Here is a 54,971-nt window from a genome sequence, read left to right as displayed (position 1 = left end):
GCTCTATGGCCAGCATGGGGATGAACGCCTCTCTTGGCGGGAAGATTTCCGGCACCGCCGTGTGTGAGGCGACCGACGGGGACGGCAACACCCGACTTTCGTACTTCTCGATTGCAGATGGAAAGGTCACCAGGGAGTCTGTTGCGGGAACAGGGAAGTACGACGGTGCGGTCATAAGCGCCACGGTACAACCGCTGGGACCTTTCCCGGTCATCAAGGAGGGAACGTTTCAGGACTGTAATCACCAGACCGGTACCTATAAACTGAAGTGATGCTGCACTTCGTGCGCGAGGGTCGCTTTCCAGCGGCCCTCTTCGTTTGCCAGATGTCGGATTGTGGCCCTCAGCAAACCTCAGGCGCGCCGCGCCGTCGGGCTTCCTGTGCATCGAGCCGTCGCCTTTGCGCGCATCGGCAGCAATCGCTCTGCAACGGCGACAATCACTCTGGCGCAGCGGCAGAGGCGGTTCGCTAGACATCTTTCCATTCTAACGCAGCCACGCCGCAACGCAGCGTGGTCGTCAGCTGGAGACAAACATGAACCTACACAACACCTCACACCTCGGTCGGCCGGGGCCCGAAGAACTGGTTCCGTCGCGCTACGCGCTGCGGATCGGAGAGATTGACGTGCTGGTGGTCAGCGATGGGGTGCTGCCGCTCCCAACCGCGATGTTGGCACACAACGCCGCGCCGGCCGTCCGGGCGGCCTGGCTGAACGACATGTTCCTGCCGGCGGACGCTTTTGATTGGGCGCTGAACGTGGTCGTGGTGCGGAGCGGCGAGCAGACCATCCTCGTCGACGCCGGGCTGGGGCTCGATCCGGAGTTGCACTTGCCGCGGGCCGGGCAGTTGATCAAGCGGCTGGAGGCCGCCGGCATCGACCTTGGGTCTGTGACCGACGTGGTGCTGACCCACATGCACATGGATCACGTGGGCGGGCTGCTCGTCGACGGGGTGAAGGAGCAGCTGCGTCCGGACCTGCGGATCCACGTGGCGGCCGCCGAGGTCAAGTTCTGGGAGGCGCCCGATTTTTCACACGTCTCGATGCCGCCGGGATTCCCGGACGCGCTGCGGGCGACCGCCAAGCGGTTCAGGAAAGAGTACCAGAGCCAGCTCTGCACGTTCGAGGACCAGCATGAGATCGCGCCGGGGGTGGTCGTCCATCGCACCGGCGGCCACACCCCCGGGCACAGCGTGGTTCGCCTCGCCTCCGGCGGCGACAGGCTGACATTCGCAGGTGACGCCGTGTTCGCGGCCGGGTTCGAGCACCCTGACTGGTACAACGGCTTCGAACACGACCCCGAGGAGGCGGCCCGCGTTCGTATCCGTCTCTTGCGGGAGCTGGCCGAGACCGGCGGGCTGCTGGTGGCCACGCACCTGCCGTTCCCGTCGGTCGGCCATGTGGCGGCCGACGGCGACGCCTTCCGCTGGGTGCCGGTGTTCTGGGACTACTGAGCGCTTGTCGGGTTAAGCCGAGCCAGGGCGCGTGTTCATCGCGTTGATGAGTTCACGGCGATAGTGAGCTCACGCCCTGGGCGGCGCTGCGATCAGGCCTTCGAGATGCCGCCGTCGATCACCGGTCCCATCGGCTCGTAGCGTTCGCCGCTGAAGCGCACCAGCTGCAATTGCTCGAGCGGATAATAGTCGGATGGTGAGGTGTTGATCTTGATGCCCGGCAGCAGCATGTCGGATTCGAAATCCTTCAGATTTGCCGCCTGCTTGATGATGCTGTCGGATGAGACGTCGTCGCCGCACTGCTTGAGCACCTGAACCAGGATCTGGCTGGTGAGATAGCCGGTGACGGCGTAGATGTCGTTCTTGGCCGCCGCCGGATCGTATTTGTCGAGAAAGGCCCGCCATTTCTGGATCGCGGGATCGCTGTCCCAGGCGGCGTCGACCGGATCCTTCAAATAGGCGCTGGAGATGATCCCCTTGGACACGTCGTACCCCGCAGCCTTCAGCGTCGAGCCGGCGGACGAGGCGTTGTTGCCGATGTAATGCGCCGGCTGCCAGCCGAGCTCGGCGATCTTCTTGATGCCTTGGGCTGCGAATTTCGGCGTCGTCATGCTCATGAACACGTTAGCGCCGGCGGATTTGCAGCGCACCACCTGGCTGTCGATGGTTGGATCAGCGGTTTCGTAGGACAGCTCCGCCACGATTGCGGATCCCTTGGCGCCGAGTCCGTCCTTGAAGCCTTTCAAGACGTCGCGGCCGAAATCGTCGTTCTGGTAGACGATGCCGATCTTGGCGTCGGCCTGGGTCGACAGCACATGCTGCGCGAAGGCCCGGCCTTCGATCTGGTAGCAGGGCTGGAAGCCCATGGTGTACGGGAAATTCCTGTAGTCGCCGAACTTGGTGGCGCCCGAGGCGATGAAGAGGTGCGGGACCTTCTTCTGGTTCATGTACTTCATGATCGCTGCATTGGTCGGCGCACCGAGCGGGGCAAACAGCACGTCGATCTCGTCGCCTTCGACCAGCTTGCGCGCCTGTTCCACCGTCTTGGCCGGGCTGTAGGCGTCGTCATAGGTGATGTACCGGATCATGCGGCCGTTGATGCCGCCCTGCTCGTTGATCATCTTGAAATAGCCGCCGGGCGTGCGGCCGATCGACGAATAGACCGCAGCCGGTCCCGAATAGGCGTCGATATTGCCGATCACGATCTCGGTCTTGCCTTTGGCGATCGCGGGCTTGCCGAGCAGCAGCGCGGCTGACGTGGCGGCAGCGCCCTTGATGAGATGACGGCGGGTTGGCTGGATCGAACGGGTTGTTGTCATTGTATTCCTCCGCTTCTTGTTGTTGGCCGTTTTGGCATTATTGGCCGTTTGGCAGCCTCTGACGGGCATGTCGGCTTGGAGCATTTCACAACGCTCAAGCCGGATCAAACCAGTCTATGAGCGGGGCGCTCTGGAACTTGTGCGCAGTCGCTACCGTCCGAAATTTTCGTGTGCTGTCAGCCACGAAGCCACGTGATGGAATGTTCCCATCCTCGGTTACCGACACGCCGCCCGGGATTGCTATACTGCGGTGTGTGTCGTGGTGATCCGAGCGAGGTGGGACCGATGGCGAAAGTGTTGGAAGGCAAGGTGGCGGCCGTGACCGGGGCGGCGTCGGGCATTGGGCTGGCGAGCAGCGAGGCGATGCTGGCCGCGGGCGCGCGCGTGGTGATGGTCGACCGCGATGCCGCGGCGCTGCAAGCGCTCGGGCGCAAGCACGGCGATGCCGTGATCCCGCTGGTGATCGACCTGCTCGATCCGAAGGATTGCGCGACGCTGCTGCCGAAGGTGTTGGCGAGGGCCGGCCGGCTCGACATCCTGCACGCCAATGCCGGCAGCTATGTCGGCGGCGACCTCGTCGATGCCGACACATCAGCGATCGACCGGATGCTGAACCTCAACGTCAACGTCGTGATGAAGAATGTGCACGACGTGCTGCCGCACATGATCGCACGCGGCTCTGGCGACATCATCGTCACGAGCTCGCTGGCCGCGCACTTCCCGACGCCGTGGGAGCCGGTCTATGCCTCGTCGAAATGGGCAGTCAACTGCTTCGTGCAGACGGTGCGGCGCCAGGTGTTCAAGCACGGCATCCGGGTCGGCTCGATCTCGCCCGGGCCCGTGATCAGCGCGCTGCTGGCCGACTGGCCGGCGGAGAAGCTGCAGGAGGCCAAGGCGGCGGGCAGCCTGCTGGAGGCGAGCGAGGTGGCCGAAGTCGTGATCTTTATGCTGACCCGGCCGCGCGGCATGACGATTCGCGACGTCGTGATGATGCCGACGAATTTCGATCTGTAGGGTGTTTTCGAACGACGCAGGAATTAGCGACGGTGTTTCGCTCAACGCGATTCGACTGCCTGGTATTGCTTCGACTTAAGGACCTTGATCGAGAAGCTGACAACCTCTTGCCAACGCGGGAGCAAGTCGCGGTCGAAGTTCAAGTCGACCATAAAGCCTGCAAACGGAAAGTTCGTCTTGCATCGCGCCCATGAGCGCGGAAGAGCCTCGTCACATTCGATCTTGATCAATAGTCCGTCTTGCAGCTGTCCGATTTTACCGGATCGTTGTGAGCCCAGCCCGGGACAGTCTGTCTTCCGTTCGTAGACCCACATAGCATTCTCGACAGGCTTGCCTCGACAGCGGGCAAGTACCTCGCTGGACTTCCACATAGGCTCGGAGCGGCAATTGCTATGAATGCTGAGCCGTATGTTGCGGCGACGCAACTCCTCCGGCGGAAGTTTGGGAATGCCGGGAATATCTCTGCCGAATCGAGGCCCGAGGAGCACGGTCTCGAACAATGATATTGGCGATGCCGTCTCCAAGTCGACGCCGATGTTGAGTATCTCAAAGCCGGCCTCGCGTTGTGCCCAAAGATTGACATAAGCGCGCTCCAGCCGAAATCGCACGACGAGCCCGGGAATGAGCTGGTGGAATTGGGGCACCAAGCTCGGCGATCCGGCGACTTCGATATCGACCGGAGTCATGTCGCTCGACACGGTCAACCGTTCCCTGGTCGGCCTGAATTCGTCTGCCCTGCAGGACGTCGCAAATAGCGCGCTGGCCATCGGTAAAGCCATAACAGCGCGCCAGACTCTCTCCAGTCGCCTTCGTGACATTGCGCCATTCCAAGTGGAGACCGAGGTATCGGCACAATTCCGGGTCGCGTCTCAGTTTGAAATTTCAACGCGCTTCGGACGCCAATGAGTCTTGGATGGTCCCAACGGCTGCAACGAACTGTTCAAACTCATTTGGCTCGAAATAGACCCATTGTGTATTTCCAGCGGACGCTTGCTTGAGAGAAACGAAAAGGGCGCCATCCTTTGCCCGTCTCAAAGCGAGAGTGACTTTCGTTTGTCCATTATGGATTGTTACATCGACGTCATTGATGACTTCACCTGTCATCAGCCGCCACATACCCCTGAACAAGCCGACCATTTTCCATCCCTTGCGAAGCTTACCGCTAAGCATTAACCAGTCGCATGGCTGGGCGCAAAGGGAGGATGCGCCGATAAGTAAAAATGACGGCCATTCTATGCAGAATTGGCCCTATGCACGCCCGCCGGCCAAGACCGAACTGGATACTGAGGCATTACCCAATTCCGTCATGGAGTGCAGAACGACGGTTTTCACGGAAGAGTCCTTGCCGGTGTCGCGCTAGACGGCGACCAACTGCTCGGCCGCGCCGCCGGCGCGCTTCGGCTTCTTCACCTTGGCCGGCGCGAACAGATTGCCCGCGGCGAGGCCGGCGGTGTCGGCGACACCGGGATCACACGACACCATCGCGGCGACGATGGCGCCGTCGATCAACAGCGCGAGCTGATGCGCGAGCACGGCCGGCTCGGCCGCGCCCATCTCGGCGGCGAGCTTTTCGATATGCGCCAGCACCACCTTCTTGTGCTTCAGCGCGATGTTGCGGAACTGCTTTGCGTCCTTGTCGTGCTCGGCGACCGCATTGATGAAGGGGCAGCCATAGAACCGCTCCTCGGCGAACCAGACCTTCAGCGCAGGGAAGATCCGCGACAGCTTGGTCTGCGGATCGCCGCCGCCGGCCTCGATCGCGCCGATGAACCATTCGCGCCACTGCTTGCCCTCGCTCTCCAGCACCGCGTGCACGAGGTTGGTCTTCGAGCCGAACAATTTGTAGAGCGTGGTCTTGGCGGTGCCGGCCTCGTCGATGATCGCATCGATGCCGGTGGCGTTGATGCCGTTCTTGCAGAACAGATGCGTCGCCGCGTTGAGCAGGCGCCCGCGCGCGGATTCATCGTCGCCGGCGGCGAACGCGGCGGCAGGTTTTTTCTTCGTGAGCGATTTGGCCATGCGCGGCAGTAAATCGGAGCGCGGCAAAATCATCAAGCCGCATCTTCACGGGGGCGGCATCTGCGCGGTCCTGCGCTGAAAATAATCGCGGCAGCACGGCAGATGCACCGCGTTTGAGCAGCCGCACCCTGATCAATCCGCAGGCAGGCAGAGCTAAGCGTCTGCGCGATTTCAGCTTTTGATTTGGCGGCGGACTGGCACGCTTCGTGCTGAAAACAGACCGTTCGGTATCCTGACTCAATCCATCGCTCCCAGGGAGAAAACTGATGACCGCTGTCGCTCAAAAAACCGCACTGACCGGCTGCCTCGCGCCGATCGACAGAGGCGGGCTCGAGCAGCTGATTGCCAACGGCAAGGCCAACCCGAAGGTGATCAAGACCTTGAAATGCAAGACGGTGGCCGAGGGCAAGTTCCGTCACGCCAACTACATCCGCAACCTCGCGCCCTACATCGTCGACGAGCCGCCGGGGCTGCTCGGTGACGACACCGCGCCGAATCCCTCCGAGGCCTCGCTCGCCGCGCTCGGCTCCTGCCTTGCGGTCGGCCTGCATGCCAACGCCGTGCATCGCGGCTGGACCGTCAACAAGCTCGAGCTCGAGCTCGAGGGCGATCTCAACATCACCGCGGTGTGGGGCACCGGCGACGTCAGCGAGAAGCCGGTCGGCTTCACCGACGTCCGCGTCAAGGTCGACATGGAATGCGAGGGCGTCCCGCAGGCCGAGATCGACGCGCTGGTGACACATGTGAAGAAGTGGTCGCCGGTCGCCAACACCTTCACCCGTCCCGTCAATCTCGAGGTCAGCGCGTAGCGCTCGACCGGCAATTCCAGGTGCGGAGACCATCCATGGGTTCACTGGCTTTATCGCGGGTCGCAGCTCAAGATCCCGCACCGACCATTACGGACGAGGTCGCGCGCCTCGCCCGTCAGGAGCTGGCACCGCTTGCATCGGCGATCGATGCCGGCTCGGTCTATCCCGGCGATTTCCTGCGCCGGCTCGGCAAGGTCGGGGCGTGGAGCAGCCATGTGCCGCAGGAAGGCCCCGCCGATTTGCGCTGGGCGATCCAGTCGATGGCCGCGCTCGGCGAGGTCTGCGGCGCCACCGCCTTCATGGCCTGGTGCCAGAACACGCTGGTCTGGTACGTCGCCAATTCCACCAACATGAAGCTCGCTGCGCGCTTCGGCAACTGCTTCTCCAGCGGGCGCGCGCTCGGCGGCACCGGCCTCTCCAACCCGATGAAGAGCTTCTTCGGCATCGAGCGGCTGAAGCTCAGGGGTCGCAAGGTCGATGGCGGCTACATCGTGCGCGGCGCGCTGCCCTGGGTGTCGAATCTCGGCCCCGACCATTACTTCGGCACGATCTTCGAGCGCGAGGACGAGGAGGGCACCACCGTCATGTTCCTCGCCGACTGCTCGGACCCCGCGATCACGCTGACGCCGTGCAAGCCGTTCCTGGCGATGGACGGCACCGGCACCTATGGCGTCCAGTTCCGCGATGTGTTCGTGCCTGATGATCTGATCCTGGCCGAGCCGGCCGCGCCGTTCGTGAAGAAGATCCGCGCCGGATTCATCCTGCTGCAGGCCGGCATGGGCCTCGGCCTGATGAAGGACTGCATCAACATCATGGACGAGGTCCACGCGCCGCTCGGTCACGTCAACCGCTATCTGCCGCAGCAGCCGGTGCAATTCCGCGAGCTCTATGCCGAGTTCGAGAAGGAGGCGATGACGCTGGCGCACGATCCCTACAATGCCGACGACAGCTACTGGCGCCGTGTCGTTGCGCTGCGCTTGCGGATCGGCGACGCCAGCGTCGCGGTCGCGCATGCCGCGATGCTTCATTGCGGCGCGCGCGGCTATCTGATGAGCCACCGCGCCCAGCGCAGGCTGCGCGAAGCCTATTTCGTCGCCATCGTCACGCCCGCCACCAAGCAGCTGCGCAAGATGCTGGCGGACGGGTGAGAGAGAGTTCGGGACCACCACAACTGCAACCACGCAACAGGAGAGGCTGCCATGACGGACGTTCTGATCACCGCCGGCGAACTTGCCGGGCTCATCACCAAAGAGCCGTGTGTCATCATCGACACGCGGAATCCGGATGCCTTTGCGGCGGGGCATCTGCCCGGCGCCGTCAATGTGCATGACATCTTCACGTTCCTTGCGACCTCGACGCCGGAAGGCATCCACGAGCTGAAGACCAAATTCGCCGATGCGTTCGGCGCAGCCGGTCTCTCCGGCAAGGAAACCGCCGTGATCTACGAGCAGTCGATGAACTCCGGCTTCGGCCAGTCCTGCCGCGGCTATTATCTGCTGACGATGCTCGGCTATCCCAGGATCAAGGTGCTGCATGGCGGCTTCGATGCCTGGAAGGCGGCCGACCTGCCGGTCACGACCGACGTGACGGTGCCGGTGAAGACTTCCTTCGCGATCGTGCCGGAGGCCGGCGACATCATGATCGATGCCAAGGCGATGCTGGCGGCGCTCGACAAGCCCGGGATCGCGATCCTCGACGTGCGCGATGTCGACGAGTGGATCGGCGACAGCTCCTCGCCCTACGGCAAGGATTTTTGCCCGCGCAAGGGCCGCATCCCCGGCGCCGTCTGGCTGGAATGGTACCGCATGATGAAGCCGACCGGCGAGGGGCCGCGCTTCAAGTCGAAGGACGAGATTCTCGCGGAGTGCGCCACCGTCGGCATCTCGCAGACCACGCCGGTGTATCTCTACTGCTTCAAGGGCGCGCGCGCCTCGAACACCTTCCTGGCGCTGAAGAACGCCGGCGTGAAGGACGTGCGGATGTACTTCGGCTCCTGGAACGAGTGGTCGCGCGACCCGTCGCTGCCGATCGATGAAGGCTTGCCGACCGCTGCCGTCGTAACAGGCAAGGCGGCATAGAACCTGCATGTTTGTTGGCGTCCGGCGGCGCAAAACGCGGCCGGACGCCGAACAATGAACCGGATCGCGGCGGTCTCCGTGGTTCGGTGCGACAATGGGGCGCAGCATGTCCACGTCAGATGATCCCTTCGATGCCGACCGCGCGCTGGTGCGATCTGGCTGCGCCTGCGGGCTGCATCGCACCGCGGCCGAGCACGCCGCGCGTACGCTGCGCTGCGAGCCGGTGGCGGACGTCAGCGAAGAGAAGCGTTACGAAAGCATCGTCGCGTCGGCTGTGATGCGGGCGGTGTTTCCGCAGGATATCGCGCGCCGCGCCTTCCTGAAGTCGGTTGGCGCTGCGACCGCGCTTGCCGCGCTGTCGCAATTCTTCCCGCTGAAGACGGCGACGGAAGCGTTCGCCGATGCCGGTCCGCCGGAGAAGAAGGACCTCAAGGTCGGCTTCATCCCGATCACCTGCGCGACCCCGATCATCATGGCGGCGCCGCTCGGCTTCTATGCCAAGCAGGGCCTCAACGTCGAGGTGGTGAAGACCGCCGGCTGGGCCGTGATCCGCGACAAGACCATCAACAAGGAATACGACGCCGCCCACATGCTGGCGCCGATGCCGATCGCGATCTCGCTGGGCCTGGGCGCCAACGCTATACCCTTCACCGTGCCCGCGATCGAGAACATCAACGGGCAGGGCATCACGCTTGCCATCAAGCACAAGGACAAGCGCGATCCGAAGGACTGGAAGGGCATGAAGTTCGCCATCCCGTTCGACTACTCCATGCACAATTATCTGCTGCGCTATTATCTCGCCGAGCACGGGCTCGATCCGGATACCGACGTGCAGCTCCGCTCGGTGCCGCCGCCGGAGATGGTCGCCAATCTGCGCGCCGACAACATCGACGGCTTCCTTGCGCCCGACAATATCTGCCAGCGCGCGATCTATGACGGCGTCGGATTCCTGCACATTCTCTCCAAGGAGATCTGGGACGGCCATCCCTGCTGCAGCTTTGCCGCCAGTCGCGAATTCATCACGACGGCGCCGAATTCCTTCACGGCGCTGACCCGCGCGATCATCGATGCCACCGGTTTTGCGGCGAAGGCGGAGAACCGCAAGCAGATCGCGGAGGCGATCGCGCCGGCCAATTACATCAATGCGCCGGTGACGGTACTGGAGCAGGTGCTGACCGGCACCTACGCCGACGGCCTCGGCGGCGTGAAGACCGATCCGAAGCGCGTCGATTTCGATCCGTTCCCCTGGCAGTCCTTTGCGGTGTGGATGCTGACGCAGATGAAGCGCTGGGGCCAGATCAAGGGCGACGTCGACTACAAGGCGGTTGCCGAGCAGGTCTATCTCGCGACCGACACCAAAAAGGTGATGGCCGAGATGGGGCTCGCGCCACCCGCCACCTCGTACAAGTCGTTCTCGGTGATGGGCAAGAGCTTCGATCCGGCCAAGCCAGACGATTATCTGGCGAGCTTCAAGATCAGGAAGTCGTCGTGAGAGGAGAAGCTCTCTCCACGTCGTCCCGGCCTAGTGCGCGGTTGCGCACGGGGCCGGGACCCATAACCACGACCGTGGGTTGTTGCGCAAGACGTCTCCCCGCGTGCCTCATCGCGAGAGCGCGGCGTATGGGTCCCGGCCTTCGCCGGGACGACGGGTTGAGGGAGCTCGCCAAATGACGTTGTCGCTCCGCCTTCGCGCCGCGATCGTCTCCATCGCATTGCTCGCTGCCTTTCTCGGCGCCTGGCATCTCGCGACCCGCAGCACGGGGGCGACGGCCAATATGAGCCCCGAGTATGCAAAACTGATGGGGCTGACCGCAACCCAGGGCAAGTCGGCGATGCCAGGGCCGCTCGATGTCGGCGCAAAGCTGTGGGAGCACCTGAAGCGGCCGTTCTACGACAACGGGCCGAACGACAAGGGGCTCGGCATCCAGCTCGCCTATTCGATCGGGCGCGTCGGGCTCGGCTATCTCATCGCGGTCATCGTCGCGATCCCGCTCGGCTTCATGATCGGCATGTCGCCCTTGATCAGCAAGGCACTCGATCCGTTCATCCAGGTGCTGAAGCCGATCTCGCCGCTGGCCTGGATGCCGCTCGCGCTCTACACCATCAAGGATTCGTCGATCTCGGCGATCTTCGTCATTTTCATCTGCTCGGTGTGGCCGATGCTGTTGAACACCGCGTTCGGCGTTGCCAGCGTGCGCAAGGAGTGGATCAACGTGGCGCGGACGCTGGAGGTCGGCACCGTCAGGCGCGCCTTCACGGTGATCCTGCCGGCGGCGGCGCCGACGATCCTGACCGGCATGCGGATTTCGATCGGCATCGCCTGGCTCGTGATCGTCGCCGCCGAGATGCTGGTCGGCGGCACCGGCATCGGCTATTTCGTCTGGAACGAGTGGAATAATCTGTCGATCACCAACGTGATCATCGCGATCCTCCTGATCGGCCTCGTCGGCATGCTGCTCGACCAGGTGCTGGCGCGCTTCACGCGCATGGTGACGTTTCCGGAGTAGGTGATGATGATATTCACGAACGGTGCCACATGCGTACCTCGCCCCGCGTGCGGGGAGAGGTCGGATCGCATCGTTAGATGCGATCCGGGTGAGGGGGACTCTCCGCGAGTCCAACTGTCACCGTCCTCGCCGAGGGAGCCCCTCACCCCGACCCTCTCCCCGCGAAGAGCGGGGCGAGGGAGCGCAGCCCGTTCGCGGAGCCAGTGCGGATGACCGACAAGTTCATCTCCATCGAAGGCATCGCGCGGCGCTATCCCGGCGCGGGCGGCGGCACCACCACGGTGTTCGAGAATTTCTGGCTGTCGATGGCACGCGGCGAGTTCGGCTGCGTGATCGGCCATTCCGGCTGCGGCAAGACCACGGTGCTGAACATCCTCGCCGGCCTCGACGAGCCGAGCGAGGGGACGGTCATCGTCGACGGGCAGGGCATCGAAGGCACCAGCCTCGACCGCGCAGTGATCTTCCAGAGCCATGCGCTGCTGCCGTGGCGCACCGTATCAGGCAATGTCGCCTATGCCGTCAGCTCGAAATGGCGCAAATGGGACCGTGCCCAGGTGAAGGCCCACGCGCAGAAATTCATCGATCTGGTCGGGCTGACCGGCTCTGAACACAAGCATCCCTCCGAGCTGTCCGGCGGCATGAAGCAGCGCGTCGGCATCGCACGGGCGCTGTCGATCACGCCGAAGATCATGCTGATGGACGAGCCGTTCTCGGCGCTGGATGCGCTGACCCGCGGCACGCTGCAGGACGAGGTGCGGCGCATCTGCCTGGAGACCGGGCAGACCACCTTCATGATCACCCATGACGTGGACGAGGCGATCTTCCTCGCCGACAAGATCTTTCTGATGACCAATGGTCCCGGCGCGGTGCTGGCCGAGATCGTCGAGAACCCGCTGCCGAAGGAACGCGGCCGCATCGATTTGCACCGCCACCCCTATTATTATGCGCTGCGCAACCATATCGTCGATTTCCTGGTCAGCCGCAGCAAGAGCTTTGCGGCTGAGGTGACCGGTCACGATCCGCGCCACGTGCCGACGGTGCGGCCGGGCTTGCCGGAATTGGCGCTTGCGGCCGGAGCCGAACCAAATCCACAGGCGTCATGGCCGGGCTTGTCCCGGCCATCCACGTCTGCCTGAGCCAACCAAAGACGTGGATGCCCTGGACACGTTCGATGAAGACGCGCTCCGCGCTTATGCCCGGGCATAATGATTTGAACAGAGGGAGACCAAGAGATGAAACGCGAAGACCTCACCGAGAAGCTGCTCGACATCAAGCGCGAGAAGGGCTGGAGCTGGAAGCACATCTGCGAGAAGATCGGCGGCTATTCCGAGGTCCTGATCGTCGGCGCGATCCTCGGCCAGATGAAATTGACGAAGCCACAGGCCGCCAATGCCGCCGAGTTGTTCGGCCTGTCGAAGGCCGAGACCGCGATGCTCAACGAGGTGCCGATGCGCGGCACCGGCACGCCGATGCCGCCGACCGATCCGCTGATCTACCGCTTCTACGAGATGGTGATGGTCAACGGCCCGGCGTGGAAGGCGCTGATCGAGGAGGAGTTCGGCGACGGCATCATGTCGGCGATCGACTTCGACATGGCGATGGAGCGCGTCGCCAATCCGAAGGGCGACCGGGTCAAGATCACGATGTCAGGCAAGTTCCTGCCGTACAAATATTACGGCGCCAGCGGCAACGTGCCGGAATACGGCTTCAAGGAGGAGTGAGAGAGCGAATGGCGAATAGTGAGTAGCGAATGGAACTCACTATTCGCCACTCGCCACTCGCATCAGAGCGAAAACGTCACGGCGGCCGGCCCGCAGCTCATGCCCGCGCTATTCGGCACGGCCGCATCGCTCGTCCAGTTGTCCTCGCCGTCGGTGGTCTTGTACAAATACTGGCCGTTGGGTCCCTGGTGCAGGATGTACAATGTCTGATTGAACACGACCGGCGCGGCATTGCCGAAATTGCCCGGCGTGTCGGGGACCTGGAGGTCTGCTCCCCAGGACGAGCCGTCGAACTTCTTGAAAAAGAACAGGCCGGTGGGGTCGTTGAAGAACAGATAGATGAGGTTCTTGCACAAGGCGGCACCCGGCCCGTTGCTGAGGCCTTCCGTACCGGCAACCGGATTGCTTCGCCAGGTGCTGCGGTCGAAGGTCGCATACCAGAAGCGGTTCATGTTGCCGGGTTCGTCGGCGCCGGGACCGCGGCCGAACACGTAGAGCGTGTCGCCGAGCACGAGCGCCGCAGGCGTATCCACGTTCTGGTAGGCGACGGAGATGAGGTGGTTGGTTCCGGAGGCGTTGATCTCCGGCCCGAAGGTGGTGCCGTCGTACGTCTTGTACATCAGGTTGGTGCTGCCGGGATTCGAGTAGATCAGATAGATCAGGCCGTCATACACGGCGGCGGCGAGTCCAGCGCCCACGCCGGCCATGTTCGGCACCAGGGCCTCGGCCGTCCACACCTCGCCGTCATAGACCTTGTAGTAGAGGGCCTGGAAGCGCGGATAGAACAAATACAAATTGGAGTTGAAGACGACCGCCGCCGGCGTGTTGCTGATCCCCTCGTTGCCCGGCACCAGGACGTCGCCGCTCCAGGCCTGACCGTTGAAGACATTTGAATAGAACTGCGGATGGTTTCCGACGGTCTTGTGGAAGGAAAACAGCCAGGTCTTCATTACGGGAATCCTCCATGGCGACGAGGCGCCGCTTCTCATCATCGGTGCAATTGGTCGACGGGCGCGGGGATGGATGCGAATGGATTGATCGGTGGCGTGCGAGCGTAGCCTTGTACGCCCGATTCACCAAGGTTGCGTGAAGTTGTTCACGCACCCGTCGGGGAAGATTCAAATTTCGCTGCGCGGATTGAGAAATGCATCTCCTCTGGTCATGGCCGGGCTCCCGGCCATCCACGTCTTTCTTGCGTGGTTGGAGCAAAGACGTGGATGCCCGGCACAAGGCCGGGCATGACGGAGCTAAACGAAAGAGCCTGATTTCATTGATCGCTTTTTGAGTCAGACTCTAGGAGCGTCCCTGACCAGCCGTGAACATGTCGCGCACCTCCTTCACTGGCGCCATGTCGCGCACGAAGGTGAAGGAGCCCTGATCCTTCATCTCGCGGGCACAGCGCAGGAACGCGGCCAGCGCGTGGCGCTGCATGGCGCCGCCGACGCTGATGCGCTTGACGCCGGCTGCGGAGAGCTGCGCGACCGTCAGGGTCGGGTCGGCAAAGCCCATCACCAGGTTGAACGGCTTGTTCACCGATGACACCACGGTCTTGATGGTGTCGATGTCGTAGAGGCCGGGTGAATACAGCACGTCCGCACCCGCAGCCTCGAAGGCCTGCAGCCGCTTGATCGTGTCGTCGAGGTCCTTGCGTCCCCAGAGGAAGTTCTCCGCCCGCGCCGTCAGCGTGAACGGGAAGGGCAGGGCGCGCGCGGCCTCGACCGCGGCCTGCACCCGCTCGACCGCGAGCGAGAAATCGTAGATCGGATGCTCGGGATTGCCGGTCGAGTCCTCGATCGAGCCGCCGACTGCGCCGGCTTCCGCGGCGAACCGGATTGCCTCGGCCGCGAGCTTCGGCATGTCAGCGCCGCAATTCTCGAGGTCGGCGTTGACCGGCAGGTCGGTGGCCTCGGCGATCACGCGGCAATTCTCGATGATGGCGTCGAGGCCGACGGTCGATTGTCCCAGCGTGTTGGCAAGGCCGAGGCTCGTGGTCGCGAGCGCCTCGAAACCCATCGCCGCGAGCAGCTTCGCCGATCCGGCGTCCCATGGATTGGGAATGATGAAGGCGCCGGGCCCCTGATGCGGTTTCGCACATCAGACAAATTTGTTATTTCTCTCGATATCATCAGCTTTTTGCATGAGGTCGACGATGGACAGCGACGCGCTTAACACGTTCCTGGTGGTGCATCGGCGCGGCGGGATCTCCAATGCCGCGAAGGCGCTGCATCGCTCGCAGCCGGCGATCTCAAGGCGCATCGCGCTGCTCGAGCAGGAGCTCGGCGTGCCGCTGTTCGAGCGGATCGCCGGCAAGACCCGGCTCAGCGATGCCGGGCGGGTGATGGTGCCCTATGCCGAGCGCGCGGTGGCCGCGGCGCAGGATGCCGAGAACGCGGTGCGGGCGTTGCTGCGCGACAATTCCGGACCGGTCGCGCTGGCGGTGACGGGCACGCTGGCCGGCGAGCGGCTGTCGAAAGTGCTGAAGCGCTTTGCCCGCCGGCATCCGGATGTCGCGCTGACGCTGCGCACGGCGACCAGCGCCGAGGTCAGCGATCTGATCCGGCGCGGCGAGGCGACGATCGGGCTGCGCTACGACCGCGACCGTTCACGCGATCTCGATTGCGAGGTGCTGTTCGCCGAGCCGCTCCAGGTGGTCTGCGCGCCGGACCATCCGCTGGCCGGACGCAGGATCGGCAAGCTCGCGGACCTCAGGGATGAGCGCTGGATCGCGTTTCCCGAGGTGCCGGGACGCCGCGAGATCACCGCCTCGCACGTGTTCGCCCTGTTCCTGACCAGCGGGCTCGGCGAGGTCGACTGGACGCCGGTCGACAGCCTCACGGCCCAGAAGCGGCTGGTCGAGGCCGGGCTCGGGATCGCGCTGCTGTCGCAAAGCAATGCGGCGGAGGAATTGCGCGCCTCGACGATCGCGACGATCCGCGTCGGCAATCTCACCGCCAGTCATGAGGTCGTCGCAGTGACGCGGCATGGCGGCTTTCTCAGCGCCGCGTCACAATTGTTGCTGAAAATTATCCGTGCCGAGTATCGCGGTCCGAAACCATCGGCGCGTTGACGGACGAACAGCCGACGCCGGCGGTGCTAGTGGGTCACGAGTTGCACCACGTAGGTGTAAGGTCCGTTCGGACTGCGCTGCGCATTCCACGCGCAATACCAGCCGCTTCCCCAGGGCAGACCGGTATCCCATCCGTTCGAGCTGATGTTATCCCACTGCCATGTCTTGACGTTATCCTGGGGATTGGACGGGAAAAACTGGCTCGAATAGACCATGATTTGTCCCTGCTGGGCGCGGAACGGCGCGGTGGTCTGCCACGACAGCCAGAGATTGCCGTGCAGCTGATATGCATTGAGATACCAGGTGTAGGTCGCTGACTGGGTTTGGACCGCCTGGGCCTGGTCCGTGATATTTCGTGTCGAAACCATCTCGTTCATTTTGTGATCTCCCTTAGGTTGTATCGTTAGAGAGATGTAGCTTTAGATTTACAAAGATGGTTGTGCAATCGAAAGTTGCTCACAAAGTGGTGTTGTGAAAGTACGGCGCGGCTTGTCAGGCTGGCGAAAAATGTTCGATGGCAGCGCTCGCGGCGTCCCTGGCGCTGGACGCGGCGGCACCGGCGCCCAGCGCGCCCTGGACAGCGAACCTCTCGCGTTGGCCTGTTCCCATTTGTGTCACCGTTAACATCAGATGAAACGGCAGAGCGGTTTTCCGCGATCGCGATTTGGTATGTTGCAACTGAAGGTGGTTATGAACCGGGCCACATTCGCGGTCAGTGCAAGGAATTCGTCATGACGTCGCCTGCGCGCCTTCTCCCCGTCACCGTCGGCCTGCTGCTGCTGACGGCTCCTGCCTTCGCTCAGGCTCCGGGGCAATTGAGATTTGTCGAGCAGCCGACTGGTCTCGCCGGTCAGGCCGGATCGGTGCGGGTTCAGAGCTCGGTCAATCTGTTCATGCCGGGGCCGAGCGGTGACGGCGAGGAGGCGCAAAAGCTGCGCGACCGTGCGCGCCGCGTCGTCTACGAAATGGCGGCGCGCGAATGTGACCTGCTGCGCGATGCGATCGCCAGGGACTGCCGGCTTGAATCGATCAACGTCAATCTCGGCCGGCAGTACGGTGGTCAGCAGCAGGAAGGCTTCAACGTCAACGGGTCGATGAGCCTTCAGATCACGCTGAAATAGAAGTTGCGGGAGCCCAATTCAGGTTCCCGCCTTTACCTGGGCCGCTGCCACGGCCAATAGCTCGTCCATCTTGGTGCGGACGTCGCGCTCGGTGACGGCCTGGCCCTTGGCGGTGAGGTCCTTTAGAACCTTGTGCAGCACGTCATTGTCGCCGGCTTCCTCGAAATCGGCGGCCACCACTTCCTTGGCGTAGGCACTGGCGGCGTCGCCGGAGATGCCGAGCTTCTCGGCGGCCCACAGGCCCAGCAGCTTGTTCCGGCGCGCCTCAGCCTTGAACTTCTGCTCCTCGTCGAGGGCGAACTTCTTCTCGAAACCTTCCTCGCGCTTGTTGAATTCGTTCATGGCTGAAGTTCCAGTTCCCTTGCTGAATGAAGGGCCGCCGCGCGTTGCGGCAGCCCTGGTCCCTGCCTAGATAGGGGGGAGGAATCGGCAAGACAACGAGCCGTTAAGCCGCAGGCAAAACAGGCGGAATCGGCCCTTTATGATAGCGCGGTATAAGTGCCCCCAACGGGGCGGTATCGATTGTGCTGGATGGCCCAATCAGATAGGTTGCGAACAGGCATGGTTCTTGTTCTGTTTCCAGTTGGATTGCCCAGGTTCCAGGCCTCCGCGGCAGCTCCGTCGTGGGTCGTAACCCCAAGTTATCCGGAGCACCCAAATCCATGGATTTCAACAAAACACGGTACATCCCAATGAGCCGTCGACGCCGCATTTATGAAGGCAAGGCCAAGGTCCTGTATGAAGGCCCGGAGCCGGGAACCCTGATCCAGCACTTCAAGGATGACGCGACCGCGTTCAATGCCAAGAAACACCAGGTGATCGAGGGCAAGGGCGTCCTCAACAACCGGATTTCGGAGTACCTGTTTCAGCACCTCAACGACATCGGGGTGCCGACCCACTTCATCCGCCGTCTCAACATGCGCGAGCAGCTGATTCGCGAGGTCGAGATCGTGCCGCTCGAGGTGGTGGTGCGCAACGTCGCCGCCGGCTCGCTGTCGCAGCGGCTCGGGATCGAGGAGGGCACCCAGCTGCCGCGCTCGATCATCGAGTTTTATTACAAGAACGACCAGCTCAACGACCCCATGGTGTCGGAAGAGCACATCACTGCCTTCGGCTGGGCCACGCCGCAGGAGATCGACGACATCATGGCGCTTGCCATCCGCGTCAACGACTTCCTGACCGGCCTCTTCCTTGGCATCGGCATCCGCCTCGTCGACTTCAAGATGGAGTGCGGGCGGCTGTTCGAGAACGAGATGATGCGGATCATCGTCGCCGACGAGATCTCGCCGGACTCTTGCCGGCTGTGGGACATCAAGTCGAACGAGAAGCTCGACAAGGATCGCTTCCGCCGGGACCTGGGTGGCTTGCTCGAAGCCTATACCGAAGTGGCAAAACGCCTCGGCATCCTGATCGAGAACGAGCGGCCGGCCGGCAGCGGCCCGGTGCTGGTGAAGAGCTAGAGCATGATCCCGAAAAGTGGGAACCGGTTTTCGGAACAAGATCATGCTCAAGCTTTAGGAGGGCGACCGTGAAGGCACGTGTGACTGTGACATTGAAGTCGGGCATCCTCGATCCGCAGGGCAAGGCGATCGAGGGCGCGCTGAAATCGCTCGGCGTCGACGGCGTCGCCAGCGTCCGCCAGGGCAAGGTGTTCGACATCGAGCTCGCCGCGACCGACAAGGCCAAGGCGGAGGCGGCGCTGAAGGCCGCCGCCGACAAGCTCCTGGCGAATACCGTGATCGAGAACTACCGGGTCGAGGTTCTCAGCTAACCGAGCGAGCCAAATGATAACAGCCGCTCCCGCCTTTTCCGGCAGCAATCGCGCGTTGGTCCGATCGTTCCTGCTTGCTGTGCTGACGGCTGCCGGCATCGGCGCTGCGTCGGCTCAACCGAAGCCGGCGCCTGCCGCCACCGCGACACAACCGCCGCCGGTTGCGGTGAGCGGCTGGCGCTACGAGCGCAGCGGTCCTGACAGGCACATCTTCCACTGTGAGCAAGCGAGCTGCGGTGCGGGGTCCAAGGTCAGCTATCGGCTCTATGCTGCCGACAATCCGATGACCCTGGAGCAGTTCCGTGACAGCCAGGACCAGATCATCAAGGCGCTGCAGCAACGAACGCCGGGACAGCGCATCACGATTATCGGTGTCGATGGCGACAAGGGCACTGCGGTGCCGCGAATGTTTCGGGCACGGCGCCTGACGGTGACGCCCAACGGTGCCAGCGAGTATCAAGTCAATGGCTTGCTGTTCGGTGCGCGAGCCTCTGCCAGCCTGATCAGTTCGGCGCGCGACGAGAAGGCCAGCAATGACAACTACGCAAAATTCATGGTTGCACTAGCGTCGAAAATCCGGTGATCCGATGAAATCAGCCGTCCTCGTCTTCCCTGGCATCAACCGCGAGCGCGACATGGCGCGCGCGCTGAAGCTCGCCTCCGGCAATGAGACCGCGATGGTCTGGCATGCCGAGACCGCGCTGCCCAAAGGCACCGACCTCGTGGTGGTGCCCGGCGGCTTCTCCTATGGCGACTATCTGCGCTGCGGCGCGATCGCGGCGCGCGCGCCCGTGATGGACGCGGTGCGCGACTTCGCTGCCAAGGGCGGGCTCGTGCTCGGCGTCTGCAACGGCTTTCAGATCCTCTGCGAGTCCGGGCTGCTGCCGGGCGTGCTGATGCGCAATGCCGGGCTGAAATTCGTCTGCCGCGACGTACACATGAAGGTCGAACGCTCCGACACGCCGTTCACCCGCGGCTACAATGCCGGCCAGGTGATCCGAGTGCCGGTGGCGCATGGCGAGGGCAATTACGAGGCCGACGAGGAGACGTTGAAGCGGCTCGAAGGCGACGGGCGGGTGCTCTACCGCTACTGCTCTGCCGATGGCGTGGTCGACGAGGCCTCGAACTTCAACGGCGCCGCGCATTCGATCGCGGGCATCGTCAACGAGCGCGGCAACGTGCTCGGCATGATGCCGCATCCGGAGAACCACGTCGAAGAGATCATGGGCTGCACCGACGGCCGCGGCCTGTTCGCGGGCCTGGTCCAGCAGTTCGAAAAGGCGGCGTGATAGTCATAGCGTTTTCGAGCGAAGTGGGGGCCGGTTCGCGTGAAGAAAACGCGTCAAAATAATATGCTCGGACGGTGGTTCGCGGCGGCCGCCGCGCTGTTGCTTGCGACGGCGGCACACGCCCAGGACTTCCCAAAACGCCCGATCACGATGATCGTGCCGTTCGCGGCAGGCGGCACCTCAGATGTGATCGCCCGCGCGGTGGCCGACCAGATGGGCGCAGCGCTCGGCCAGACCATCATCATCGAGAATGTCGGCGGCGCCGGCGGTTCGACCGCGCTGACCCGCGCGGCGCGCGCCGAGCCGGACGGCTACACCATCGCGATCGGCAATGCCGGCACCAACGCTGCGACCTACACGATCTATCCAAAGCTGCCGTTCACGCCCGACTCCTTCGCGCCGATCGCGGTGGTCGCCAAGACTTTCGGCATCGTCGCGCTGCGCAAGGATTTTCCGGCCAAGGACCTCAAGGAATTCATCGACTACGCCAGGAAGAATCCGGGCAAGATCAATCTCGGCCATGCCGGCGTCGGCTCCTCGAATTATCTGATCTGCAAGAGCTTCGTGCATGCCGCCGGCGTCGACGTGCAGCTGGTCGGCTATCGCGGCGCGGCGCCGGCGCTGACGGATGCGATCGGCGGCCAGATCGACGGCGTCTGCGATGCCGCGGCCTCGGTGTCGCAGGCGATCGACGACAAGCTCGTGAAAGCGGTCGTGGTCGGCTCGACGATGCGGCTCACCTCGCTGCCGGAGCTGCCGACCTCGACCGAGGCCGGTCTGCCCGAGTTCGAGGCGCAGGGCTGGAACGGCCTGTTCGCACCGAAGGGGACCCCGCCAGAGATCATCGCCAAATTGAACGCCGCCGCGCGCACCGCGGTCGCGAGCGAGGCGGTGAAGAAGCGGTTCGTCGATTTGTCGACGGTTGCGCCCGACGCCAACGAGCTCGCGCCCGAGGTGCTGCAGCAACTCGTGACCCGCGACGTCGCGAAATACCGCACGCTGCTGGCGGACGACAAGAAATAGCGGCTTCGCGCCGCTGTGCCATGAACCTGCCCGGTTCCGTCAAGGGCTTCCGCTTCACGATCTCTTCACGCTAAGGCGGCCGGCGCAACAACCGAGGATTGTCGCAGCGTGAAGGGCACGTTAGGACGGAGGCGTTTTGGATGAACTGTCCGGTTCGCGGGGATCCGCAATGCCTGTTGCATTGGTCATATTGCTGCTCGACATCTCGCTGATCTATCACGCCGCGCGCACCGGGCGCCTGCAGCCCTGGGCCTTCATCATCCTGATGGTGCCGCTGATCGGCGCGCTCGCCTATATCGTCGTCGAGTTGATCCCGGAATGGTGGGGCGGACCGGGCGCCGCGCAGGCGCGCAAGCGTGTCGCCAACCGGCTCGATCCGGAGAAGCGCTATCGCGAACTGTCGGACCGGCTCGCGACATCCGATACCATCGCCAACCGCGAGGCGCTTGCCGCCGAGTGTCAGAATGTCGGGCGCTTCGAGGAGGCCGAGAGCCACTACGACCATGTCTTGGGCTTGCCACAGGGCGACGATCCCGCCTACGCGCTGGCCAAGGCGCAGGCGCAGTTCGCCCGCAAGCAGCCGGCCGAAGCACTGGCCACGCTCGACGCCCTGCGCGAGCGCTGGCCGGATTTCGAGTCCGCCGAGGGCCATCTGCTCTATGCCCGTTCGCTCGCCGAAATCGGCCGGCTCGACGAGGCGCTGGAGGAATATCAGGCGGTCACGCAGTATTTTCCTGGTGCGGAGGCGCGGGTCCGCTACGGGCCTGCTGCTGCAGCTGGTCGGCCGCACCGGCGAGGCGCGCATGGTGTTCAACGAGCTCCTGATCCAGATGCGGCGCGCGCCGAAATATCTGCGCGACGCGCAGGCCGAGTGGCTCTCGATCGCCGAGAAGCAGCTGTCTGCATGAGCGGCCCCAGACCCTTCGTCTCGATCGCAGGCCCTGATAAGATCATCGCCGCCGTAAGGCGAGGGCACCAAGCCTTGGCGGGCGTAACGTAATGGCGGCCCCTTGAGCGAAGATTCGGAATTCATTGCGCTAACGACACTGTTGAACCGAATTCCGGCCATCAAGGGGCGGATCGGGACAGGACGCGACGACGCGGCTTGGTGGGTTAAATTCGTTATCGATATCTCCGATCCGCTTGCTTGGCGCGTGGTCCAGGAACTTGGGCATGTTCTCAATTACCTGTCGCTGACAGAGCGCCTTCCGACTGTCTTCATGCCGGTGTCGCCACCGCCGTATCTCAATGGCGGACCTGCCGACTTTCTTTCGTGGGTAATCGAGTGTCGAGATCGCCGGTTCTCCCCGCAATCACTCGCAGATTGCCTTGCCGGTAGATTGCCAAATCCGATCGATGATCGGAGCACCTGGAGTATCGACGCATAGGTCCGCCAAGGCAGAGTTCTGGATGGGCCATTGCCGGGACACATCCGTTAGATTCGATCCACTAGAACTTTCGCAACCACCGCTTGATGACCTGAGCCGGCACCGTCATCGCGGCGACGCCGGCCATGACCAGCACGAGGCCGAGCACGAGGTTCGACGTACGCATCCGGCGGGCGCCGTCTTGTCTGACACGCTGTAATTCGCCAAGCGTGTGACCTTAAGTCTAGCTTTAAGGTCATCGGGCGATGCGGGTCGAGGTTTTGGGCGGGCTGGAGCGTCGGCGGCGTTGGTCGCAGGATGACAAGGCACGGATTGTCGAGGAGACGTTGGCGCCGGGCGCAAAGGTGACAGCGGTTGCACGTCGCAACGGAGTAGCGGCCAGCCTGGTGTTCACCTGGCGTCGTCAAGCGCGGACATCCGAGCAGGTCGCACCGTCTTTTGCGCCGGTGCAGATCGCCGCCACGGAGGCGGAGGAAACTCCGAAGCTCTTACCTGCGGGTGATAGCCGAGGGCGGTCTGTAGTGGCCGCGCGTACTGGATTGATCGAGATCGACCTCGGTAACCGGCGACGGATCCGAGTGGATTCGCACGTCGATCCAGAAGCGCTGGCGCGGGTCCTCGAGGTACTTGAGCGCCGATGATTGCGATACCGGGTAATGTGCGGGTGTGGCTTGCGACCGGCCACACCGATATGCGCCGCGGCTTCCCGAGCCTCGCGCGTCTGGTCCAGGAGAGTTTGAAGCGTGATCCGCATGCCGGTGATCTCTATGTTTTTAGAGGCCGCCGCGGCGACCTGATCAAGATCATCTGGCATGATGGCCAAGGCGCGTGTCTGTTCACGAAGCGGCTGGAGCGAGGCCGCTTTTTGTGGCCATCAATGGCGGATGGCGTTGTGACGATCAGCGTTGCGCAGCTATCCTATCTCCTCTCCGGAATTGATTGGCGGATGCCGCAGGCAACCTGGCGTCCACGGGCTTCCGGTTAAATCGAGCGGGATTTTTTGCGACGAATATGGTTGATTCGTCCTCGTGACGACGCCCGCCGATCCGCTTCCCACCGACCTTGCCGCAGCACACGCGATGATCATTGCGCAGCGCGAGCAGCTGACGCTGGCGAAGAGCGAGGTGACCGTCGGCCGGCTGGAGATCGAGCGGCTGAAGCTGATGCTGGCCAAGGCACGGCGAGAACAGTTCGGGCAATCTTCTGAGCGCGGCAAGCTGCTGGTCGAGCAGCTCGAACTCGCCATCGAGGATCTTGAAGAGACCCAGGCTGAGCAGGAAACCAAGGCCGAGCTCGCAGCGCCGGAAGCCGCCAAACAGCAGCGCGTGCAAAATCCACGGCCGCCGCGACGTCCGTTGCCGGACAATCTACCGATCGAACGCATCGTCGAACCCGCTCCTTGCGTATGTGGCAAGTGCGGCAGCGAGCGACTGCACAAGCTCGGCGAGGTGGTATCGAAGACCCTGGAATGTGAGCCACGGCGCTGGAAGATTATCGAGCATGTCCGCGAAAAGTTCTCCTGCCGGGATTGTGAGGCAATCACCGAGGCGCCGGCGCCCTCCCATCCGATCCCGCGAGGCTTTGCCGGGCCGAGCCTGCTGGCGATGGTGCTGGTCAACAAGTTCCTGCTGCACCAGCCGTTGAACCGACAGAGCAAGACCTATGCCCGCGAAGGGATCGAGATCGACGTCTCGACCCTGGCGGATCGGATCGGCGCCTGCGTGGTGGCACTCGATCCCATCATTGAGGCGATCCGGATCCACGTCATGAGCGCGGAACGCATCCACGGCGACGATACGACGGTGCCGGTGCTGGCCAAGCTCAAGACGGTTACCGGCCGGATCTGGACCTATGTTCGCGATGACCGGCCGTTTGGCGGCACGGATCCGCCGGCGGCCCTGTTCTACTACTCACGCAACCGGGCTGGAGAACACCCGCAAAGCCATCTTGCCGGCTATGTCGGCCTCATGCAGGCCGATGCCTTCGATGGGTATAACCAGCTCTACAAGGCCCAAAGGAAGCCAGCTCCGATCCTTGAAGCGGCCTGTTGGAGCCACGGCCGCAGAAAGTTCTTCGACTTGGCGAAATCTGGAGAGGCGCCGATTGCCAGCGAGGCCGTGCGACGCATCGATATCCTTTTCGAGATCGAGCGCACCATCAACGGCAAAACGCCGGAACAGCGGCTTGCGGTACGTCGTGATAAGTCGAGGCCGATCGTCGCCGATCTCGAAATCTGGATGCGTCAGCAGCGAACCTTGCTCTCATCAGGCAACGATACTGCAAAGGCGATCAACTACCTGCTCAACCGTTGGGCGGCGTTCACCCGCTTCCTGGACGATGGTCGCGTCTGCCTCTCGAACAACGCTGCCGAACGAGCGTTACGCGGTGTGGCTGTCGGAAGACGAAATTGGACCTTCGCCGGTTCAGATGCCGGCGGCCATCGCGCCGCCGCCGTCTATACCCTGATCGAAACCTGCAAGATGAACGACGTTGATCCGCAAGCCTGGCTCGCGGATGTGTTGGCCAGGCTTCCAGATCACCCCGTCAACAAAGTCGCCGACCTGCTCCCGTGGAATTGGAAGGCGACCCAACAGTCCACAGCGGCTGCCGCCTGAGCGCCACGGCTGACCGGCGCGCCTGCCCGGGGTGCTGACCGGATGCGTACGGTTCGACGGCACGGATTCGCCGAGCAGCAGCACCGACAGCGCGACGCCGATCGGAATCCGCAGATACCCCTGCGCATTGGTGGTGAGCGTGCCGAGCCGGGTGAGGCACATGTAGAACAGCATCAACCCGAACGCGCTGGAGAAGATGCCCATGACGATGGTTGCGACCAGCGCCTGCGGCGTCGGGTGCAGCGTCCAGGGATGGTCGATGATCAGGGCGACCGGCAGCAGCACGGTGCCGCCGAACAACAGCGAGCCGGCCGCGACCACCATCGGATCGTAGTCCGACAGCCGCAGTCCGAAGATCGTGGCGCAGGCGAACGACACGGTCGCAAGCAGGATCGCGATCTCGGCAAAGATCTCCTTGCCGAAGCCTGAGAGCGCGTCGAGGCCGATGATCGCAACCGTCCCGGCGAGGCCGAGGATCGCGCCGACCAGCTTGAGCAACGAGGCCGGCTCGTGCCGCGTGATCGCCCAGGTGATCAGGAAGGCGAAGATCGGCGTCGTCGAGGCCAGCACCACGGTGTTGGAGGCCGGCACATAGAGCTGCGCCCAGGTGATCACCAGGAACGGGATCGTCGAGTTGATGGTCTGCTGGAAGGCGAACAGCTTCCACGCCTTGAGGTCGGTCGGGATGCGGATGCCGCGGATCCGCAGCACCACGAGCAGGAAGGCTGCGGCGACCAGCGAGCGGGCCGAGATGAAGGTGACCGGCGGGATCGAGCCGAGCCCGATCTTGGTCAGCGGATAGGTCGAGCTCCAGCAGCAGGCCAGCGCCACGAGCAGCGCATAGTCGCGCCAGCCGCGTGCACCCGGCGCAGAGGTCGACGGAGTAGGTGTGATCGCGGAAGCCGTCACGCCGCCCGTGTTCGCTGTGCTCTTCGGCACCTTGATTGGCTCCCTTCGCGCATTGGCGCGCGACGGAGCGAATGTAGCTCGGCGGTGGGGCGAAAGGCTAGGGCATTGAATTTGCGCCGATATTCCGCTTCGCGGTGTTTGCGGGCCGGGCGTAGGCGCGGGCAGGCCGGCGTCGCTCCGACAGCGGTCCGACGCTCCCGGCTTATGTTACCGTTTTGTGACCTGGCCCACACGGGCCTGTCGCTCGTCCTGCTACGCTCGAGCGCATGACGAAGCATTTCAGATTACCAATCATTTTCACTGCTCTGGTCGTCGCAACGCAATGCCTGGCCGCGGAGACGAAGGGCGCGGGCTCAACCTTCGTGTCGCCCGTGATGGCGAAATGGATCGCCGGCTACAAGGCAAAGACCGGCAACGACGTCAGCTATCAGTCGGTGGGGTCGAGCATCGGCGTCGGCCTGATCAAGAAGGCGGCCGTCGATTTCGGGACAAGCGATATGCCGCTTGATCCGAAGGAGCTTGAAAAGCTCGGCATGGTGCAATTCCCGATCGTGATCGGAGGCGTCGTGCCTGTGGTCAACATCGAGGGCGTCAAGCCCGGCCAGATGCAATTCACCGGACAGCTGCTTGCCGACATCTATCTCGGCAAGGTCAGATACTGGAACGACCCGGCCATTCAAGCCGTCAATCCCGATCTGAAGCTGCCGCACACGGCGATCACCGTCGTGCATCGGATCGACGGCTCGGGGACGACGTTCAATTGGTCGAACTACCTCTCGAAGATCAGCGCGCAGTGGAAGGCCAGCGTCGGAGAGGGCACGTCGGTCGAATGGCCCGTCGGGCTCGGCGGCAAAGGCAATGACGGCGTCGCCTCGCTTGTCGGCCTGATTCCCGGTTCGATCGGCTATCTCGAATACTCCTATGCGTTGCAACGGCTCGACCGGATTTCCTTTGGCCTGGTGCAGAACAGCGCCGGCAATTTCGTCACCCCTGACGCCGCATCCTTCCAGGCCGCGGCGGCCAGCGCGGACTGGACAACGACGCAGGATTTCTACCTGGTCCTGACCAACGCCCCGGGGGAGGACGCGTATCCGATCACGGCCACGACCTTCGTGCTGATGCACAAGCAGCCGAAATCGCCCGACAGGTCGGCGACCGCGATCGACTTCCTGCGCTGGTCCCTGGAAAGCGGCAAGCCGCAGGCCCAACTGCTCAACTACGTTCCCTTGCCGGCCACGCTGGTCGAGCAAATCGAGGTCTATTGGCAGCACAATTTCGAGGCGCTGACGGCGTCGGCATCGGTGCCCGGAAAGCGCTGATGCGATATCTGTTCATTGCTGAACGCCCCGTCACGCGATGGACGCCGGCCTGGCGTCTATCGCGTGACATCTTCCTGAAATCCTAGCGCAGGACCTCGCGCAGCACCTCACCATCGACCTGATGCGGCGTCGTGCCCAGGATCTGCATGATGGTCGGCGCCACGTCGATATTGCGCATGTGCCGCACCACACTGTCGTGGCGGATCTGCGGCCCCGCGGCGATGAAAGTTGCGCTCATCACCGGAAGCTCGGGGTCGTGACCGTGGGCGCCGTAGAAGTTCGGCATCGACAGCGCGGTAGTTGCCGCGCTGAACGGCGCGTCGCCCTGGCGCGCGACGCCGGGATTTTGGATGCCGTCGAAATTGTAGCCGGGCGCCATCAGCGCGAACACGTCGCCGTAATCCTGGCCGACGGTCTTGCTGAGGCACTGTCCGGTTCCGGCGTCGCATTGCAGCGGCCGGGTCTCGACGACGGTAAAGATACGCTGGTCCTTGAGCGAGTAGTTGAAGCGCGCATTGGGGTCGACCGCGTTCTTCACCGCATCCGTGATCTGCGCCACCAGGGTCCGATAGGTCGCCAGATCGACGGTACCGCCGAGCTCGCGATTCTGCAGATTGACGTAGATGTCGGCGGCCGGACCGGAGGTGCGGATCCCGACCTTGCTGGGGTCGATCCCGGCGTTGCGCAGGATGTTGGTGAGATTGACCGAGGTGTGGAACGGCGCGAAGCCGTGATCCGACACCACGATCACGTTGCTGTCGCGGCCCGCCGCATCGGCAATCTGCTTCACCGCTCTGTCGGCCGCCTGGTAGGCGAAGCGGACGTAGGACGCGTATCGCTTGACCTTGGCGGGGTCCTGGTTGGCGCCGATCGAATTCGGGTCGGTCGGATTGGTGCCCTGGCGCGGATCGGTGAGCAGGAACTGGTGCTCGGAGCCGTCGGGCTCCTCGATATAGACCATCACCAGGTCGGCATCCGGATGCGTCTTGATCGCGCGCTCGCCGATATTCGCCTGGTACTGCACGAAGGTCTTCACCATGTCTTCGTACATCGTCTCGATCTCGACGTCGGGGAAATTGGTGAAGCCGGGGCTCAGCCGCTCCGGAATGCGGAAGTCGGCCTGCGGACGCCAGAATCCGATGTTGTTGTTGATGTCGTCGACATCGGCGAGCACCGGCGTGTTGCGCGGGATGAAGTTGGCGCCGTAGCGCGCGAAGCGCACCACCGAGAGGTCGGGAGACAGCGCCGAGACGAAGTACGCAGCACCAACCTTCGCCCCGCTGCCTTCGAAGAAGAACGGTGCGTTCTCGCCCCCGAACTTGACGTAAGCCGGCCCGGTCGACGGCGCGTGGAACGGTCCTGCGGTGATGCCGCGGTTGGCGTCAAAGAACACCAGCGTGTCGTAGTTCACCTTGCGATCGTTGATGGTGTCGATGGCGGCGACGCGGATCGAATATTTGACGTCGAGTGTCGACGCGCCGGTGCAGGTCGCACTCGCTGCCGAAGAGCACGAGAACGTCTCGATCGGGGCCGAGGTCACCAGCACCGGGCTGAACGAGAAATGGCCCGCGGCCTGCAGCGCCGCCACGATGGAGGGATCGGCCGTGAAGTCGCTGCGCGACAGTGAGAAGCCCTGGGCGCCGATGCCGCCGAACGCGCCGAACGGGACCGTGAAGTCGGTGATGCGGGTGGGCTGCGCCGGCTGCACCACGGTGTTGTTGATGGAAATGTCGGCGCCGTCGCCGCCGGGCCAGGTCGCCGTGATGACCTTCTTGCCCTGCTGGCGCAGCTGCACCCACAGGGGTTGCGCCGTCGGGTGCGGCGACGGCCCGAGCGGGCTCTCGCTGTAGCCGCCGATCGGCGCCGCAAAGCCGCTGATGCTGCCGGTGATCGGGCCGACGATCGGCTCGAACGTGTTCGAGGGAATGTCGTTATGGACCGCCGTCGAGCCGGTCGCGATCGCAATATGCGACACGGCGGTGAGTGACGGCGACGCCGTCACGTTCTGCAGCGCGACCGCGCCGCGCCGTGAGAGCCGGGCGAGGCCGCCGTCGCGCGGCAGCACGCCTTCCTCGATGAATTTCTGGATGAAATCGGGCTTGGCGCCGTCGAGCGAGATCATCACCACGCGCGGCTTGCGGCCATGATGGTCGCCGTCATGGTCCTGATCATGATCGCGAGAATCGCCGACACCGCGATCGCCATTGTCGCCGTCCTGACCGGCGCGCGCCGGAGTTGCAACGCACGCCAGCGATGCGACAAGCGACATCGCCGATGTGACGGAAACAAACGTCTTCAATTTCATGAGAATGCCCCATACTCGCTGCGCGAATGCACATACGGAAACCGTTCAGCAATCTTCAGGGCCTTGGCTGACGCGCATGTGACGCGCGCGCGACGACGCAACGACAGTGCGTCGTCGTGTCACAACGGGAGTTTGACTGCTTCACGCAAAGAACGCGCGTGAACTCAACGAAGTAGAGCTCAGCTTCGATTCAATCCGTGCCGATGTAACGGCCGGATGACGGCGGGCGTCCACAGACCGAAAGCGTTTTCGAGCGAAGTGGGTACCGGTTCGCGTGAAGAAAACGCGTCAAAATAAAAATATTGAGCCCCGTTCCGATTCAATCGGAACGGAAATGGCTCTGGCGAGCCTCACGCGGGTGTCTGTGCCGGCGCCTTGCGCTTCACCCGCTTGATGGTGCCGGAGAAGGTGAACAGCGGCCGCTCGGCCGATGTCAGCATGCCGCGAACGAAGATCAGCGACATGCCGGCGCGGGTGACCTCGCCGGTGCATTCGATCAGGTCGCCCTCGCGGGCCGCGTCGAGGAATTCGGAGGCGAACGACACCGTGACGCCCGGGCCCTGGAGCACCGAGCCGGCCAGCGCGAACAGGCAGTAATCCGCAAACGTCATGAAGCAGCCGCCATGGACATTGCCGGAGCCGTTGAGGTGCTTTTTACCTACCCGGAACGCGCAGCTGATGCGGCCGTTTTCGTCCATGCGGTGGTAAAAGGGGCCGGTATGGGTCTCGAAATTGTCCCGGGTCCAGGTCCGCCAGCCGGCGAATTCGCCCTCGGTTTCGACGTGCAGGTCAGGGCGGCGGTTGAATGCGGTTTTGGCGAGTTCGTTCACGAAATATAGCCTTCAATTATCGGGTTCGCGTCCTTAAATCCGATCCATCCCCATTGTGCAAATCCCGCACCCCGCGGTCGTCAGCCGCAAAGCTCTGGACAGGCCGAAAATGCCTCGTAAAAGGCCTTTTCGCCCCCGTTCGATCTACCTATTAAGGGACCCATGAACGCCCCCAAGAACGAGCCCCAGATCACCCCCGAACTCGTCGCCGCCCACGGGCTGAAGCCGGACGAGTACGAGCGCATCCTCAAGCTGATCGGGCGGGTTCCGACCTTCACCGAGCTCGGCATCTTCTCGGCCATGTGGAACGAGCATTGCTCGTACAAGTCGTCCCGGATCCATCTGCGCGGGCTGCCCACCAAGGCCCCCTGGGTGATCCAGGGCCCCGGCGAGAATGCCGGCGTGATCGATATCGGCGGCGGCCAGGCGGTGGTCTTCAAGATGGAGAGCCACAACCACCCGAGCTACATCGAGCCCTATCAGGGCGCGACCACCGGCGTCGGCGGCATCCTGCGCGACGTCTTCACCATGGGCGCGCGCCCGATCGCCTGCCTGAACGCGCTGAGCTTTGGCGCGCCCGATCATCCCAAGACCCGGCATCTGGTGTCTGGTGTGGTGGCGGGCGTCGGCGGCTACGGCAATTCGTTCGGCGTGCCGACGGTCGGCGGCCAGGTCCGCTTCCACACTCGCTATGACGGCAACATCCTGGTCAACGCGATGGCGGTGGGCCTCGCCGATGCCGACAAGATCTTCTATGCGGCAGCCTCCGGCGTGAACATGCCGATCGTCTATCTTGGCTCCAAGACCGGCCGCGACGGCATTCACGGCGCCTCGATGGCCTCGGCCGAGTTCGACGACGCCTCCGAGGAGAAGCGCCCGACCGTGCAGGTCGGCGATCCCTTCGCCGAAAAGCTGCTGCTCGAAGCCTGCCTCGAGATCATGGAAAAGGGTTGCGTGATCGCGATCCAGGACATGGGCGCGGCGGGCCTGACCTGCTCGGCGGTCGAGATGGGCGCCAAGGGCGATCTCGGCGTCGACCTCGACCTCGACGCGGTGCCGACCCGCGAGACCGGCATGAGCGCCTACGAGATGATGCTCTCGGAGAGCCAGGAGCGCATGCTCATGGTGCTCAAGCCCGAGAAGGAGCAAGAGGCCGAGGCGATCTTCCGCAAATGGGGGCTCGATTTCGCCATCGTCGGCTACACCACGCCGAGCAAGCGCTTCGTCGTCAAGCATGGCGGCGACGTGATGGCCGATCTGCCGATCAAGGAGCTCGGCGACGAGGCGCCGGTCTATGACCGTCCGCACGTCGCTTCAACTGCGCTGCCGGTGATCCGCGGCCAGGACGTCAAGCCGCCGCTCGGCATCGCCGAGGCGCTGGAAAAGCTGATCGGCACGCCCGAACTGTGCTCGAAGCGCTGGGTGTGGGAGCAGTACGACCACGTCATCCTCGGAAATACCATGCAGCGTCCCGGCGGCGATGCCGCCGTGGTCCGTGTCGAGGACGGACCCAAGGGCCTCGCGCTCACCGTCGACGTCACGCCGCGCTATTGCGAGGCCGATCCGTTCGAGGGCGGCAAGCAGGCGGTCGCCGAAGCCTGGCGCAACATCACCGCGGTCGGCGGCCGGCCGCTTGCCATCACCGACAATCTCAATTTCGGCAATCCTGAACGCCCCGAGATCATGGGCCAGTTCGTCGGCTGCCTGAAGGGCATTGCGGAAGCCTGCCGCGCGCTGGATTTCCCGGTCGTCTCCGGCAACGTCTCGCTCTACAACGAGACCAACGGCCGCGGCATCCTGCCGACGCCCTCGATCGGCGGCGTCGGTCTGCTCGACGACTTCACCAAGTCGGCGACCCTGGCGTTCAAGGCAGCGGGCGAGGCGATCCTCCTGGTCGGCGATACCCAAGGCTGGCTCGGCCAGTCGGTCTATCTGCGCGACGTCTGCGGTCGCGAGGAGGGCGCTCCGCCGCCGGTCGATCTCGCCACCGAGAAGCGCAACGGCGATGTGGTGCGCGGCATGATCCGCGCCGGCACTGCGACCGCGGTGCACGACGTCTCCGACGGCGGGCTCCTGATCGCGCTCGCCGAGATGGCGATCGCAAGCGGCATCGGCGCGCAGCTCCTCGCGGCGCCGTCATCGATTGTCCCGCATGCCTACTGGTTCGGCGAGGATCAGGCCCGCTACATCGTCACGGTGCCTGCGGCAGACGCAGGCCTCGTGCTGGCGAAGATGAAGGGGGCCGGCGTGCCCTGCGCGCGCATCGGCACCACAGGCGGCGATGCGATCGCGGTCACCGGCGAGCCGCAGGTCTCGGTCGAGAACCTGTCTCGCGCGTTCGAGCACTGGCTGCCGAACTACATGCACAGCACGGCTGCCTGATCGGGGCGGACCAGGCGCTGCAACGTCAAGCGAACAAGACCCCAATAGCGCGATGAAGCCATCATCGCGCTATTTCTCGTTCAAGCACGATCGCTTCGGATCATGCTCTAGCGCGCTCTTTAAGCATGATCTTTCCGGAAAACCGCTTCGCACTTTTCCGGATCATGCTTTAGGTCGCACCGCGGATCGCGCGCCAGGCAAAGATGATCACGCAGGCGCCGATGAAGCCGGCGATGAGATAGCTGAGCCATCCTCCGCCGAGCGACACGCCGAGCAGACCCAACAGCCAGTTCGCCAGCGCGGCGCCGACGATGCCGAGGATGATATTCATGAAAATACCGGTTCCGGTCTTCATGAACATCTCGGCGAGCCAGCCGGCCAATCCGCCGACGATGATGGCGGCGATCCATCCAACTTGAGGGTCGTTCATCCCTGGGACTCCCTGAGGTCAATCAGTCCGGCGAGCATAAACGAGAATCGCCCGGCGGCATGTGACCAAAGGCAGGTTGCGCGCAAATTCCGGTTCACAACCGGCCTGCTGCAACGCACTGGGTCCGCGGCTGATGCGCGCCGGCCGCGCACCAACGAGAGAGGCCATGATGCGATCACGCATCATGGCCGAAGCTACAGCACGTAATTGGCGCCCGGCAGCTTGCGCAGCACGGCGGTGGCGGCCCAGCTCAGCGCCACGGTGGCGAAGAACGCGATCGCGGCCTTGGCGATCGCCGGCAGATCCATATCGAACAGCCAGTATTGCAGCCACAGCACGATCGGATAGTGCACCAGGAACATGCCGTAGGCATCCCCCTGCATGCGGTCGAGCAGCGTCGGCCCGCCGTCTTTCGATTGCAGGAAGTAGGCCAGGATCGCGAACAGGATCGAGGCTGAGAACAGCACGAAGAAGCTGCCGTAGATCGCGAGATACCAGCCCGGCAGCGGATCGGGGTTACCGATGATCCCGCGCTTGATGTAGATCATGACCCACATCATGCAGTAGGGAATCACCGTGATGCCCGTCCAGAACCAGCGCCGCTCGGTCAGCCGTCCGTGCGCGCCGAGCACGCCGTTCTCGAAGTTGGCCGCCCCGATCCCCGCTCCAATGAAGAAATAGGACGCATACAGCAGCACGCGGCTCGCCTGCACCGAAAACGGTCCGAGTTCGAACCAGTAGTTCTGGCCGTAATGGACCAGCATGGGCAGGTAGGCGGCGGCACTGACGACGACGAGGAACAGCCAGAACTTCGACGGACGTTCGAATCCCATGATCGAGAGACGGTTGATGGGATCGAGCAGATGCGGCGACACCCGGTACAGCAGGCTCGCGGTCAGGTCGAAGGTCATCAGGACATAGACGAACCAGATCGGGCCGCTCGGCCACGGCCCGAACGTCATGGTCTTCCGCCAGAATTCGGAGAAGGTCTCCTCCGGATTCGCGCGCAGCGCGATCGCGTAATAGGCGATTGGAATTACGGTGACCGCGCAGATCACGAACGGCAGGCCGAGCCGCAGCAGCCGGTCGCGCAGAAAGATCAGCCACGGCTTGCGGCCGAGCCCCGGCCAGACGAACAGCCCCGACAGGAAGAAGAACATCGCCATGAAGAAGCTGTCGGTGGCGAGCACCACGCAGTCGAAGCCGATCCAGGATGTCGGGTCGGTGTGCCCGAAATGGGTGTAGGGGATCACCGCGTGATGCAGCAGCACGACCAGCGTCAGGAAGGTGCGCGCACGGTCCAACGCGACGTTACGCTTGTGGAGCTTCGGTGCTGCCTGGACGTCGACGGCCGGAGCCGCGTGAGCAATCGATTTCATGGTGCCCTCAGCCGGGTCTGCCGCCGGATGTTGCAATCGGGAACTCGATTCAGCAAGGCCCAATTGTCTTGCTTCCCTGGTGTCGAGGTCGGTCATTTCAGCTGTTTCGTTCTTGGAACTGTGGTCGGTAGCGGGCGTTACCGGGACGACTGGCAGCCGTGCGGACGCGCGGTAATGAGGAATAAGCAATGACACTTCTGAAATGGGCGCTGATCTTCCTTGTCGTATCGATCATCGCGGGCTTGCTGGGCTTCACCGGCATTTCCGCCGCGTCCGCCGATATCGCCCGCTTCCTGTTCTATGTGTTCGTCGTGATCTTCCTGGTGCTCCTGATCCTCGGGCTCACGATCTTCAGAGCGTAGCGGGGATCCGGCCGAACACTCCCGTCGTCATGCCCGGGCCTGGCCCGGGCATTTACGTTTTCAGGCTGGGTGGCGCGAGGCGCTTGCGGCAGCCGAGACGGCCTTAAGCGACTTCCTCGATCTTCACCTTGTCCGGATAGAACGCCAGGCGGCCGGCAATCTCGGTCATGGCCGGAAACGGCTCCTCATAGGTCCAGATCGCGTTGTCCAGCGTTTTGCCATTGGCCTTGATGCTGAAATAGCTTGCGTCGCCCTTATAGGGGCAATGCGTGGTCCGCTCGGTGCGGGTCAACAGCTCCATGTTGGCGTCCTGCCGGGGGACATACTGCACGGCAGGATAGCTCGCTTCCTTCAGGGTCAGCGCATGGGTGGTCTCGGCGATCACGACGCCGTCGGCAGTGACGCGGACGCGCTTGGCATTGGGCGTGATCGTGATCGGATGGTCGGGGCCGGGGAGCTTCATGATTCTGCGCCTCTTCTGGTCATTTCGGCGTGATGGCTTGTGACCGATTGATGCAGGTTTAAATCGCTGGGAATGGGAATATAGTGTGCCCGGGATGACCTAGAAGACCCCAAGCGCTAGGTTTTATCTTAGGTTTATCCTGGGTTTTATCCTGGCCGAGCCGGCCTGATTCGAACGACCTGACGGAGGTGGACTGGGATGCCGATGGACGCCCGAGATATCGAATCGATGATCAAGGCAGCGATCCCCGATGCCGAGGTGACGATCCGCGATCTGGCCGGCGACGGCGACCACTATGCGGCCACTGTCATATCCGAGTCATTCCGCGGCAAGTCCCGTGTCCAGCAGCACCAGATCGTCTACCAGTCGCTGAAGGGCCAGATGGGCGGCGTGCTGCACGCGCTGGCCCTGCAAACCGGCGTGCCGGAAGGCTAGTCCCCGGCAACCGGGCGGGGCCCCAGGCGATGGCAGATAATCCGCGCGGCGCGATGTTTCGCGTCATCGTGCCGAACCAGCCCAGCCGCGTCACCAATGCCGAGCTGTTCTTCGACCTCGTCTTCGTCTTCGCCGTCACGCAGCTGTCGCATACGCTGCTGCACCACTTCACCCCGCTGGGGGCGGTGCAGGTCACGCTGCTGTTCCTCGCGGTGTGGTGGGTGTGGGTCTACACCACCTGGGTCACCAACTGGCTCAATCCCGACCTGACGCCGGTCCGCCTGCTGCTGTTCGTGCTGATGCTCGGCGGGCTGTTGCTGTCGACCTCGATACCGACCGCCTTCGAGGGGCGCGGGCTGTGGTTTGCCGGCACCTATGCGGCGATGCAGGTTGGCCGCACCGCGTTCTGGCTGCTGGTGACGCCGCGGCAGCGGACGGCGGTGCGCCACAACGCGATCCGCATCCTGACCTGGCTGTCCGGTTCGGCCGTGTTGTGGGTTCTCGGCGGCTTCGCCGAGCACGAGACGCGGATGTGGCTGTGGATCGCGGCGCTGACAATCGAATATGTCGCGCCGGCCGCCCGCTTCTGGACCCCTGGGCTCGGCTTCTCGTCGATGGAGGCCTGGTCGGTCGAGGGCGGCCACATGGCCGAGCGCTGCGCCGGCTTCATCATCATCGCGCTTGGCGAGGCCATCGTGGTCGATGGCGCGACCTTCGCCGAATTGACCTGGACGCCGGAGAACGTCGCCGCGTTCGTCTCGGCGCTGGTCGGCAGCATCGCGATGTGGTGGATCTATTTCCACAAGGGCGCCGAGGCCGGCTCGGAGATGATCTCGAAATCCGAGCAATCCGGCCGCGTGGCGCGGATCGCCTACACCTATCTGCACATGCCGATCGTCGGCGGCATCATCCTCACCGCGGTCGCCGACGAACTGGTGCTGAAGCACCCTGGCGGCCATTCCGATCTGAACACCATCGTGAGCTCGGTCGGCGGCCCCGCGCTGTTCCTGGTCGGGACCATCCTGTTCAAATTCGTGATCCGCAACTTCCTGCAGCTCTCGCACGGCGTCGGCATCGTCGCGCTGGCGATCACGGCCTATTTTGCTCACGACATGTCGCCGCTGCTGCTCTCGCTCGTCACCACCGCGATCATGATCGTGGTCGCGGCCTGGGAATCGATCTCGCTGCGGTCGACGGAAGGTGAGGAGTAGGGGCGCGGTCTGCGCTACCTGCGGGCGGCTGTTGCTATCAGATGCTGCCAATAGACGAACAGCGGCGCGCCGATCAATTCGAGCGCGGTGAAGCCGATGAACGGGATCGGCGGGGCGCCGACCATCACGATCGACAGCAGTCGGCCGACGCCGCCGAGGAAGATGCCGCCCCAGACCACGCGGAACAGCACGCTCTCGCTCTCGATGCGTGGCACCAGCCAGATCAGCGCGAGGCCGAGACCAAGCCAGACCCCGCCGAAGAAGCGCAGATTGCTGTCCAGCACCGGCAGCGCCGGAACGCCCGACGAGGCGTAGAGCGGATCGCTGACGCCGAGCATCGTGATGATGCCGGTCAGGATCGGGACGAGGGCGAGCAAGCCCGTTGCGATCTGCAGCGCACGCCTGCCCATGGTCGTTGCCCCATCCCCTGCGTTCATAGCGTTTTCGAGCGAAGTGGATGCCGGTTCGCGTGAAGAAAACGCGTCAAAATTAACATGGCTAATCCGCGACCAGTGCGTGCACCGAGAACATCGTGTTGGCGTCGGTCCAGCTGTTGCGCACCGTCCAGCCGGCGCTGCGGGCCAGCGCGGTGAAACGCTCGAGCGAGTATTTATAGCTGTTCTCGGTATGAATGCTCTCGCCGGGGCGGAATGCGAAGGTGTTGCCGAGGATGCGCACGGTCTGCGCCTTGCGGCTGATCAGGTGCATCTCGATGCGATGGCGGTCGCGGTTGTAGATCGAGCGGTGGGTGAAGCCCGACAGGTCGAAATTGCCGCCGAGCTCGCGGTTGATCCGCACCAGCACATTGAGGTTGAAGCGCGCGGTGACGCCGGCCGCGTCGTTGTAGGCGTTGTAAAGCACGCGTTCGTCCTTCTCGAGGTCGACGCCGATGATCATCTGCGCGCCGTGGCCGAGGATCTTTCGTGCGCTGCGCAGGAAGGCCAACGCCTCGCTCGGCTCGAAATTGCCGAGCGTCGAGCCGGGGAAGAAGCCGACCTTCGGCATGCCGGCGACGGCCTCGGGCAGCGCGAACGGCGTGGTGAAATCGGCCGCGACCGGGTAGATGCCGAGACCGGGGAAATCCTTGCGCAGGCCATCGGCCTGGGCCTTGAGGAAATCGCCGGAGATATCGACTGGCACGTAAGCGCCGAATTCGCAGTGCTCGAGCAGCAGGCGCACCTTGGTGGTCGCGCCGGCGCCGAACTCGACCAGCGCAGCACCTTCCGGAATGATCGCGGCGATCTCGTCGCCGCGGTCGCGCAGGATGCCGAGCTCGGTGCGCGTCGGATAATATTCCGGCAGCACCGTGATCTGCTCGAACAGCTCCGAGCCGGTGGCGTCGTAGAAATATTTCGGCGACAGCCGCTTCGGGTGACGAGCGAGATCGCCGATGACATCGCCGGCAAACGCCGAGGTCGCTTCGTCGAACGGATACGCTTTGGCCAAAGCGGCGGCATGCACATTCATGATACTCTCCCGAACGCGCTTACCGGCGCGGTATTGATGTCGACAGGACTCAATCAGGCATAGTCGGCGAGGCGTAACCCCGTGAATTGCCAGCGATGGTGCGGATAGAAGAAGTTGCGGTAGGTGACACGGCTATGACCTGATGGCGTCGCCAGCGACGAGCCGCGCAGCACCAGCTGGTTGACCATGAACTTGCCGTTGTATTCGCCGAGCGCGCCCTCGATCGCGCGATAGCCCGGGTACGGCGAATACGAGCTGCGGGTCCACTGCCAGACGATGCCGTAGGCATCGTTGAGCAGGCCGGCGCGGGCGGCGACCTCCCATTCCATCTCGGTCGGCAGATGCTTGCCGGCCCAGCGGGCGAAGGCGTCAGCCTCGTAATAGCTGACATGGCAAACCGGCGCTGCCGGATCGATCGGCTGCAGGCCGCCCAGCGTCATGATCTTCCATTCGCCGTCGATCTCGCGCCAGTGGCCGGGCGCCTGCCAGCCCTCGTTGCTCACGGCGCCGAAGCCGTCCATCAGCCAAAGCGTGGCGGTGGAATAGCCGCCGTCCTTCATGAAGGCGAGCCAGTCGGCATTGGTGACGAGATTTCTGGCGAGCTTGACTGGGCCGACCAGAGCGCGATGCGCGGGCTTCTCATTGTCGAAATGGAAGCTGTCGTCGGGGTGGCCCACGGTGTGGATGCCTTCGTTCAGCGTCACCCATTCCTCTGTGCCGCGCTGCGACGCCGGGAAGCGCCAGGCCGGATCGTAGGCCGGCGGGATCGGGTTCTGGGCGAAAGCATGCAGGATGTCCGTGTACATCAGCTCCTGATGCTGCTGCTCGTGATTGAGGCCGACCTCGACCAGCGGCACCAGCGCCTCGAGCTTATCCGCTGCGGCGGTCTGGAAGAATTTCACCACTTCGGTGTCGACATGGCGGCGGTAGGCGGTGACTTCGTCTGATGTCGGGCGGGTCAGATGGCCGCGCTGATGGCGTGCGTGCCGGGGGCCGGCGCTGACGTAATAGGAATTGAACAGATAGGCGTAGTCCGGGTGGAAGGGCGTGTAGCCCTTGACGTGCTCGCCGAGCAGAAACTGCTCGAAGAACCAGGTCGTATGGGCGCGGTGCCACTTGGCGGGGCTCGCATCGGGCATCGACTGGATCAGCTGGTCTTCCGCGGACAGCGGCGCGGCCCGGCGCTCGGTCTCGTCACGGACCGCGCGATAGGCATCCACCAGGCGCTGGGCTGACGACCCGGATTCGGAGGACAATGACGGGGAGGCGCCGGGAATGGCGGCCGCGGCAGAGGCTGGTTTCGTCAACGATGGTCTCCGATTCAAGGGGAGAACGTTGCTTCGGCAAACTGGTTCCAGACGGACAGTTCGTCCTAGATAGGGGTTCGGTTACAGGAAAAAAGCCTCCCCCCCATGATGATATTGGGGTCGTCAGGTAATCCCGGCCCTTTTTGGGGCGCCGCCCGGCTCCCGCCGCATGCCAGATTTCCGCCATTTTGCTTTGGATGCACAATGGTTTGAGCTACATATATAGCCAGTCACGGGTTAGAAGGGCGGGCCGGCCCGTCAGGGCTTGAGAGCGCCGCCGCCGAAGGAAGCGAAAATGAGCATCGAGCAATTCATCGACAACGAAGTGAAGTCCAACGACGTCGTGCTGTTCATGAAGGGCACGCCGCAATTCCCGCAGTGCGGGTTTTCCGGTCAGGTCGTGCAGATCCTCGACCACATCGGTGTCGGCTATAAGGGCCTCAACGTTCTCGAGTCGGCCGAACTGCGCGACGGCATCAAGGTCTATTCGAACTGGCCGACGATTCCGCAGCTCTATGTGAAGGGCGAGTTCGTCGGCGGTTGCGACATCATCCGCGAGATGTTCCAGGCCGGTGAATTGCAGCAGCTGTTTGCCGACAAGGGCATCCCGGTCGACGTGGCTGCCTGACCTTGACCGCGCGCCAGATCGGCAAGGCGCGGCTCGACGTCATCGTTACCGACATAACGACCCTGCGCGTTGACGCCATCGTCAACGCGGCCAATTCGTCGCTGCTCGGTGGTGGCGGCGTCGACGGCGCGATCCATCGCGCCGCGGGCCCGGAGCTCCTCGCCGAATGCCGCACGCTCCATGGCTGCAAGACCGGTGATGCCAAGATCACCAAAGGGTATCGGCTGCTGCCTGCCAAGCACGTCATCCATGCGGTCGGCCCGGTGTGGAATGGCGGCACCCAAAACGAGGACACGCTGCTCGCATCCTGCTATCGCCGCGGCATCGAGCTTTGCCACGCCAACCGTCTCGGCTCGGTCGCATTTCCTGCCATCTCGACCGGCGTCTACCACTTCCCGCCGGACCGCGCCGCCGGTATCGCGGTCAAGGCCGTCGTCGACGCCCTGGCGGCGGCACCCGACCTCACGCAGGTGACCTTCTGCTGCTTCTCGGCCCCGAGCGGCGAGCTTCATCAGAAGGTTCTAGACACCTTTGGCAGCCCTTGTGCCTGATGGCACGGCCGCTACACTTCCACGTGATTTCCGGGGAGGGATAAACCGAATGAGTTTATTTGGATTTTGGCGGGTGGCCGCGGCCGCCGCGGTGGTGCTTGCGGCGCCGCTGGCCCGCGCCGAGGGCACCTATGAGATTCCGGCGGGTGCGCATTTCAATCCCGACAAGCTCGCCAAGATCGGCGAGTTTTTCAAGAACGAGGTCGCGACCGGAAAGATTCCCGGCGCCATCGTCCTGATCCAGCAGCACGGCAAGCCCGTCTATCACGAGTCCTTCGGCGTGCAGGACGTGGTCAGCAAGGCACCGATCACGGACAAGACCATCTTCCGTTTGGCTTCGATGACCAAGGCGATCACCGCTGTGGTGTCGATGCAACTCCTGGAAGAGGGCAAGTACAAGCTCGACGATCCCGTCTCGAAATATATCCCGTCCTTTGCCAATGTGAAGGTCGGCGTCGAGAAGAAGGCCGAGGACGGCACCAAGACGCTCGAGCTGGTTCCGCTGGAGCGGCCGATCACGATCCTCGACCTGATGCGGCACACCTCCGGCATCACTTACGGCTTCTATGGCGATAGCCTGGTCCGCAAGGCCTATAAGGAAGCCAACATCTATGGCGGCGACTTCGACCTCGCCGAATTCGCCGAGCGGATTGCCAAGCTGCCGCTGCACAACCAGCCCGGCGCGCTCTGGCAATACGGCCATTCCACCGACATTCTGGCCCGCGTGATGGAAGTGGTCACCGGCAAGCCGCTGCTGACGATCGAGCGCGAGAAGCTGCTCGATCCGCTCGGCATGAACGACACCCGCTTCTTCGTCACCGATCCCGAGAAGCAGAAGCTGATGGCCGAGCCGCTGCCGAACGACAGCGATTTCCGGGTCGGCCGGGTCAACGATCCGACCAAGGTCAAGAAATGGGAGTCTGCCAGCGGCGGCATGGTCTCGACCATGGCGGACTATTCGCGCTTCGCGCAGATGCTGCTCAACGGCGGCGCCTTCGACGGCAAGACCATCTTGAAGCCCGAGACGTTCAAGCAACTGACGACCGACCAGGTCGGCCCGGGCTCCGGCGTCGGACGCGACGTTTTCTACTTCCCCGGCGACGGGTTCGGTTTCGGGCTCGGGATCGGGGTGCGCACCGATCCCGGCAACGCCAAGCCGCCGCCGCCCGGCGATCTCGGCGAACTGAAATGGGATGGCGCCAGCGGCTGCTATTTCGTCATCGACCGCAAGCAGGACTTCTTCTTCATCCTCCTGGAGCAGACGCCGACCGAGCGCCAGCGCGTCCAGCGGACGCTGAAGCTGCTCGTCTATGAAGCCATGGAAAACTAGAGCGTTTTCGAGCGAAATGGATACCGGTTCGCGTGAAGAAAACGCGTCAAAACAAAGGAACAAGAGCATGATCCGATTCAATCGGTCATGCTCTTACATGCGTGGGTGCCGCGCGGTCGTCGCGGCACTCGCGGTCGTGTTGGTCGCAACGGGTGCGAAGGCCGGCTCCGCGGGGCCGGCCGCGCACAGCTTCTCGCCGGAAGGCCTCGCCAAGGTCTCCGACTATGTCAGGAACGAGATCGTAACCGGCAAGATTCCCGGCGCGATCCTGCTGCTGCAGCAGCACGGCAAGCCGGTGTATTACGAGAAGTTCGGGGTTCGCGACGTCGCCACCGAGCTCTCGATGAGCGCGGATACCATCTTCCGCCTCTATTCAATGTCGAAGCCGATCACCACCGTCATCGCGATGATGCTGGTCGAGGAAGGCAAGCTCGCGCTCAGCGATCCCGTGTCGAAATACATCCCGGCCTTTGCCGGCATGAAGGTCGGCGTGGAACAGCGCGGCGATGAGGGCAAGGCGACGATGACGCTGGCGCCGCTCAAGCGTCCCGTCACCATCGAGGACCTGATGCGCCACACCGCCGGCCTGCCTTACGGCTATTACGGTGGCGGTGTGGTGAACACGACCTACGCCGATGCCGGCCTGTTCAACAACGATCCCGACAATGCCGAGTTCGTGGCGCGGCTCGCGGCGCTGCCGCTTGCCGAACAGCCCGGCACGCAATGGGACTATGGCCATTCCACCGACGTGCTCGGCCGCATCATCGAGGTGATCACAGGAAAATCCCTGCTTCAGGTCGAGAAGGAGCGGCTGCTCGGCCCGCTCGGGATGAACGAGACCGCATTCTATGTCGCCGATCGGGCGAAATGGCCGCTGATCGCCGAGCCGATGCCGAAGGATCGCACCATCAGCCCGGTGGCCGAGGTTCGCGACCCGCGCAAGCCGCTGCGCTGGGAATCCGGCGGCGGTGGCATGGTCGGCACCATCGGCGACTATGCGCGCTTCTCGCAGATGCTCTTGAACGGCGGCAGCTATGACGGCCGGCGCTATCTGAAGCCGGAGACCATCGCGCTGATGGCGTCGGACCATATCGGTCCGGAGACCGGGGTCGTGCGCGACAAGAACTATTATCCGGGTCCGAACTCCGGCTTCGGCCTCGGCTTCGCGGTCCGTACCTCGGTGCCGCCGAACACGTCATGGCCGCTGGGCGAGTATCGCTGGGACGGCGTCGGCGGCACGTTCTTCTTCATCGATCCCGCAGACGATCTGTTCGGAATCTTCATGGTGCAGACGCCATCACAGCGCGGCCGGATCCAGCAGGAGCTCAAGCTGCTGATCTACCAGGCGATGGGGCGCTAGAGGGTGGCAGGCGGAGGTGGTGATGCAGGCAATGACATTCACCTTCCGCAAGCCGATCCTGGTGGCCGTCACGCTTGCTGCCGTGATCGCGTGCCGGCCCGTTCTGGCCGAACAACCTCTCCGCCGGGGTGATGCCGACGTCATGCAGCGGATCGATCACGTCGTAAACGGCCTGAGGACCGCGATCGTCGTCGACGGCGATGCGTCGATGACGCTGTCCGATCGCATGAACGAACTGCACGTTTCCGGTGTCAGCATCGCGGTGATTCATGGCGGCGCCATCGAATGGGCGCGCGGTTTTGGCTCTGTCGCCATCGGAGGTCCGCCCGTGGTGCCGGAAACGCTGTTCCAGGCCGCCTCGATCAGCAAGCCGGTGACCGCCATTGCCGCGCTCGCGCTCGTTCAGGCCGGCAAGCTCGATCTCGATGCCGACGTCAATGTCGCGCTCAAGGGCTGGAAGATCCCGGACTATCCGTATTCCCCATCCCGGGTGACGGTTCGGCGGTTGCTGAGCCATACGGCCGGGACGAACGTGTCCTTCTACCCGGGCTATCAGGTCGGCCAGCCGGTCCCCTCGCTTGTCGAGATCCTCGACGGCACGCCGCCTGCGAACACTGCGCCCGTTCGCGTCGAGCACGAACCCGGCAAGCAGACCGAATATTCCGGCGGCGGTTACACCATCGTTCAGCAATTGCTCATCGACGTGACGGGGCGGCCGTTTCCTGCGCTGCTCGATGACATTGTCTTCAAGCCGCTCGCCATGACGCATTCCAGCTTCGCGCAGCCATTGCCTGCGGACCGTTTGTCGATGGCCGCCACTCCGTACCGGCCGGACGGCGCGCCGGTGCCCGGCGGGGCGCATGTCTATCCCGAACTGGCCGCGGCGGGATTATGGACGACGCCGAGCGATCTCGCCCGTCTCTTGCTCGCCATGCTGGATTCGCTGGCCGGTCGGAGCAATCCCGTTCTGTCGCAATCGATGACGGCCGAGATGCTCTCGCCGGTTCTGGGCAGTGCCGACGGGCTACCGCCGGGGACAGGACGGCGTGGGATGGGCTGGCTGGTTCGCGGCTCGGCGCCCAACCGGCAATTCTGGCACAACGGGGTGAACGAGGGCTTCATCGACACCATGGTCATTTTCGAGAATGGCGATGGCGCTGTTGTCATGACCAATGGCTGGGGCGGTCGGATCCTGGTCGACGAAATCCTGCGCAGCATCGCGGCCGAGTACCGCTGGTCGGATCGCCAGGCCAAGGTCGGGAAGTTCATCGCGGTGAGCCCGCAGGCCCTGGATCGTCTGGTCGGGACCTATCGCTTCACGCCCGAATTTTCGATCCAGGTTACAAGGGAGGGCGATCGCCTGTTCAGCGAGGCGACAGGGCAAGAGCGGCGCGAAATCTTCGCCACCAGCGATCGCGAGTTCTTCTTCAAGGTCGTCGATGCCGTGCTGTCATTCGACACCGATGGCCAGAACGCCGCAATGCAAGTGACCTTTCACCAGGAAGGAACTGATTACGTCGGAAAACGGCTGCCGTAGTTTGGCAGCCCGGATTTTGTGGAGCTCGATCCGGGCTACGGGGGCTACGCTGCGCGCACGATATCCCTGACGTGGCCGATCATCTCCTCGATCATCGAGGCTGACACATCGAGATGCGTGCAGGCCCTGATCCGGCCGTCCATCATCGCCAGCGTCACGCCGCGCTTGCGCAGCTCGGCGACCATCTTCTCGCCGGATACGCCGGCGCCATCGGGCTTGAAGAAGACGAGGTTGGTCTCCGGCGCCTGCACGGCGATGCCGTTGATCTGCGACAGCCCGCGCGCCAGCGCCCGTGCATTTGCATGGTCGTCGGCGAGGCGGTCGACGTGGTGATCGAGCGCATGGATGCAGGCGGCGGCGCAGACGCCGGACTGCCGCATCGAGCCGCCGAGCCGCTGCTTCCAGCGCCAGACGTCGTCGATGAAGGCGCGGGTGCCGGCGATCACGCCGCCGATCGGCGCGCCCAGGCCCTTGGAGAAATCGATCCAGGCGGAATCCCAGCCCGCGGTCATGTCGCGCGGCGAGATGCCCGAGGCGACGGTGGCGTTCAGCAGCCGCGCGCCGTCCATATGGGTGACGAGCCCATGGGCCTTGGCGATGCGCACGACCTCGTCCAGCGCGGCCTTCTTCCAGATCGTGCCGCCGCCGATATTGGCGGTCTGCTCGACGCTGACGAGCACTTGCGGCGGCTGGTAGCGGGTGCGTGGATGCAGCGCGGCGCGGAAGGTGTCCGGCGTGAACTGGCCGTCGTCGCCTGGGAGCTGCGTGATCTGGAAGCCGCCGAGCGCCGCATGCGCGCCGCCCTCGCGTGCGATGATATGTGCGGTGGCATGCGCCAGGATCTCGTCACCGGGGCGGCAATAGGCCAGCGTCGCCGCGATGTTGCACATCGTGCCTGACGGCATGAACACGGCGGCCTCCTTGCCGAGCAGATCGGCGACGCGGGCGCAGAGCTCATTGGTGGTCGGATCGTCGCCGACCTGCTCGTCGCCGACCACAGCCTTCGCCATCGCCTCGCGCATCGCCGGCGTCGGCCTGGTCTGGGTGTCCGACAGCAGGTTGATGCGGACGGGCGGCGCCTTCGGATCGGGCGGGGCAGGGGTGTAGTGCATGATGGTTCTCTCGGTCGATGTGCACTGACTTTAGCCAAACAAAAAGGCCCCGGCAAAACCGGGGCCTTTCGGATCTCGCATGCGTGCTGTGATCAGCGCGAATAGAATTCGACGATCAGATGCGGCTCCATCTGCACCGGGAACGGCACGTCGCCGAGCGCCGGGATGCGGGCGAACTTCGCGGTCATCTTGCCGTGATCGACCTCGAGGAAGTCGGGCACGTCGCGCTCGGGCAGCTGGGCGGCTTCCAGCACCGGGGTGAGCTGCTTGGACGCTTCCTTGACCTCGATGCTGTCGCCGACCTTCAGCTTGTAGCTGCCGATGTTGACCTTGCGGCCGTTCACCTTGACGTGGCCGTGGTTGATGAACTGGCGCGCGGCGAACATCGTGGCGACGAACTTGGCGCGGTAGACCACGGTGTCGAGACGGCGCTCCAGCAGGCCGATCAGGTTCTCGCCGGTGTCGCCCTTGAGGCGGCTGGCTTCGACATAGATGCCGTGGAACTGGCGCTCGGAAATGTTGGCGTAGTAGCCCTTGAGCTTCTGCTTGGCGCGGAGCTGCACGCCGAAGTCGGAGAGCTTGCCCTTGCGGCGCTGGCCGTGCTGGCCGGGGCCGTATTCGCGGCGGTTCACGGGGCTCTTCGGGCGGCCCCAGATATTCTGGCCCATGCGGCGATCGATCTTGTACTTCGCCTCACTGCGCTTTGTCATCGCGTCCTCTTTGTATAGCCGTCGCACCCTGGCGCCCGGCGTTTTGTCAGTTTCAGGTTTGAGGAGACGCGCCCTCCTGTGTACCGGCCAAAAGGCCTGTACCGACAGGTCCGCCTCGAAAGCTCGGGGAGAACCACGGGTCGCGAAACGCATCGCGGGCCGAAACCGGCCCGCGAGCAAGGGTGGTCTTAAGGAGAAAGTCCGGGTCTGTCAAACAAAACGCGGGGCGATTTGGGCCGAATCGACGCCAAAATCGGCTGTTTTCGCCCCTCGAAGCCTGGTTGCCGCCGCGCGGACCGGCCGGGCGCGGCTTTCCGGCCGGATCGCGCCCAATTCGGGGGCAATCACGCCGCTCAATACCTGCTCGAGCCGGGCCAAGGTCCGGGCGATCAGGGCCGCGTCGCAGACCAGATGGTCCCAGCGCGCGTCGACATCGGTCAGCGCCATCTCGTCGGCGGCGCAGACGCGCTCGAACAGCACGCAGTCCTCACCCTTCTCAACGCGCGCAATCGCCACCATGCCGACGCTGCGCGGCAGCTCGTAGAGGCACGGCCAGGGCCATTTGATGTGCAGCGTGCGCAGGGTCGGCTCGGTCTTGGCGACCAGCGCGAATGCCTTGACGAAGATGGCCGTCCAGCCGGGCGCCTGCGCCGTGCCAGCGCGGGCCTCGACCACGGCGCGGACGTTCAGGGAGCGTGTCAGGGAAACAAACGGCATGCCGGCCGACGCGTACATCAGATCGGCGACGAGGCGGCGCGGCAATGAAATTCGACGAAATCGACCGCGCATCCGTTCAGTTCAAGTCCCTGCAAACCGGCAAAATATCAATCTCCAGCGAGCGCAAATTGTCGCTCGCGCCGTACCTGAAGCTCAGATGAACCAACTGGCGGAAAGCCAATTGGTTCTGCTCATGGCGCCGGTTTTGCCAGGGGCTCGCCGGCCTTGACCACGTAGACTCCGAGCACCTTGAGCGGCTTGTCGCCGGAGGCCTTGGCGTCGTGCACCGCACCTTCCGGGATCTGGTAGGAATCGCCCGCCTTCACTTTCAACGGCGGCTGGCCATCGATCACAAGTTCGAGCTCGCCTTCGAGCACATAGCCGGTTTCAGCACCGGGATGGCTGTGACGCCCCGACGCACCCCCGGCCGGAACCTCGGCGATCGCGGTCACCGTGTTGTAGCCCGCCGGGAAATCGACCTTTTGCAGCGGCGTGCGCTTGATGCCGCTCTGCTGCGCAACAGCAGCGCCGGCACCGGCAAAGGCAATCACGGTGAGACCAATCAGCAATTTCCTGAACATGCATTTCCTCCCAAGGCGCCTAAGCCTAGCAGCGCGGACTCGCCGCGGAAAGCCTGCGAAGTGTGATGTGCGCTTGCGACGTTCGGATAAGTCCGTTCATCTCGCGGCGCCAAGCACCCGAGTTTCTGCATCATTTGTCCGCCCTCGATTATCAGAGGGCGCAGGGAAAGCCGGGTGCCGATCGCACCCATGGGTCCCGTGCAACAAAAAGCACGGGAGATAGGACCACAGGTGTAACCGGGACATTCCGGCTTTCCCTGCGCGATGGCTTTACGGCTTATACGTGCTCTCCCCGGCGAGACTGGGCTTGCTTGTCACCGCCCTCGCAAAACGCTTTCGCATATTGCGACGAGACACCTGCCGCTAGGGCGTCAGGACCACACGATTTCGCCGTCCGCATCGATCACGTTTCGTCGGTCGTGACCTCAGCGTCCACCGCATCTCACCGCAACACCCGTGACGATGCGCAAGCGCCCCTCGATCGGGTGAGACGGGCAAATCTATACACTGAGTTGGGTGTGCCGATAAACAGAAATATTTTTGCGGTGAAGGCTTGACGCGTTTTGCTGAGTTGCCCGTCGGGCTACCGTCGGCGTGCAGCGACGCTGACGGGATCGCTCTCCGTCACGCCTGGCTGCGGTGTGCCGAAAGGCTTCACACAGTCCGTCGCGCGGGTGACGGCTTTGAACCAAAAGCGCCACGCATCGGCATTTCGCTGGACAGTCCTGCGCTCATCCAGTTACATCGCCTCTGCCCCACGGCCCGCCGTAAGCGGATCGTGAAGCACACCGCCACGACGGATGACGGGCACCGTTCAGGTACCGGCGCGCGCAGCGCCTTAACCGTCGTGGCTGCCATGATCCGACTTGCCGACATCGCCAGCGTTTTTATCCGCTACGCCAACTTCACGCTTGGCGGCGGGAGCGCCACCACGGCCGTCATCCATGGTGAAATCGTTGCCAAGCGCCGCTGGGTGACTGAGGAGCAGTTTGCGTTATCGTTCGCTCTTGGCCGATTGACGCCGGGCACCAACGTTCTTGCCTTCTGCGTTGGCATTGGCTGGATGTTGCGCCGGTGGCCAGGTGCTGTCGTCGTGCTCCTCGCGGCCTCAATACCCTGCACACTTATCGTCATCGTCATAACGGTGCTGTTCTCCAAGTGGCAGGAAAATCCCTACGCGCAGGCAGCCATCAAGGGCGCTATCGCCGCTGCCGTCGCCATTACCGTCAAAACGGTGTGGACAATCGCGCACCCGTACTTCACGGCGGGCAACCGTCTTCGCGTCGCGCTGGTCGGCGCAGCGGCCTTCATCCTGAATGTCCTGATCGGCCTGTCGCCAATTGAGGTGCTGTTGCTCGCGGCCATCGTTGGCATCTTCCTGCCGGAGGCGAGGTCATGAACATCGTGCTGCTCTATCTCCTGCTGTTGAAGGGCACCGCCACCGCATTCGCCGGGTTGGCCTCGCTGCCGGTCATTCAGGAGAGCTTGGTCAATCAGTACCACGTGCTGACCAACGAGCAGCTGAACGAGGCGGTCGTGATCACGCGAAGCTCCCCGGGGCCGGTCGGGCTTTGGGTTGTCAGTGCTGGCTATTTCGCCGCCGGTTTGCCGGGTGCCATCGCGGGTTGGCTTGCCATGATCACGCCGGCGCTCTTGATCATTCCGCTTGTGCACTTCGTCGGCCGCAAGATGGGACATCCTCGCGTCAAGTCGATCCTGCAGACCATCGTCATCGCCAGCGCAGGCCTGTTGCTTGCCGCCGCCATTCCGCTCGGTCACGACGGCTTGACGGGTCCAGTCACGTGGGCAATCGCCATTGTGTGCTTCATACTGTTGTTCACGACGAAGCTCGACACGCTATGGATGATCCTCGGCGCTGCGCTGGTGTCGTTGACCGCCTCGTCGGTTGGCTTGGTGGCGCTTTTGTAGAAATTCACTGCCAGTCCTTCGGCAGCCGCTGGAGCCTGCCACGTCGGACAACTCAGTGATCGCGATTTCGGGCTACGCCGGCTCGTACTGCGCTGCCCGCGGGTATTATATTTCGGTGGGTAGCAACTGGCACAAACTGCACTGGAACTGCCGAGTTTTCCCGGCGTAGATTTCTCGTCTACGTGGGGTTGTGTCATGTTGGATGACATATTCTTTCGATTCTGCGCTGTGATCCTGGGCTTAAGCCCAGTTGTCATCGTCGCGTTTGCCATGTTCGCACAGTGACGACATCGGCGGAGCCGCTGAGCGCGCGCGAAAAAAAGCCCCTCAGGCCCATGGCTTGGGGCGACGCGACGACGGGATTGCTCAGCAGATCGGGGGCACTGAAGCGCAGATGCCGACCCAGCGACTTCGCTTGCTTGCGAAGCGCCACATTGTTCCAGCTCCGAGATCGCCGAAGCGGCGGGAGACTGGCTCGTTGGCCGTCATCGCTGCGACGTTAGTTGGCGTCTGCGACGAATCCGCGTGATTGCGGCCAGTGCAACACCGGCCCTGCGACATCGTGCCTCGGTCGGTCGAATACGCATGGCGAGACCGTAGGGCAGCTCTCGCAAACGTGCAGTTTTCGCCTGTTTTTCGAGAAAGTTTTCCTGGCGGCGGCATCGGATTGATGGAATTGGGACATCGTTCGTTAAGGCTGCACGCCTTGGGGTTGAGATTGGCACAAAGTGCACATGCCACGCATAACGCGTTGCGCTATCGTTTGATCTCAAAGCGAAACAGCTCGTGACGACGTCCGGCGGGACGGATCACGCGCCGCGAGAGCGGTTGCGCACGCGAGCGTTCGCGTAGATGGCGACGAGGAGAGAAAGGGAAGAAGGCCTGACGCAATCAACGCTGCCGAAAAAGTGCAGCATCAAAAAATGGAAGGGCGCGACAATGCAATCGAGCACGACGTTCGATCACCGAGAAGCCAATCCTGCGATCTTCAAGCCTGCGATCTTCAGCAAGATCTTCCGCGTAGCACTCAACGAAATCACCGACCCGTCGAGAACACAGGGTTTTTGGGACTGTTGCCCGCGGTAATGCGCGAACAGGTGTATCGCCATGTCCCGGGCCGAGATCGCTTCCGCTGAAGCAGAGCCGGACGACCGCATGCAGACCGACGACATGGTCTGGATTCCCGGCGGCACGTTCCGCATGGGATCGGACCAGCATTATCCCGAGGAAGCGCCGTCGCATCGGGCGTCGGTCGATGGCTTCTGGATCGACCGCACGCCGGTGACCAACGCCCAATTCCGCGACTTCGTGCGGGAGACCGGCCACATCACGTTCGCCGAGCGGCCGCCCGATCCCGCGCAATATCCCGGCGCGCTGCCGCACATGCTGTACGCCGGCTCGCTGGTGTTTTCTCCGCCGCGCCGCGTCCACACCCTGCGCGACTGGAGCCAATGGTGGACCTTCCTGCGGGGCGCAAACTGGCGCCGCCCCTATGGCCCGCGCAGCAACATCAATGTGCTCGGCAGCCATCCGGTCGTCCACGTCGCCTATGCCGATGCGCTCGCCTACGCCAAATGGGCCGGCAAGGAGCTTGCGACCGAAGCGGAGTGGGAGTTCGCGGCGCGCGGCGGGCTCGAGGATGAGGAATATGCCTGGGGCAATGCCCTGACGCCCGGCGGCAAGCACATGGCCAACACCTGGCAGGGCAATTTCCCGCTGCAGAATCTCTGCGAGGACGGTTTTGACCGAACCTCGCCCGTCACCGCGTTCCCGCCGAACGGCTACGGCGTCCACGACATGATCGGCAATGTCTGGGAGTGGACCGCCGACTGGTGGTCGGCCCGCCATGAGGCCGGCGCCGCAAAACCCTGCTGCATCCCGCAGAATCCGCGCGGCGGCCGCGAGGAGGCGAGCTACGACACCTGTCAGCCGGCGATCAGGATTCCGCGCAAGGTGCTGAAAGGCGGCTCGCATCTCTGTGCGCCGAATTATTGCCGCCGCTATCGCCCGGCCGCGCGCCATGCCGAGCCGGTCGATACGTCGACCAGCCATGTCGGATTCCGCTGCGTGGTGCGGTCGTCGCCAGCCGTTTCTCACCCGACGAAGTGAAGGCCTTTGCAATGTAAGGAGTTTCTTATGAGTAACGACGCCGAGAACAAGAAACAGGCCGACAAGGCTATCGACCGTCGCAATCTCTTGCTGGGCACATCCACCCTGGTGGCCGCGGCGACATTGACGTCCGATGCGTTCGCGCAGGCGCAGAAGGCAGCGCCTGCGTCGGCTGCAAGTCCGTCGCCTGCGGCGACCTCGGGCCGCAAGCCGAATATCCTGGTGATCTGGGGTGACGACATCGGCATCGCGAACATCAGCGCCTATTCGAATGGCTTGATGGGATACGAGACGCCAAGCATCGACCGCATTGCGCGCGAAGGCCTCAAGATGCAGCATTATTACGGCGAGCAGTCTTGCACGGCCGGCCGCGCAGCGTTTCTCACCGGCCAGCATGGTATTCGTTCCGGCCTGACCAAGGTCGGCTTTCCCGGTGCGCCAATGGGGATGAGCCAGCTCGATCCGTCGGTCGGCGGTCTGCTCAAGAATCTCGGCTATACCACCGGTCAGTTCGGCAAGAATCACGTCGGCGACCGCAACGAATCGCTGCCGACCGTGAACGGCTTCGACGAGTTCTTCGGCAACCTCTACCATCTCAATGCCGAGGAAGAGCCGGAGCTGCCCGACTATCCCAAGGATCCGGCCTACCGCGCCAAGTTCGGCCCGCGCGGCGTGCTGCGCTGCAAGGCGACGGATCGTGACGATCCCACGGTCGATCCGCGGTTCGGCAAGATCGGAAAGCAGACCATCGAGGATACCGGCGCCCTGACCAAGAAGCGCATGGAGACGGTCGATGACGAAACGTCCGCGGCGGCGATCGATTTCATCAAGCGGCAGCAGGCGGCCGGCAAGCCGTTCTTCTGCTGGTTCAATGCGACGCGCATGCATCTGCGCACGCACGTGCGCGCCGACCATCGGGGCCGCTACACCCACGGCGACAGCGAGTACATCGACGGCATGATGGAGCACGACGACACCGTCGGCTCACTGCTCAAGGCGCTGGACGATCTGGGAATCGCGAACGACACCATTGTGGTCTATTCGAGCGACAACGGGCCCCACATGAACACCTGGCCCGACGGTGCGATGACCTGGTTCCGTTCCGAGAAGAACACCAATTGGGAGGGCGCTTTCCGCGTGCCTTGCCTTGTCCGCTGGCCCGGTGTGATCAAGCCCGGTACGGTCAGCAACGAACTCATGAGCCACAACGACTGGATCCCAACGCTGTGCGCGATTGCCGGCGAACCCGACATCGTCAACAAGCTTAAATCCGGCTACACCGCGAACGGCATCAACTACAAGGTCCATCTCGACGGCTACGACCAGTCGGCGTTCCTCCGGAACGTCAGCGGGACCGCCGCAAACAACAACGGCACCAAGAGCGCGCGCGACAAGTTTTTTTACTCGGACGATGACGGCCTGTTGGTGTGCTTCCGGCAGGGCGACTACAAATACGTCTTCTCCGAGCAGCGCAAGGAAGGGACGATGGGGCTGTGGGCCGAACCCTTCACCACGCTCCGCCTGCAGAAGATATTCAACCTGATGCAGGACCCCTTCGAGCGCGCCGACATCACCTCCAACACCTTTTGGGACTGGAATCTGAATCATGTCGGCAGCGCCTACGGCATGATGGATGAGGTGTTCCAGTTCGTCGCGACGTTCAAGGAGTTTCCGCCGCGCGCCTTCCCGCCGAGCTTCAATCCCGCCAACATCCTGGAAGGCATGATGGACGGGATCAAGCAGAAGAAGGCGCTAACCGAAGGAATGGATATCGACAAGGTCCGCGCCGGACTGAACCGGATCATCCAGCAGCAACTGCAAAATCGCTAACTCTGTGCACCCGGCTCATCCTTCGGTGAGCCGGCCTGCCGTCTCTCGACCGTCGCAACGGCCTTCTGAAAAGTAAGGAGTGTCGAATGAGCAATGAAACCAGGAACAGGAGCCAGACCGAAGCGGAACAGGCGATCAATCGCCGAAATTTGCTACTCGGTACATCCTCGCTGGTCGCAGCAGCGGCGTTGACATCGGACGCGCTGGCACAGGCGCAGAAGGCTGCCCCGGCGCCGGCTGCAAGTCCGGCCGCTGCGGCGGCCTCGGGGCGCAAGCCGAATATTCTCATCATCTTCGGCGATGATATCGGCCAGACCAACCTGAGCGCCTATTCATTCGGCCTGATGGGCTATCGCACGCCGAATATCGATCGCGTTGCCAAAGAAGGCATGATGTTTACCGACTATTATGCCGAGCAAAGCTGCACGGCAGGGCGATCATCCTTCATCACCGGCCAATGCACGTTGCGAACCGGCCTGTCGAAGGTTGGCGTCCCCGGTGCGACGGTTGGCCTGCAGGCCAGGGACGTCACGATCGCCCAAGTGCTCAAGCCGCTGGGCTACGCCACCGGCCAGTTCGGCAAGA

The 54,971-nt window shown here is 63.5% G+C and carries 58 protein-coding genes and 2 pseudogenes (2 of these 60 cut by a window edge); 38 read left to right on the top strand and 22 right to left on the bottom strand.

All coding sequences use genetic code 11. From position 1 onward, the window contains the following. The 3 genes from HAP48_RS50565 to HAP48_RS46395 form a co-directional block, all read left to right on the top strand. Positions 1-24: the end of a hypothetical protein gene (locus tag HAP48_RS50565; protein WP_338028970.1), read on the top strand. It extends 204 nt beyond the left edge of the window; only the last 24 of its 228 coding nucleotides appear in the window; its start codon lies off the left edge, out of view; the stop codon is at positions 22-24. Beyond that, positions 6-272 (top strand): hypothetical protein, encoded by a 267-nt coding sequence (locus tag HAP48_RS46400; protein WP_166207049.1) that lies wholly within the window; start codon positions 6-8, stop codon positions 270-272. The genes HAP48_RS50565 and HAP48_RS46400 overlap by 19 nt, the downstream gene beginning before the upstream one ends. Positions 273-534: 262 nt before the next feature. Then, positions 535-1,452, top strand: coding sequence for an MBL fold metallo-hydrolase (locus tag HAP48_RS46395; RefSeq protein WP_166207046.1), 918 nt, complete (start codon positions 535-537; stop codon positions 1,450-1,452). 92 nt (positions 1,453-1,544) lie between these two features. Here the strand turns inward: HAP48_RS46395 and HAP48_RS46390 are convergent, their stop codons facing one another. Beyond that, positions 1,545-2,771: an ABC transporter substrate-binding protein gene (locus tag HAP48_RS46390; RefSeq protein ID WP_166207043.1), complete on the bottom strand. Its 1,227-nt coding sequence runs from the start codon at positions 2,769-2,771 to the stop codon at positions 1,545-1,547. A gap of 285 nt (positions 2,772-3,056) precedes the next feature. On the opposite strand from HAP48_RS46390, the gene HAP48_RS46385 reads away from it, so the two are divergent. After that, on the top strand, positions 3,057-3,785 hold the full coding sequence (locus tag HAP48_RS46385; RefSeq protein WP_166207040.1) for an SDR family oxidoreductase: 729 nt from the start codon (positions 3,057-3,059) through the stop codon (positions 3,783-3,785). A 41-nt stretch (positions 3,786-3,826) separates the two neighbouring features. On the opposite strand, the gene HAP48_RS46380 is transcribed toward HAP48_RS46385, so the two are convergent. From HAP48_RS46380 to HAP48_RS46365, 4 genes are all read right to left on the bottom strand, one after another. After that, the gene (locus HAP48_RS46380; RefSeq protein ID WP_166207037.1) at positions 3,827-4,483 is read right to left on the bottom strand and encodes a hypothetical protein; all 657 of its coding nucleotides are present in this window, start codon (positions 4,481-4,483) and stop codon (positions 3,827-3,829) included. A 184-nt stretch (positions 4,484-4,667) separates the two neighbouring features. Then, the gene (locus HAP48_RS46375) at positions 4,668-4,922 is read right to left on the bottom strand and encodes a hypothetical protein (RefSeq protein ID WP_166207034.1); all 255 of its coding nucleotides are present in this window, start codon (positions 4,920-4,922) and stop codon (positions 4,668-4,670) included. Between the two features lie 219 nt (positions 4,923-5,141). Then, entirely contained in the window at positions 5,142-5,804 is a 663-nt protein-coding gene (locus tag HAP48_RS46370) for a TetR/AcrR family transcriptional regulator (RefSeq protein ID WP_166207031.1), read from the bottom strand. Further along, a complete protein-coding gene (locus tag HAP48_RS46365; protein ID WP_166207028.1) occupies positions 5,746-6,045 on the bottom strand; it encodes a hypothetical protein in 300 nt (99 codons plus the stop codon). The genes HAP48_RS46370 and HAP48_RS46365 overlap by 59 nt, the downstream gene beginning before the upstream one ends. A gap of 25 nt (positions 6,046-6,070) precedes the next feature. Here HAP48_RS46365 and HAP48_RS46360 point away from each other — a divergent pair, with 25 nt between their 5' ends. The 7 genes from HAP48_RS46360 to cynS all read left to right on the top strand — a co-directional run bounded on the left by HAP48_RS46360 (position 6,071) and on the right by cynS (position 12,919). Continuing rightward, complete coding sequence (locus tag HAP48_RS46360) at positions 6,071-6,613, top strand: OsmC family protein (protein WP_166207026.1); 543 nt, start codon at positions 6,071-6,073, stop codon at positions 6,611-6,613. Positions 6,614-6,648: 35 nt separating this feature from the next. Then, complete coding sequence (locus tag HAP48_RS46355; RefSeq protein WP_166207023.1) at positions 6,649-7,761, top strand: acyl-CoA dehydrogenase family protein; 1,113 nt, start codon at positions 6,649-6,651, stop codon at positions 7,759-7,761. 51 nt (positions 7,762-7,812) lie between these two features. Beyond that, complete coding sequence (locus HAP48_RS46350) at positions 7,813-8,691, top strand: sulfurtransferase (protein WP_166207019.1); 879 nt, start codon at positions 7,813-7,815, stop codon at positions 8,689-8,691. 106 nt (positions 8,692-8,797) lie between these two features. After that, positions 8,798-10,183: a CmpA/NrtA family ABC transporter substrate-binding protein gene (locus HAP48_RS46345; RefSeq protein WP_166207016.1), complete on the top strand. Its 1,386-nt coding sequence runs from the start codon at positions 8,798-8,800 to the stop codon at positions 10,181-10,183. Positions 10,184-10,358: 175 nt separating this feature from the next. After that, entirely contained in the window at positions 10,359-11,198 is an 840-nt protein-coding gene (ntrB, locus tag HAP48_RS46340) for a nitrate ABC transporter permease (RefSeq protein ID WP_166207013.1), read from the top strand. 209 nt (positions 11,199-11,407) lie between these two features. Beyond that, a complete protein-coding gene (locus tag HAP48_RS46335; RefSeq protein WP_166207008.1) occupies positions 11,408-12,334 on the top strand; it encodes an ABC transporter ATP-binding protein in 927 nt (308 codons plus the stop codon). A gap of 96 nt (positions 12,335-12,430) precedes the next feature. Beyond that, positions 12,431-12,919, top strand: a complete 489-nt coding sequence (cynS, locus tag HAP48_RS46330; RefSeq protein WP_166207005.1) for a cyanase — start codon at positions 12,431-12,433, stop codon at positions 12,917-12,919. Between the two features lie 62 nt (positions 12,920-12,981). Here cynS and HAP48_RS46325 read toward each other — a convergent pair whose 3' ends face one another. Together HAP48_RS46325 and HAP48_RS46320 are read right to left on the bottom strand one after the other, a co-directional pair. After that, complete coding sequence (locus HAP48_RS46325; protein ID WP_166207002.1) at positions 12,982-13,869, bottom strand: hypothetical protein; 888 nt, start codon at positions 13,867-13,869, stop codon at positions 12,982-12,984. Positions 13,870-14,212: 343 nt separating this feature from the next. Continuing rightward, a pseudogene (locus HAP48_RS46320) lies at positions 14,213-15,001 on the bottom strand (isocitrate lyase/PEP mutase family protein); the annotation flags it as partial. Positions 15,002-15,068: 67 nt separating this feature from the next. Here HAP48_RS46320 and HAP48_RS46315 point away from each other — a divergent pair. After that, complete coding sequence (locus HAP48_RS46315) at positions 15,069-15,986, top strand: LysR family transcriptional regulator (RefSeq protein ID WP_166206999.1); 918 nt, start codon at positions 15,069-15,071, stop codon at positions 15,984-15,986. Between the two features lie 26 nt (positions 15,987-16,012). Here the strand turns inward: HAP48_RS46315 and HAP48_RS46310 are convergent, their stop codons facing one another. Further along, positions 16,013-16,363 (bottom strand): hypothetical protein, encoded by a 351-nt coding sequence (locus HAP48_RS46310; RefSeq protein WP_175612280.1) that lies wholly within the window; start codon positions 16,361-16,363, stop codon positions 16,013-16,015. 354 nt (positions 16,364-16,717) lie between these two features. Here HAP48_RS46310 and HAP48_RS46305 point away from each other — a divergent pair, with 354 nt between their 5' ends. Then, positions 16,718-17,107 (top strand): hypothetical protein, encoded by a 390-nt coding sequence (locus HAP48_RS46305; protein ID WP_166206996.1) that lies wholly within the window; start codon positions 16,718-16,720, stop codon positions 17,105-17,107. 18 nt (positions 17,108-17,125) lie between these two features. Here the strand turns inward: HAP48_RS46305 and HAP48_RS46300 are convergent, their stop codons facing one another. Further along, entirely contained in the window at positions 17,126-17,449 is a 324-nt protein-coding gene (locus HAP48_RS46300) for a DUF1476 domain-containing protein (RefSeq protein ID WP_166206993.1), read from the bottom strand. Positions 17,450-17,799: 350 nt separating this feature from the next. On the opposite strand from HAP48_RS46300, the gene purC reads away from it, so the two are divergent. From purC to tnpC, 10 genes are all read left to right on the top strand, one after another. Next, a complete protein-coding gene (gene purC, locus HAP48_RS46295; protein ID WP_016843454.1) occupies positions 17,800-18,567 on the top strand; it encodes a phosphoribosylaminoimidazolesuccinocarboxamide synthase in 768 nt (255 codons plus the stop codon). A gap of 68 nt (positions 18,568-18,635) precedes the next feature. Next, positions 18,636-18,878, top strand: a complete 243-nt coding sequence (gene purS, locus HAP48_RS46290) for a phosphoribosylformylglycinamidine synthase subunit PurS (protein WP_029083848.1) — start codon at positions 18,636-18,638, stop codon at positions 18,876-18,878. Between the two features lie 79 nt (positions 18,879-18,957). After that, positions 18,958-19,461: a hypothetical protein gene (locus tag HAP48_RS46285; protein WP_338028969.1), complete on the top strand. Its 504-nt coding sequence runs from the start codon at positions 18,958-18,960 to the stop codon at positions 19,459-19,461. 4 nt (positions 19,462-19,465) lie between these two features. Further along, entirely contained in the window at positions 19,466-20,167 is a 702-nt protein-coding gene (gene purQ / locus HAP48_RS46280; protein ID WP_166206990.1) for a phosphoribosylformylglycinamidine synthase subunit PurQ, read from the top strand. Positions 20,168-20,230: 63 nt separating this feature from the next. Then, complete coding sequence (locus tag HAP48_RS46275) at positions 20,231-21,190, top strand: tripartite tricarboxylate transporter substrate-binding protein (RefSeq protein ID WP_166206987.1); 960 nt, start codon at positions 20,231-20,233, stop codon at positions 21,188-21,190. Positions 21,191-21,359: 169 nt separating this feature from the next. Further along, a complete protein-coding gene (locus tag HAP48_RS46270) occupies positions 21,360-22,190 on the top strand; it encodes a tetratricopeptide repeat protein (protein WP_224496857.1) in 831 nt (276 codons plus the stop codon). Positions 22,191-22,200: 10 nt separating this feature from the next. Next, positions 22,201-22,578: a hypothetical protein gene (locus HAP48_RS46265; RefSeq protein ID WP_210292771.1), complete on the top strand. Its 378-nt coding sequence runs from the start codon at positions 22,201-22,203 to the stop codon at positions 22,576-22,578. Positions 22,579-22,823: 245 nt separating this feature from the next. Next, entirely contained in the window at positions 22,824-23,219 is a 396-nt protein-coding gene (gene tnpA / locus HAP48_RS46260; protein ID WP_166204418.1) for an IS66-like element accessory protein TnpA, read from the top strand. After that, complete coding sequence (tnpB, locus tag HAP48_RS46255) at positions 23,216-23,563, top strand: IS66 family insertion sequence element accessory protein TnpB (protein WP_166204419.1); 348 nt, start codon at positions 23,216-23,218, stop codon at positions 23,561-23,563. Before tnpA ends, tnpB begins: the two co-directional genes overlap by 4 nt. A 94-nt stretch (positions 23,564-23,657) precedes the next feature. Further along, positions 23,658-25,193 (top strand): IS66 family transposase, encoded by a 1,536-nt coding sequence (tnpC, locus tag HAP48_RS46250; RefSeq protein WP_175612385.1) that lies wholly within the window; start codon positions 23,658-23,660, stop codon positions 25,191-25,193. Positions 25,194-25,244: 51 nt separating this feature from the next. Here the strand turns inward: tnpC and HAP48_RS46245 are convergent. Beyond that, positions 25,245-26,132 (bottom strand): annotated as a pseudogene (locus HAP48_RS46245) (DMT family transporter); the annotation flags it as partial. Positions 26,133-26,368: 236 nt separating this feature from the next. Here HAP48_RS46245 and pstS point away from each other — a divergent pair. Next, positions 26,369-27,421 (top strand): phosphate ABC transporter substrate-binding protein PstS, encoded by a 1,053-nt coding sequence (pstS, locus tag HAP48_RS46240; protein ID WP_166206984.1) that lies wholly within the window; start codon positions 26,369-26,371, stop codon positions 27,419-27,421. Positions 27,422-27,503: 82 nt separating this feature from the next. Here the strand turns inward: pstS and HAP48_RS46235 are convergent, their stop codons facing one another. Beyond that, complete coding sequence (locus tag HAP48_RS46235) at positions 27,504-29,726, bottom strand: alkaline phosphatase family protein (RefSeq protein WP_166206981.1); 2,223 nt, start codon at positions 29,724-29,726, stop codon at positions 27,504-27,506. Positions 29,727-30,076: 350 nt separating this feature from the next. Then, a complete protein-coding gene (locus HAP48_RS46230) occupies positions 30,077-30,556 on the bottom strand; it encodes a PaaI family thioesterase (protein WP_166206978.1) in 480 nt (159 codons plus the stop codon). Between the two features lie 162 nt (positions 30,557-30,718). Between HAP48_RS46230 and purL the strand changes: the two genes are divergently transcribed. After that, a complete protein-coding gene (gene purL, locus HAP48_RS46225; protein WP_166206975.1) occupies positions 30,719-32,938 on the top strand; it encodes a phosphoribosylformylglycinamidine synthase subunit PurL in 2,220 nt (739 codons plus the stop codon). Between the two features lie 169 nt (positions 32,939-33,107). Here purL and HAP48_RS46220 read toward each other — a convergent pair whose 3' ends face one another. Together HAP48_RS46220 and HAP48_RS46215 are read right to left on the bottom strand one after the other, a co-directional pair. Further along, entirely contained in the window at positions 33,108-33,368 is a 261-nt protein-coding gene (locus HAP48_RS46220; RefSeq protein ID WP_166206972.1) for a GlsB/YeaQ/YmgE family stress response membrane protein, read from the bottom strand. Between the two features lie 194 nt (positions 33,369-33,562). After that, the gene (locus HAP48_RS46215; protein ID WP_166206969.1) at positions 33,563-34,747 is read right to left on the bottom strand and encodes an acyltransferase family protein; all 1,185 of its coding nucleotides are present in this window, start codon (positions 34,745-34,747) and stop codon (positions 33,563-33,565) included. Positions 34,748-34,935: 188 nt separating this feature from the next. On the opposite strand from HAP48_RS46215, the gene HAP48_RS46210 reads away from it, so the two are divergent. Continuing rightward, on the top strand, positions 34,936-35,109 hold the full coding sequence (locus HAP48_RS46210; protein ID WP_029083837.1) for a DUF1328 domain-containing protein: 174 nt from the start codon (positions 34,936-34,938) through the stop codon (positions 35,107-35,109). A 103-nt stretch (positions 35,110-35,212) separates the two neighbouring features. On the opposite strand, the gene HAP48_RS46205 is transcribed toward HAP48_RS46210, so the two are convergent. Then, on the bottom strand, positions 35,213-35,572 hold the full coding sequence (locus HAP48_RS46205; protein WP_166206966.1) for a DUF427 domain-containing protein: 360 nt from the start codon (positions 35,570-35,572) through the stop codon (positions 35,213-35,215). Between the two features lie 198 nt (positions 35,573-35,770). Between HAP48_RS46205 and HAP48_RS46200 the strand changes: the two genes are divergently transcribed. Further along, positions 35,771-36,007: a BolA family protein gene (locus HAP48_RS46200; protein WP_016843470.1), complete on the top strand. Its 237-nt coding sequence runs from the start codon at positions 35,771-35,773 to the stop codon at positions 36,005-36,007. A 29-nt stretch (positions 36,008-36,036) separates the two neighbouring features. After that, complete coding sequence (locus HAP48_RS46195) at positions 36,037-37,218, top strand: low temperature requirement protein A (protein ID WP_166206963.1); 1,182 nt, start codon at positions 36,037-36,039, stop codon at positions 37,216-37,218. Between the two features lie 14 nt (positions 37,219-37,232). Here HAP48_RS46195 and HAP48_RS46190 read toward each other — a convergent pair whose 3' ends face one another. From HAP48_RS46190 to egtB, 3 genes are all read right to left on the bottom strand, one after another. Continuing rightward, the gene (locus HAP48_RS46190; RefSeq protein WP_224496856.1) at positions 37,233-37,655 is read right to left on the bottom strand and encodes a DUF4345 domain-containing protein; all 423 of its coding nucleotides are present in this window, start codon (positions 37,653-37,655) and stop codon (positions 37,233-37,235) included. Between the two features lie 61 nt (positions 37,656-37,716). Next, complete coding sequence (gene egtD, locus HAP48_RS46185) at positions 37,717-38,685, bottom strand: L-histidine N(alpha)-methyltransferase (RefSeq protein ID WP_166206960.1); 969 nt, start codon at positions 38,683-38,685, stop codon at positions 37,717-37,719. Between the two features lie 53 nt (positions 38,686-38,738). Continuing rightward, positions 38,739-39,992, bottom strand: a complete 1,254-nt coding sequence (gene egtB, locus HAP48_RS46180; protein ID WP_175612279.1) for an ergothioneine biosynthesis protein EgtB — start codon at positions 39,990-39,992, stop codon at positions 38,739-38,741. 295 nt (positions 39,993-40,287) lie between these two features. Between egtB and grxD the strand changes: the two genes are divergently transcribed. The 5 genes from grxD (at position 40,288) to HAP48_RS46155 (ending at position 45,398) form a co-directional block, all read left to right on the top strand. After that, positions 40,288-40,620: a Grx4 family monothiol glutaredoxin gene (gene grxD, locus HAP48_RS46175; RefSeq protein WP_028336765.1), complete on the top strand. Its 333-nt coding sequence runs from the start codon at positions 40,288-40,290 to the stop codon at positions 40,618-40,620. Then, on the top strand, positions 40,617-41,171 hold the full coding sequence (locus tag HAP48_RS46170; protein WP_166215786.1) for an O-acetyl-ADP-ribose deacetylase: 555 nt from the start codon (positions 40,617-40,619) through the stop codon (positions 41,169-41,171). The genes grxD and HAP48_RS46170 overlap by 4 nt, the downstream gene beginning before the upstream one ends. A gap of 49 nt (positions 41,172-41,220) precedes the next feature. Beyond that, complete coding sequence (locus HAP48_RS46165; RefSeq protein ID WP_166206957.1) at positions 41,221-42,501, top strand: serine hydrolase domain-containing protein; 1,281 nt, start codon at positions 41,221-41,223, stop codon at positions 42,499-42,501. Between the two features lie 97 nt (positions 42,502-42,598). Continuing rightward, on the top strand, positions 42,599-43,861 hold the full coding sequence (locus HAP48_RS46160) for a serine hydrolase domain-containing protein (protein WP_166215784.1): 1,263 nt from the start codon (positions 42,599-42,601) through the stop codon (positions 43,859-43,861). A 22-nt stretch (positions 43,862-43,883) separates the two neighbouring features. Beyond that, a complete protein-coding gene (locus HAP48_RS46155; RefSeq protein ID WP_166206954.1) occupies positions 43,884-45,398 on the top strand; it encodes a serine hydrolase in 1,515 nt (504 codons plus the stop codon). A 44-nt stretch (positions 45,399-45,442) separates the two neighbouring features. Here the strand turns inward: HAP48_RS46155 and HAP48_RS46150 are convergent, their stop codons facing one another. The 4 genes from HAP48_RS46150 to HAP48_RS46135 form a co-directional block, all read right to left on the bottom strand. Beyond that, the gene (locus HAP48_RS46150; RefSeq protein ID WP_166206951.1) at positions 45,443-46,510 is read right to left on the bottom strand and encodes a threonine aldolase family protein; all 1,068 of its coding nucleotides are present in this window, start codon (positions 46,508-46,510) and stop codon (positions 45,443-45,445) included. Positions 46,511-46,602: 92 nt separating this feature from the next. Then, a complete protein-coding gene (gene rpsD, locus HAP48_RS46145; RefSeq protein WP_029081651.1) occupies positions 46,603-47,220 on the bottom strand; it encodes a 30S ribosomal protein S4 in 618 nt (205 codons plus the stop codon). Positions 47,221-47,430: 210 nt separating this feature from the next. Continuing rightward, positions 47,431-48,009 (bottom strand): hypothetical protein, encoded by a 579-nt coding sequence (locus tag HAP48_RS46140; protein WP_224496855.1) that lies wholly within the window; start codon positions 48,007-48,009, stop codon positions 47,431-47,433. A 119-nt stretch (positions 48,010-48,128) separates the two neighbouring features. Next, the gene (locus HAP48_RS46135) at positions 48,129-48,518 is read right to left on the bottom strand and encodes a cupin domain-containing protein (protein ID WP_166206948.1); all 390 of its coding nucleotides are present in this window, start codon (positions 48,516-48,518) and stop codon (positions 48,129-48,131) included. A 778-nt stretch (positions 48,519-49,296) separates the two neighbouring features. On the opposite strand from HAP48_RS46135, the gene HAP48_RS46130 reads away from it, so the two are divergent. The 5 genes from HAP48_RS46130 to HAP48_RS46110 form a co-directional block, all read left to right on the top strand. Next, positions 49,297-49,917: a chromate transporter gene (locus HAP48_RS46130; protein WP_224496854.1), complete on the top strand. Its 621-nt coding sequence runs from the start codon at positions 49,297-49,299 to the stop codon at positions 49,915-49,917. After that, positions 49,914-50,447, top strand: a complete 534-nt coding sequence (locus HAP48_RS46125; RefSeq protein WP_166206945.1) for a chromate transporter — start codon at positions 49,914-49,916, stop codon at positions 50,445-50,447. The genes HAP48_RS46130 and HAP48_RS46125 overlap by 4 nt, the downstream gene beginning before the upstream one ends. A gap of 1,107 nt (positions 50,448-51,554) precedes the next feature. Next, the gene (locus HAP48_RS46120; RefSeq protein WP_166206942.1) at positions 51,555-52,556 is read left to right on the top strand and encodes a formylglycine-generating enzyme family protein; all 1,002 of its coding nucleotides are present in this window, start codon (positions 51,555-51,557) and stop codon (positions 52,554-52,556) included. 27 nt (positions 52,557-52,583) lie between these two features. Beyond that, positions 52,584-54,386, top strand: coding sequence for an arylsulfatase (locus tag HAP48_RS46115; protein WP_166206939.1), 1,803 nt, complete (start codon positions 52,584-52,586; stop codon positions 54,384-54,386). An 86-nt stretch (positions 54,387-54,472) separates the two neighbouring features. Beyond that, positions 54,473-54,971, top strand: the 5' end (the start) of a protein-coding gene (locus tag HAP48_RS46110; protein ID WP_166206935.1) for an arylsulfatase. The gene runs 1,214 nt beyond the window's last position; the window shows 499 of its 1,713 coding nt (coding positions 1-499); the start codon lies at positions 54,473-54,475; its stop codon lies off the right edge, out of view.

Source organism: Bradyrhizobium septentrionale, from assembly GCF_011516645.4.
In the GTDB taxonomy this organism is placed as follows: Bacteria; Pseudomonadota; Alphaproteobacteria; order Rhizobiales; family Xanthobacteraceae; genus Bradyrhizobium; species Bradyrhizobium septentrionale.
Note: the sequence above shows the minus strand (reverse complement) of the source record. Positions and strands in the feature narration are given on the sequence as shown.

Bases quoted from the DNA above. Each gene is read 5' to 3' on its own strand.
- HAP48_RS46370 (WP_166207031.1), bottom strand. From the start codon at position 5,804: ATGGCCAAATCGCTCACGAAGAAAAAACCTGCCGCCGCGTTCGCCGCC.
- HAP48_RS46220 (WP_166206972.1), bottom strand. From the start codon at position 33,368: ATGAACGACCCTCAAGTTGGATGGATCGCCGCCATCATCGTCGGCGGA.
- HAP48_RS46390 (WP_166207043.1), bottom strand. From the start codon at position 2,771: ATGACAACAACCCGTTCGATCCAGCCAACCCGCCGTCATCTCATCAAG.
- HAP48_RS46310 (WP_175612280.1), bottom strand. From the start codon at position 16,363: ATGAACGAGATGGTTTCGACACGAAATATCACGGACCAGGCCCAGGCG.
- tnpC (WP_175612385.1), top strand. From the start codon at position 23,658: ATGATCATTGCGCAGCGCGAGCAGCTGACGCTGGCGAAGAGCGAGGTG.
- egtD (WP_166206960.1), bottom strand. From the start codon at position 38,685: ATGAATGTGCATGCCGCCGCTTTGGCCAAAGCGTATCCGTTCGACGAA.
- HAP48_RS46140 (WP_224496855.1), bottom strand. From the start codon at position 48,009: ATGCGCGGTCGATTTCGTCGAATTTCATTGCCGCGCCGCCTCGTCGCC.
- cynS (WP_166207005.1), top strand. From the start codon at position 12,431: ATGAAACGCGAAGACCTCACCGAGAAGCTGCTCGACATCAAGCGCGAG.
- HAP48_RS46210 (WP_029083837.1), top strand. From the start codon at position 34,936: ATGACACTTCTGAAATGGGCGCTGATCTTCCTTGTCGTATCGATCATC.
- HAP48_RS46345 (WP_166207016.1), top strand. From the start codon at position 8,798: ATGTCCACGTCAGATGATCCCTTCGATGCCGACCGCGCGCTGGTGCGA.
- HAP48_RS46215 (WP_166206969.1), bottom strand. From the start codon at position 34,747: ATGAAATCGATTGCTCACGCGGCTCCGGCCGTCGACGTCCAGGCAGCA.
- HAP48_RS46335 (WP_166207008.1), top strand. From the start codon at position 11,408: ATGACCGACAAGTTCATCTCCATCGAAGGCATCGCGCGGCGCTATCCC.
- HAP48_RS46125 (WP_166206945.1), top strand. From the start codon at position 49,914: ATGAACATCGTGCTGCTCTATCTCCTGCTGTTGAAGGGCACCGCCACC.
- grxD (WP_028336765.1), top strand. From the start codon at position 40,288: ATGAGCATCGAGCAATTCATCGACAACGAAGTGAAGTCCAACGACGTC.
- HAP48_RS46275 (WP_166206987.1), top strand. From the start codon at position 20,231: ATGCTCGGACGGTGGTTCGCGGCGGCCGCCGCGCTGTTGCTTGCGACG.
- pstS (WP_166206984.1), top strand. From the start codon at position 26,369: ATGACGAAGCATTTCAGATTACCAATCATTTTCACTGCTCTGGTCGTC.
- HAP48_RS46350 (WP_166207019.1), top strand. From the start codon at position 7,813: ATGACGGACGTTCTGATCACCGCCGGCGAACTTGCCGGGCTCATCACC.
- HAP48_RS46325 (WP_166207002.1), bottom strand. From the start codon at position 13,869: ATGAAGACCTGGCTGTTTTCCTTCCACAAGACCGTCGGAAACCATCCG.
- HAP48_RS46300 (WP_166206993.1), bottom strand. From the start codon at position 17,449: ATGAACGAATTCAACAAGCGCGAGGAAGGTTTCGAGAAGAAGTTCGCC.
- HAP48_RS46120 (WP_166206942.1), top strand. From the start codon at position 51,555: ATGTCCCGGGCCGAGATCGCTTCCGCTGAAGCAGAGCCGGACGACCGC.
- ntrB (WP_166207013.1), top strand. From the start codon at position 10,359: ATGACGTTGTCGCTCCGCCTTCGCGCCGCGATCGTCTCCATCGCATTG.
- HAP48_RS46115 (WP_166206939.1), top strand. From the start codon at position 52,584: ATGAGTAACGACGCCGAGAACAAGAAACAGGCCGACAAGGCTATCGAC.
- HAP48_RS46305 (WP_166206996.1), top strand. From the start codon at position 16,718: ATGACGTCGCCTGCGCGCCTTCTCCCCGTCACCGTCGGCCTGCTGCTG.
- purL (WP_166206975.1), top strand. From the start codon at position 30,719: ATGAACGCCCCCAAGAACGAGCCCCAGATCACCCCCGAACTCGTCGCC.
- purC (WP_016843454.1), top strand. From the start codon at position 17,800: ATGAGCCGTCGACGCCGCATTTATGAAGGCAAGGCCAAGGTCCTGTAT.
- tnpA (WP_166204418.1), top strand. From the start codon at position 22,824: ATGCGGGTCGAGGTTTTGGGCGGGCTGGAGCGTCGGCGGCGTTGGTCG.
- HAP48_RS46400 (WP_166207049.1), top strand. From the start codon at position 6: ATGGCCAGCATGGGGATGAACGCCTCTCTTGGCGGGAAGATTTCCGGC.
- rpsD (WP_029081651.1), bottom strand. From the start codon at position 47,220: ATGACAAAGCGCAGTGAGGCGAAGTACAAGATCGATCGCCGCATGGGC.
- HAP48_RS46155 (WP_166206954.1), top strand. From the start codon at position 43,884: ATGCAGGCAATGACATTCACCTTCCGCAAGCCGATCCTGGTGGCCGTC.
- HAP48_RS46205 (WP_166206966.1), bottom strand. From the start codon at position 35,572: ATGAAGCTCCCCGGCCCCGACCATCCGATCACGATCACGCCCAATGCC.
- HAP48_RS46270 (WP_224496857.1), top strand. From the start codon at position 21,360: ATGCCTGTTGCATTGGTCATATTGCTGCTCGACATCTCGCTGATCTAT.
- HAP48_RS46200 (WP_016843470.1), top strand. From the start codon at position 35,771: ATGCCGATGGACGCCCGAGATATCGAATCGATGATCAAGGCAGCGATC.
- HAP48_RS46355 (WP_166207023.1), top strand. From the start codon at position 6,649: ATGGGTTCACTGGCTTTATCGCGGGTCGCAGCTCAAGATCCCGCACCG.
- HAP48_RS46235 (WP_166206981.1), bottom strand. From the start codon at position 29,726: ATGAAATTGAAGACGTTTGTTTCCGTCACATCGGCGATGTCGCTTGTC.
- HAP48_RS46160 (WP_166215784.1), top strand. From the start codon at position 42,599: ATGCGTGGGTGCCGCGCGGTCGTCGCGGCACTCGCGGTCGTGTTGGTC.
- HAP48_RS46385 (WP_166207040.1), top strand. From the start codon at position 3,057: ATGGCGAAAGTGTTGGAAGGCAAGGTGGCGGCCGTGACCGGGGCGGCG.
- HAP48_RS46190 (WP_224496856.1), bottom strand. From the start codon at position 37,655: ATGAACGCAGGGGATGGGGCAACGACCATGGGCAGGCGTGCGCTGCAG.
- tnpB (WP_166204419.1), top strand. From the start codon at position 23,216: ATGATTGCGATACCGGGTAATGTGCGGGTGTGGCTTGCGACCGGCCAC.
- HAP48_RS46150 (WP_166206951.1), bottom strand. From the start codon at position 46,510: ATGCACTACACCCCTGCCCCGCCCGATCCGAAGGCGCCGCCCGTCCGC.
- purQ (WP_166206990.1), top strand. From the start codon at position 19,466: ATGAAATCAGCCGTCCTCGTCTTCCCTGGCATCAACCGCGAGCGCGAC.
- HAP48_RS46135 (WP_166206948.1), bottom strand. From the start codon at position 48,518: ATGTTCAGGAAATTGCTGATTGGTCTCACCGTGATTGCCTTTGCCGGT.
- HAP48_RS46315 (WP_166206999.1), top strand. From the start codon at position 15,069: ATGGACAGCGACGCGCTTAACACGTTCCTGGTGGTGCATCGGCGCGGC.
- HAP48_RS46360 (WP_166207026.1), top strand. From the start codon at position 6,071: ATGACCGCTGTCGCTCAAAAAACCGCACTGACCGGCTGCCTCGCGCCG.
- HAP48_RS46375 (WP_166207034.1), bottom strand. From the start codon at position 4,922: ATGGTCGGCTTGTTCAGGGGTATGTGGCGGCTGATGACAGGTGAAGTC.
- HAP48_RS46165 (WP_166206957.1), top strand. From the start codon at position 41,221: ATGAGTTTATTTGGATTTTGGCGGGTGGCCGCGGCCGCCGCGGTGGTG.
- HAP48_RS46195 (WP_166206963.1), top strand. From the start codon at position 36,037: ATGGCAGATAATCCGCGCGGCGCGATGTTTCGCGTCATCGTGCCGAAC.
- HAP48_RS46395 (WP_166207046.1), top strand. From the start codon at position 535: ATGAACCTACACAACACCTCACACCTCGGTCGGCCGGGGCCCGAAGAA.